At 61.7% G+C, this 54711-nt stretch carries 45 protein-coding genes and 2 tRNA genes; 29 read left to right on the top strand and 18 right to left on the bottom strand.

Annotation, left to right across the window (positions count from 1 at the left end):
• A partial coding sequence (gene glmU, locus ACYP01_RS30040) for a bifunctional UDP-N-acetylglucosamine diphosphorylase/glucosamine-1-phosphate N-acetyltransferase GlmU (RefSeq protein ID WP_459683701.1) occupies window positions 1-1051 on the bottom strand: 1051 nt, incomplete at its 3' end.
• A gap of 88 nt (window positions 1052-1139) precedes the next feature.
• Window positions 1140-1210: transfer RNA gene (locus tag ACYP01_RS30035), tRNA-Gln, on the bottom strand.
• A 154-nt stretch (window positions 1211-1364) separates the two neighbouring features.
• Between ACYP01_RS30035 and ACYP01_RS30030 the strand changes: the two genes are divergently transcribed.
• The 11 genes from ACYP01_RS30030 to ACYP01_RS29980 all read left to right on the top strand — a co-directional run bounded on the left by ACYP01_RS30030 (window position 1365) and on the right by ACYP01_RS29980 (window position 15931).
• Complete coding sequence (locus tag ACYP01_RS30030) at window positions 1365-2018, top strand: TetR/AcrR family transcriptional regulator (RefSeq protein WP_003946303.1); 654 nt, start codon at window positions 1365-1367, stop codon at window positions 2016-2018.
• A 189-nt stretch (window positions 2019-2207) separates the two neighbouring features.
• Window positions 2208-2849, top strand: coding sequence for a ScbR family autoregulator-binding transcription factor (locus ACYP01_RS30025; protein ID WP_003946317.1), 642 nt, complete (start codon window positions 2208-2210; stop codon window positions 2847-2849).
• Window positions 2850-3135: 286 nt separating this feature from the next.
• Window positions 3136-3582: a holo-ACP synthase gene (locus ACYP01_RS30020; protein ID WP_459683698.1), complete on the top strand. Its 447-nt coding sequence runs from the start codon at window positions 3136-3138 to the stop codon at window positions 3580-3582.
• A complete protein-coding gene (locus ACYP01_RS30015) occupies window positions 3575-3817 on the top strand; it encodes an acyl carrier protein (RefSeq protein ID WP_003946296.1) in 243 nt (80 codons plus the stop codon). The genes ACYP01_RS30020 and ACYP01_RS30015 overlap by 8 nt, the downstream gene beginning before the upstream one ends.
• Entirely contained in the window at window positions 3814-5004 is a 1191-nt protein-coding gene (locus ACYP01_RS30010) for an acyl-CoA dehydrogenase family protein (protein ID WP_459683695.1), read from the top strand. Before ACYP01_RS30015 ends, ACYP01_RS30010 begins: the two co-directional genes overlap by 4 nt.
• Window positions 5001-5957, top strand: coding sequence for an amino acid--[acyl-carrier-protein] ligase (locus ACYP01_RS30005; RefSeq protein WP_459683693.1), 957 nt, complete (start codon window positions 5001-5003; stop codon window positions 5955-5957). The genes ACYP01_RS30010 and ACYP01_RS30005 overlap by 4 nt, the downstream gene beginning before the upstream one ends.
• On the top strand, window positions 5957-6943 hold the full coding sequence (locus ACYP01_RS30000; RefSeq protein ID WP_003946304.1) for a DUF1839 family protein: 987 nt from the start codon (window positions 5957-5959) through the stop codon (window positions 6941-6943). Before ACYP01_RS30005 ends, ACYP01_RS30000 begins: the two co-directional genes overlap by 1 nt.
• Before the next feature lie 2 nt (window positions 6944-6945).
• Window positions 6946-9531, top strand: coding sequence for a glycosyl hydrolase 2 galactose-binding domain-containing protein (locus ACYP01_RS29995; RefSeq protein WP_459683690.1), 2586 nt, complete (start codon window positions 6946-6948; stop codon window positions 9529-9531).
• Window positions 9532-9659: 128 nt separating this feature from the next.
• A complete protein-coding gene (mfd, locus tag ACYP01_RS29990) occupies window positions 9660-13286 on the top strand; it encodes a transcription-repair coupling factor (protein WP_459683688.1) in 3627 nt (1208 codons plus the stop codon).
• 7 nt (window positions 13287-13293) lie between these two features.
• On the top strand, window positions 13294-14130 hold the full coding sequence (locus tag ACYP01_RS29985; RefSeq protein ID WP_459683686.1) for a nucleoside triphosphate pyrophosphohydrolase: 837 nt from the start codon (window positions 13294-13296) through the stop codon (window positions 14128-14130).
• Between the two features lie 319 nt (window positions 14131-14449).
• Entirely contained in the window at window positions 14450-15931 is a 1482-nt protein-coding gene (locus tag ACYP01_RS29980) for a sugar transferase (protein WP_459683685.1), read from the top strand.
• A 60-nt stretch (window positions 15932-15991) separates the two neighbouring features.
• Here ACYP01_RS29980 and ACYP01_RS29975 read toward each other — a convergent pair whose 3' ends face one another.
• The gene (locus ACYP01_RS29975; RefSeq protein WP_020970286.1) at window positions 15992-16513 is read right to left on the bottom strand and encodes a YdcF family protein; all 522 of its coding nucleotides are present in this window, start codon (window positions 16511-16513) and stop codon (window positions 15992-15994) included.
• Between the two features lie 53 nt (window positions 16514-16566).
• Here ACYP01_RS29975 and ACYP01_RS29970 point away from each other — a divergent pair, with 53 nt between their 5' ends.
• Together ACYP01_RS29970 and ACYP01_RS29965 are read left to right on the top strand one after the other, a co-directional pair.
• The gene (locus tag ACYP01_RS29970) at window positions 16567-17346 is read left to right on the top strand and encodes an N-acetyltransferase (protein ID WP_125051698.1); all 780 of its coding nucleotides are present in this window, start codon (window positions 16567-16569) and stop codon (window positions 17344-17346) included.
• 92 nt (window positions 17347-17438) lie between these two features.
• Window positions 17439-19202 (top strand): YveK family protein, encoded by a 1764-nt coding sequence (locus ACYP01_RS29965; RefSeq protein WP_459683682.1) that lies wholly within the window; start codon window positions 17439-17441, stop codon window positions 19200-19202.
• Window positions 19203-19217: 15 nt separating this feature from the next.
• On the opposite strand, the gene ACYP01_RS29960 is transcribed toward ACYP01_RS29965, so the two are convergent.
• From ACYP01_RS29960 to ACYP01_RS29930, 7 genes are all read right to left on the bottom strand, one after another.
• A complete protein-coding gene (locus ACYP01_RS29960; protein ID WP_054826105.1) occupies window positions 19218-20306 on the bottom strand; it encodes a cellulase family glycosylhydrolase in 1089 nt (362 codons plus the stop codon).
• A 229-nt stretch (window positions 20307-20535) separates the two neighbouring features.
• Window positions 20536-21621 (bottom strand): glycoside hydrolase 5 family protein, encoded by a 1086-nt coding sequence (locus ACYP01_RS29955; RefSeq protein ID WP_054827664.1) that lies wholly within the window; start codon window positions 21619-21621, stop codon window positions 20536-20538.
• Window positions 21614-22702, bottom strand: coding sequence for a glycosyltransferase family 4 protein (locus tag ACYP01_RS29950; protein ID WP_322001882.1), 1089 nt, complete (start codon window positions 22700-22702; stop codon window positions 21614-21616). Before ACYP01_RS29950 ends, ACYP01_RS29955 begins: the two co-directional genes overlap by 8 nt.
• Window positions 22699-24288, bottom strand: a complete 1590-nt coding sequence (locus ACYP01_RS29945) for a flippase (RefSeq protein ID WP_459683678.1) — start codon at window positions 24286-24288, stop codon at window positions 22699-22701. The genes ACYP01_RS29950 and ACYP01_RS29945 overlap by 4 nt, the downstream gene beginning before the upstream one ends.
• A 7-nt stretch (window positions 24289-24295) precedes the next feature.
• The gene (locus ACYP01_RS29940) at window positions 24296-25318 is read right to left on the bottom strand and encodes a glycosyltransferase family 4 protein (protein WP_459683676.1); all 1023 of its coding nucleotides are present in this window, start codon (window positions 25316-25318) and stop codon (window positions 24296-24298) included.
• Window positions 25246-26652, bottom strand: coding sequence for an O-antigen ligase family protein (locus ACYP01_RS29935; RefSeq protein ID WP_223304407.1), 1407 nt, complete (start codon window positions 26650-26652; stop codon window positions 25246-25248). Before ACYP01_RS29935 ends, ACYP01_RS29940 begins: the two co-directional genes overlap by 73 nt.
• An 11-nt stretch (window positions 26653-26663) precedes the next feature.
• Window positions 26664-28430 (bottom strand): alpha/beta fold hydrolase, encoded by a 1767-nt coding sequence (locus ACYP01_RS29930; protein WP_063316801.1) that lies wholly within the window; start codon window positions 28428-28430, stop codon window positions 26664-26666.
• A 116-nt stretch (window positions 28431-28546) separates the two neighbouring features.
• Between ACYP01_RS29930 and ACYP01_RS29925 the strand changes: the two genes are divergently transcribed.
• Window positions 28547-29683 (top strand): glycosyltransferase, encoded by a 1137-nt coding sequence (locus ACYP01_RS29925; protein WP_020908547.1) that lies wholly within the window; start codon window positions 28547-28549, stop codon window positions 29681-29683.
• Here ACYP01_RS29925 and efeB read toward each other — a convergent pair.
• Genes efeB through efeU form a run of 3 tightly spaced genes read right to left on the bottom strand, consistent with a single transcriptional unit; the run spans window position 29656 to window position 32984 of the window.
• Window positions 29656-30936 carry an iron uptake transporter deferrochelatase/peroxidase subunit gene (gene efeB, locus ACYP01_RS29920; RefSeq protein WP_459683672.1) on the bottom strand — a complete coding sequence of 427 codons (1281 nt, stop codon included), beginning with the start codon at window positions 30934-30936 and terminating at the stop codon, window positions 29656-29658. The genes ACYP01_RS29925 and efeB overlap by 28 nt on opposite strands.
• Window positions 30937-32067, bottom strand: a complete 1131-nt coding sequence (gene efeO, locus ACYP01_RS29915; RefSeq protein ID WP_459683670.1) for an iron uptake system protein EfeO — start codon at window positions 32065-32067, stop codon at window positions 30937-30939. It abuts the gene before it with no gap.
• A gap of 14 nt (window positions 32068-32081) precedes the next feature.
• Window positions 32082-32984: an iron uptake transporter permease EfeU gene (gene efeU, locus ACYP01_RS29910; RefSeq protein WP_459683776.1), complete on the bottom strand. Its 903-nt coding sequence runs from the start codon at window positions 32982-32984 to the stop codon at window positions 32082-32084.
• Window positions 32985-33124: 140 nt separating this feature from the next.
• Here efeU and ACYP01_RS29905 point away from each other — a divergent pair, with 140 nt between their 5' ends.
• The 6 genes from ACYP01_RS29905 (at window position 33125) to ACYP01_RS29880 (ending at window position 37799) form a co-directional block, all read left to right on the top strand.
• Complete coding sequence (locus ACYP01_RS29905; RefSeq protein WP_459683667.1) at window positions 33125-33937, top strand: lytic transglycosylase domain-containing protein; 813 nt, start codon at window positions 33125-33127, stop codon at window positions 33935-33937.
• Between the two features lie 214 nt (window positions 33938-34151).
• The gene (eno, locus tag ACYP01_RS29900) at window positions 34152-35438 is read left to right on the top strand and encodes a phosphopyruvate hydratase (RefSeq protein ID WP_003946309.1); all 1287 of its coding nucleotides are present in this window, start codon (window positions 34152-34154) and stop codon (window positions 35436-35438) included.
• A gap of 176 nt (window positions 35439-35614) precedes the next feature.
• The gene (locus ACYP01_RS29895; RefSeq protein ID WP_019744627.1) at window positions 35615-36184 is read left to right on the top strand and encodes an FtsB family cell division protein; all 570 of its coding nucleotides are present in this window, start codon (window positions 35615-35617) and stop codon (window positions 36182-36184) included.
• Window positions 36181-36726, top strand: coding sequence for a DUF501 domain-containing protein (locus ACYP01_RS29890; RefSeq protein ID WP_459683664.1), 546 nt, complete (start codon window positions 36181-36183; stop codon window positions 36724-36726). Before ACYP01_RS29895 ends, ACYP01_RS29890 begins: the two co-directional genes overlap by 4 nt.
• A complete protein-coding gene (locus ACYP01_RS29885) occupies window positions 36723-37688 on the top strand; it encodes a Ppx/GppA phosphatase family protein (protein ID WP_459683662.1) in 966 nt (321 codons plus the stop codon). The genes ACYP01_RS29890 and ACYP01_RS29885 overlap by 4 nt, the downstream gene beginning before the upstream one ends.
• A gap of 34 nt (window positions 37689-37722) precedes the next feature.
• Window positions 37723-37799 (top strand) — tRNA-Leu (locus tag ACYP01_RS29880).
• Window positions 37800-37892: 93 nt separating this feature from the next.
• Here the strand turns inward: ACYP01_RS29880 and ACYP01_RS29875 are convergent.
• From ACYP01_RS29875 to ACYP01_RS29865, 3 genes are all read right to left on the bottom strand, one after another.
• Entirely contained in the window at window positions 37893-38579 is a 687-nt protein-coding gene (locus ACYP01_RS29875) for a hypothetical protein (RefSeq protein ID WP_007728826.1), read from the bottom strand.
• A 794-nt stretch (window positions 38580-39373) separates the two neighbouring features.
• Window positions 39374-39568, bottom strand: coding sequence for a hypothetical protein (locus tag ACYP01_RS29870; protein WP_003946320.1), 195 nt, complete (start codon window positions 39566-39568; stop codon window positions 39374-39376).
• Window positions 39569-39857: 289 nt separating this feature from the next.
• Window positions 39858-40535 (bottom strand): TerD family protein, encoded by a 678-nt coding sequence (locus ACYP01_RS29865; RefSeq protein ID WP_007728823.1) that lies wholly within the window; start codon window positions 40533-40535, stop codon window positions 39858-39860.
• 296 nt (window positions 40536-40831) lie between these two features.
• On the opposite strand from ACYP01_RS29865, the gene ACYP01_RS29860 reads away from it, so the two are divergent.
• The 8 genes from ACYP01_RS29860 to ACYP01_RS29825 all read left to right on the top strand — a co-directional run bounded on the left by ACYP01_RS29860 (window position 40832) and on the right by ACYP01_RS29825 (window position 51212).
• Window positions 40832-43135, top strand: coding sequence for a putative bifunctional diguanylate cyclase/phosphodiesterase (locus tag ACYP01_RS29860; protein WP_387388477.1), 2304 nt, complete (start codon window positions 40832-40834; stop codon window positions 43133-43135).
• Between the two features lie 37 nt (window positions 43136-43172).
• Window positions 43173-45518 (top strand): putative bifunctional diguanylate cyclase/phosphodiesterase, encoded by a 2346-nt coding sequence (locus tag ACYP01_RS29855; RefSeq protein ID WP_459683658.1) that lies wholly within the window; start codon window positions 43173-43175, stop codon window positions 45516-45518.
• A 46-nt stretch (window positions 45519-45564) separates the two neighbouring features.
• Window positions 45565-46416 (top strand): SDR family NAD(P)-dependent oxidoreductase, encoded by an 852-nt coding sequence (locus ACYP01_RS29850; RefSeq protein ID WP_459683656.1) that lies wholly within the window; start codon window positions 45565-45567, stop codon window positions 46414-46416.
• Between the two features lie 3 nt (window positions 46417-46419).
• Window positions 46420-47325, top strand: a complete 906-nt coding sequence (locus ACYP01_RS29845) for a TIGR03619 family F420-dependent LLM class oxidoreductase (RefSeq protein WP_003943284.1) — start codon at window positions 46420-46422, stop codon at window positions 47323-47325.
• Between the two features lie 68 nt (window positions 47326-47393).
• Complete coding sequence (locus tag ACYP01_RS29840) at window positions 47394-48080, top strand: nitroreductase (protein WP_003943290.1); 687 nt, start codon at window positions 47394-47396, stop codon at window positions 48078-48080.
• A gap of 73 nt (window positions 48081-48153) precedes the next feature.
• The gene (locus ACYP01_RS29835; protein WP_003943278.1) at window positions 48154-49290 is read left to right on the top strand and encodes a class I SAM-dependent methyltransferase; all 1137 of its coding nucleotides are present in this window, start codon (window positions 48154-48156) and stop codon (window positions 49288-49290) included.
• 194 nt (window positions 49291-49484) lie between these two features.
• A complete protein-coding gene (locus ACYP01_RS29830) occupies window positions 49485-50336 on the top strand; it encodes a Bax inhibitor-1/YccA family protein (protein WP_459683651.1) in 852 nt (283 codons plus the stop codon).
• A gap of 120 nt (window positions 50337-50456) precedes the next feature.
• Window positions 50457-51212 (top strand): enoyl-CoA hydratase/isomerase family protein, encoded by a 756-nt coding sequence (locus tag ACYP01_RS29825; RefSeq protein ID WP_459683649.1) that lies wholly within the window; start codon window positions 50457-50459, stop codon window positions 51210-51212.
• Between the two features lie 66 nt (window positions 51213-51278).
• Here the strand turns inward: ACYP01_RS29825 and ACYP01_RS29820 are convergent, their stop codons facing one another.
• Both ACYP01_RS29820 and ACYP01_RS29815 read right to left on the bottom strand, forming a co-directional pair.
• Window positions 51279-52496 carry an acetyl-CoA C-acetyltransferase gene (locus ACYP01_RS29820; protein WP_019744600.1) on the bottom strand — a complete coding sequence of 406 codons (1218 nt, stop codon included), beginning with the start codon at window positions 52494-52496 and terminating at the stop codon, window positions 51279-51281.
• Window positions 52497-52617: 121 nt separating this feature from the next.
• On the bottom strand, window positions 52618-53589 hold the full coding sequence (locus ACYP01_RS29815) for an SGNH/GDSL hydrolase family protein (RefSeq protein ID WP_042448870.1): 972 nt from the start codon (window positions 53587-53589) through the stop codon (window positions 52618-52620).
• A 71-nt stretch (window positions 53590-53660) separates the two neighbouring features.
• Here ACYP01_RS29815 and ACYP01_RS29810 point away from each other — a divergent pair.
• On the top strand, window positions 53661-54711 hold a 1051-nt coding region (locus ACYP01_RS29810), incomplete at its 3' end, for a cystathionine beta-synthase (protein WP_459683646.1).

Here is a 54711-nt window from a genome sequence, read left to right as displayed (position 1 = left end):
TGCCGTGTGCCCCGAGGCGGGTACCAGGCCGGAGATAGGCGAAGGGGCCCACAGCCGCGTCCGCGCCGACAACGGAGTCGGTCCCGTGCGAGCGGACGACTACTGCGCGCTCGCCGACTCTCACGTTGTCCAAGGTGGTATCCGGGCCGATCACGGCGTCTTCGCCCACCGAGGTTGTGCCGGTCAACTGAACTCCGGGCAGGAGCGTCACGTCCTGTGCGACGTGCACGTCGCAATCTATCCATGTGCTCGCAGGATCGACGACGGTGACGCCGGCACGCATCCACTTCTCGAGGATCCGACGGTTCATCTCGCGGGCGAGCGTCGAGAGCTGCACGCGATCGTTGGCGCCCGCGACGAGAACCGAATCCGCGATGTGCTGAGCACGAACACGCTTGCCCGCGCGACGGGCGATCATGATCACATCGGTGAGATAGAACTCGTGTTGTGCGTTGTTGGAGTCGAGGGAGGCCAGCGCGTCGCGCAGAGTTTCGAAGTCGAAGGCGTAGACCCCTGAATTGACCTCGGTGATCGAGCGCTGCGAATCGGTGGCTTCCTTCTCCTCGACTATGGCGTTCACCTCGCCGTCCGTCGTACGAAGGATTCGCCCGTAGCCGGTGGGGTCGACGGCCGTCGACGTCAACACCGTCACCGCGGCCGCGGGAGCAGCCGTGTGCTGGGCGAGGAGGTCTGCGATGGTCTTTCCGTCGAGCAGAGGCACGTCGGCGGCTGTGACGAGTACGGTCCCGGAGAAGTCGGCCGGCAACCCCTCGAGCCCACAACTGACAGCGTGCCCGGTGCCCTTCTGCTCGTCCTGAACAGCGACGGTGACGGAACGGTCCAGTTCCCCGGCGACTGCGTTCACGGCTTCGGTGACACGCTCACGATCGTGACCGACGACGGTCACCAGGTGCGTGGGATTCAGTGAGGTTGCCGCGTGAAGCGAATGTGCCAGCATGCTGCGTCCGGCGAGAGTGTGGAGGACCTTGGGAGTCTTCGACTTCATTCGTGTACCGGCACCCGCTGCGAGAACGATCACGGCGGTCTGCACTGGTTTGAGCTCCCTCTGTCGATCAAACTGTCGATCAAACTGTCGATCAAGACATACATTCCGCTGGGGAAAGCATGTTGTTCACCAGCTCCGCCGCCAGGACTCGAACCTGAACTATCTGAACCAAAATCAGAGGTGCTGCCATTACACCACGGCGGATTGCCACGCATTGCCGAGCCTTGCGGCCGAACGCGCGAAAGAATAATCGCATGCCGACCCGCCGTAGGTCGAACCGCTCCTCCGATCGGGCCCCTGAAGTCCCGATAGGCTGAGCGTCCACAGCAGTGATTTGTGTGTCGGCGAGAGGAAGACAATGGCGACGGTGTCCGGTTCGGGTGGCGGGGATCCAGTTCCCGAACGAGTGACACGGATCCGGATGACCGGCACCCAACGTCGGCAACAGCTGATCGAGATCGGGCGGGCATTGTTCGCCGAACGGGGATACGAAGCGACCTCGATCGAGGAGATCGCCCAGCGCGCGAACGTGTCCAAGCCTGTCGTGTACGAGCACTTCGGCGGCAAGGAGGGGCTGTACGCCGTCGTAGTGGACCGGGAGATGTCGCGACTCCTCGAGATGATCACGTCTTCGCTCTCACAAAATCGCTCGAGAGTTCGAGTCGAGCGGGTTGCGTTGGCTTTGCTCACCTACGTGGAAGAGCACACCGACGGATTTCGGATACTCGTGCGCGATTCGTCCGTTGTCGCGCCCAGTGGGACATATTCGAGCCTCCTCAACGACGCGATCAGTCAGGTGGGCTACCTGTTGGCGGGGGACTTCTCCAGACGCGGTTTCGACCCCGGACTAGCAACGATGTACGCACAGGCGCTTGTCGGCATGGTGTCCACTACGGCTACTTGGTGGCTCGACGAACGGACTCCGTCGAAGGAAGTTGTCGCCGCTCACCTCGTGAATTTGTGTTGGAATGGGCTGACGAATCTGGAAGCCGATCCACAATTGGAGGGTTAACCAGGCGCGCCTGCCGCGCAGAGATGGATCGCGGTCTAAGCTGTGTTCGCTGTATCACGATCGTTTGATGGGCAAATGTCTCATTTGTTTGCAGGGTGGGTTGAATGCCGAACCGTGCCATCCATTTTGACGCTGTGAACGGGTAAGACCAAGAATTCGTTCGATGTGTGGTGATTGGAGGCCGGATCGATGGTGAGGCAAGAGCGGGCAGAAGCCACCCGTGATTCGGTGCTGCGCGGAGCAGCGGGTGTGTTCTTGCGCCTGGGCTATGCCAATGCCAGCTTGAGCGAGATCATCGCCGAGTCGCAGGTGACGAAAGGCGCCCTGTACTTCCATTTCGGGTCCAAGGAAGAACTCGCGCGGGCGGTGATAGACGAGGGTTCGGCACGTTTCGACGCAAAATGTGAGCTCTGGTTGGACCGTCGAACTCCCGCACTCGAGTCACTGATCGGTATTTCGTCGGTCATCGTCGACATCGGTGCGCATGACGCCATGGTTAGAGCGACGTTCCGCTTGTTGGTCGAGATCGGGGACTACCGGGGCTCCGGGCCGGCGACTCTGGACGTGTGGCTCGACATTTACCGTGAACTTGCCAGCCGTGCCGCCGACGAAGGTGATCTGCGTTCGGACGCGGATTCTGCTGACATTGCTCGTTTCCTGTTGGAAGTTGCGTCGGGAGTTCGGCTGATGGCAGCCGCGACCGGGACCGTTCGTGAGCTTTCGGACTCCATGAAGGCATCGTGGAACCTGATACTTCCGATCGTGGTCCCGGAATCGAAAGTGGAGTACTTCAGGCAATTCGCGGCCCGTCGCCTTGCCAGTGATCACTGAAATCACTGGCTCTCCGCACTGCTCCTTTGGTCAATTTGCTGCAAATGTCCTGGTAGGGACATTGTTCTCTTTGTTCTGCATTCGAAACAAACTAAGAGTATGTTTATAGTGTTGATGGGAATCTGGAAGTCCGATCTTGCCGTCAATCTTCGGATTGCGGTATGTTCTATCGGTAGCTGAAGAATTGCTGAGAATGAAGGTTTGTCAGGGCAGGGTGACGGCGTCGGCGCACCGGGCAGCATAGGGGGCTGCCCGGCGTGTACGACCCCAGATGGGGAGTCAACAGATGGGTGACACTGCGCCGACGCCGATGCTCGACATCGGCCCGCGGATCGGCTGTGACGTAGTGAACGTCGTGGATGTCACTCGAAGTATCGAGCTCTTCGGGCGGAGGTATCTCGATCGGACCTTCACCCCGCACGAATTGCAGACGTGCGCCGGGCCGGCGCGGGATCAACGATTGGCTGCACGTTTCGCCGCCAAAGAGGCTGTGGTGAAGGTACTGCGGCCTGGTGACGTTCCCATTCCGTGGAGTTCCGTCGAAATCACTCGGGCCGAGTGGGGTGGCTGTGGGGTGACGCTGTCCGGTAATGCCGCGGAACTCGCGCGGGCCCAGGATCTGCACGATTTTCAAGTATCTATCTCGCACGAAGCGGACGTGGCCATCGCAATGGTGATCGCAACACGCTCGGGCGCTCGCATCGAAAAGAAGGACGACATCGCTGATGATTGATCAGGCAATTCGGAAAGTGCTCGTCGAGCACGGTCGGCTGGCAGTCGACGTGAGCACGATCGACGGAGAGGCCGATCTTTACGAGTTGGGTTTGACGTCGCACGCGAGCGTGAATGTCATGTTGGCGCTGGAGGATTCGTTCGACATCGAGTTCCCTGACGAGTTGTTGCGGAAGAGTACTTTCGCAAGCGTCAAGGCGATCGAGGGTGCGTTGACGGAGTTGGGTGCTGCATGAACGCTCCGCAATCGCAGTGCACCACCGGGACGGCCCTCGAACGGGCCGCACGGTTGGCCGACGAAGTTGCAGCGGTGTGGGCCGACGAAGTCGATGCAGAAGCAAGGTTTCCGCGTGAAGCTGTCGACGCCATGCGAAGCGAACGGCTGCTGTCCGTAGCTGTGCCGAGGGAACTAGGCGGCGAAGGGCTCTCGCTGCAGGAAGTGTCGCAGATCGCCCGTGTGATCGGAACACGCTGTGCAGCAAGCGGAATGATTTTCGCGATGCATCAGACGCAGATATACTCGTTGGTCAAGCACGGCAACACCGAAGCACTACGCGAGTTTGTCGAAGAAACGGTCGACAAGCAATTGCTGTTGGCATCGGCAACCACTGAGCTGGGAATCGGTGGTGACGTCAGCCGGAGTTACTGCGCGGTGGAAGACTTGGGCGGTCATCTGCTGTTGATCAAGAACGCGCCTGTCATTTCGTACGGTGAACACTCCGACGCGATAGTCGTGACGGCTCGGCGAACCCCGGAGAGTCAGCCGAACGATCAGGTTCTCGTGGTGTGTCGTACCCCAGACCTGACGCTCGAACGCACCACCGAGTGGAACACGCTGGGGCTGAGGGGAACTTGCAGTCTTGGTTACATCCTTCGGGCCACCTCGACGCCCGAGATGGTCGCCGACGTACCGTATTCCGATATCTCCACCCATACGATGCTTCCGGTCTCGCACGTCGTCTGGAGCTCGGTGTGGTTGGGAATTGCCGACGCTGCAGTCGAGAAGGCACGCAAGTACGTGCGTGCCGCCGCTCGCAAGCAGCCCGGAGTCACTTCCCCCGGAGCGCTGCGGCTCGCCGAAGTTGCCGCTTCGGCACAACAATTCGCCGATCTCGTCGGCGCCTCTGCACGCAGGTACGACCGCGCAGTCCACGCGGAGGAAGGCGCTGCCGATTTTGAGGCGACAGGAGCGGTGGGATTTTCGCTCGCGATGAACAACCTGAAAGTCACAGCCTCCACAGCGGTCGTGGAAATCGTGGGGCAGACAATGTTGATCTGTGGCATCTCGGGATATCGCGAGGACACCGAATTTTCGCTCGGTCGGCACCTTCGTGACGCGCACGGCGCAGCGGTGATGGTGAACAACGATCGAATCATGGCAGGTTCAGCGCACATGGCTATCGGATACCGGGGAACGCTATGACGACCGAGAATGTGACGACCGAGACTGTGACAGGCGAGACCGATCTGGATCGGGCTCGGGCTGCATTTCAACGTGAACTGCTCGTCGAAGGACTTCTCGTCGAGACGGAGGTGCCGGGACTCTACGGGCGTTCCGGCGTATTCGAGGACATCGTCGACGGTATCGACCGAGTGGTGGTTGCAGCGGGGCCAGGCGACGCCGCGACTCGGCTGCGGTTCCCGCCGGTGTTCCCGCGTAGCAGTTTCGAGCGCACCGACTACATCGCTTCGTTTCCCAACCTCACCGGCGCCATCAACACCTTCGCTGGTTCCAATCGCGATCACGCGCGACTGCTGGCCGATCGCGCCGACGGACAATCGTGGGATCGCCACCTCGAGCCGACCGAGACCATGCTCGTGTCCGCAGCGTGCCATCCTGCCTATGCGCGGTACACCGGAGTTCTTCCCGAAGGCGGGGTGCTGTTGGACATCTACGGTTTTTGCTTCCGGCACGAACCGGCGATCGATCCGGCTCGCATGCAAGCGTTTCGGATGCACGAGTTCGTGACGATCGGTGACGCCGCGGCAGCGCGAGCGCATCGCGAGCACTGGATCGAGCGGGGGCTCGAGGTGCTCGGCCGGCTCGAACTCGACGCTACCCCGGTGATCGCCAATGATCCTTTCTTCGGGCGCGCCGGAAAGATGCTTGCAGCCAACCAGCGTGAAGAGAATCTCAAGACGGAACTGACGGTTCGGCTCTACGGAGATCTCGACGAGGGCACGGCGATCGTGTCCTCGAACAACCATCTCGACCATTTCGGTGTCAACTTCGACATCCGAACGGCGGAGGGGGAGGTGGCACACAGCTCGTGCGTCGGCTTCGGGATGGAGCGAATCGCGTTGTCCTTGTTGCGGACTCATGGTCTTGACGTGGCTGTATGGCCAACCTCCGTTCGTGAACGAATGGGCATCTGATGTCACGGCTGATCGACATTTCACCTGATCGCTACCGGCCCCATTCGTTGCACCAGGACGATCGCGTGTGGGCGCAGACCAACTGCTATACGGATCTGTGGATCGAAGTTTTGCATTCGCTGGGATTGGACCCCGTCCCGGCATTGGCATGTGCCTTCTCATCGCGGTTCGACGGGACTCAGTGGACGTTTCTCAAGCTCAAGGCCGAGGACATCTACGCGCTGTACGGAATCGAAGTCGCAGAGATGAACGTCTGGCGGGCACCGCTGATCCATGTCGAGGACAACCTCGCGGTTGGAATGCTGTCGACGGTTGAAGTGGACGGATACTGGCTTCCCGACACTCTTGGAACGAGCTATCACGAGGGGCACACCAAGACCACGATCGTGCCCAATCGGATCGATCGCGTTGCCGGCGAGCTCGAGTACTTTCACAACAGCGGGTACTACTTGCTGCGAGGCGACGATTTCTCCGGCGTCTTCGATCTCGATCGTTCCTCGCTTCCTTCGTTCGTGCCCTACGTCGAACAGATCAGGTTGAATCCGGTTCACGCGACCAACGCCGGAAACATCGCCGAAGTGGCTCGGCGGAATGTAGCGGTTCGAGCGGTGGGTAATCCCGTGCGAGAGCTGGGACGCAAGGTGATCGACGACCTCGAATGGGTGCAGGGGGCGGGTATGGATGCCTTTCACCTCTGGTCCTTCGGGCTACTTCGTCAGTGCGGGGCCAGCGCGGAGCTGGCTGCCGACGCCAGCGAGTTCTTGGACACTGCAGGTTTCTCCGGGACAGGCGAAGCTGCGCCAGATTTCCGCAAAGTGGCATCCGGTGCAAAGAGCGTGCAGTTTCAGATGGCGCGTGCATCCAGGGGCCGCGCGGTGGACCCGCGTGAGCAACTCGACGAGATGGCCGTGTCGTGGAAGAGGGCGATGGAAATCGTTGCCGACACAGTCGGCGTCGACTCGCATCGACACCTGAGGTTGGTCTGACAGTGCCTCGTTCGTCAGCAGACCTGCTGGCCGGCGCGATATGGCGATGCGCTGCAACCGAACCCGGATCCATATCTGACCCGGATGCCCTCGAAGCCGTGACCGAGTGGGTCGCAGCGTCCGTGCCTGGAACAGTCGTCGGTGCGTTACGTGCGGCGCAAACGGACGCCGGACGCACAAAGTCCGTTTCGTCGTCGTCTGTTTCAGAATCATCCGTTTCATCGTCGGACTGGTGGTTCGTGACTACCGTGGCCACGACTGGTGAGGGGTCGTGGCTGCTCCAGTTCGACGGTATGACGGCGTTTGCGGATGTCTGGATCGGCGGTGTCCGTGTCGCGTCCACTGAATCCATGTTCGCACCTGGGGAAGTGAGCATTCCGGCCGGAGTCGGCGCTGGTAAACGTGTCCAGGTGGCTGTTCATTTTCATTCTCTCTCCGCGATTTTGAGATCGAGGCGTCCTCGAGGACGTTGGCGCTCGTCGATGGTCCGTGAGCAGGGCCTTCGGTGGATCCGAACCACGATGCTCGGTATGGCTCCCGTGTTCAGTGGTGTGCCGGTACCGGTGGGTCCGTGGCGGGGTATCTGCTTGTTGGACAAGGGGATTGCCGCCGTAGTCTCTGCTGTCAAGCATGCGAGTGTTGACGGCACAACCGGTCGCGTTGCCGTCAGTGCTCGGCTCACCGGATTGCCGGCCTCGCTGGAGTACGTGACCGTGCGTGTCGGCGAACACTCGCGGCAATTGGCTGTATCCGCCGGACCGGATGGATTTCTCGAGGTGTCCGGCGTCGTCGAAGTGCCGGAAGCGAAGTTGTGGTGGCCGCACACTCATGGCACCCCGCGCACTTATCGGGTGACGATGGAAGCGGTCGGAGTCTCCGAGCATCTCGGTTCAGTTGGCTTCCGGACGGTGGAGGTCGACAGATCCGATGGTGGATTCCGTTTGTATGTCAACGGCATCCGGGTGTACTGCCGTGGTTCGGTGTGGGTGCCGACCGACCCGATCTCGCTTCAAGGCGACGCCGGCACCACTCGCGTCTTGGAACGCCTGGCAGAGGCCGGCCTGAACATGATTCGAATCCCGGGGACGATGGTCTACGAGAGCGACCACTTCTGGGAGGAATGCGCGCGACTGGGCATTCTCGTGTGGCAGGACATGATGTTGGCGACGCTCGATCCGCCCGACACCGACGAATTCTTCGAACTCGTTGCCTCCGAGGTCACCGAGTTCTTGCACAGAGTGCGCGGAAATCCCGCTTTGGCAGTCTTCTGCGGCGGCAGCGAGACCGAACAGCAGCCGACCATGCTGGGCTTGGTCGATCAACACATCCCGCTCATTCATTCGAGACTGCCGGAGTTGATCTCGACGGTGGCACCCGAACTCGAGTACGTGACGTCGTCCCCCTCGGCGCCTCGCGGGGGCGAGCAATTGGCAACGCATGTCGGAAGCGGGGTCGCTCACTACTTCGGGGTGGGTGCCTATCGTCGTCCACTGGCCGACGTGCTCAGCGCGCGAGTACGTTTTGCGACCGAATCATTGGCATTTTCGATTCCACCGTCGAATGCCGTGATCGAGAACGAATTCGGTTCACTCGCCGTCGCGGGGCACCACCCGGCATGGAAAGCCGCGGTGCCTAGGGACAACGGATCGTCGTGGGATTTCGAGGATGTTCGGGACCACTACGTCTACGCGCTTTTCGGCGAAGACGCTCGTGAAGTCCGGTGGTCCGACCCGGAACGCTATCTCGACCTGGGGCGAGCAGCTGTATGTGAGGCGTTCGCATCGACGCTCGGATACTGGCGTCGCCCGGACTCTCGGTGCGACGGCGCCTTGACACTCGCACTGCGAGACATGGAGCCCGGACCGGGATGGGGGGTCCTCGATTGGAGCGGCAGCCCCAAAGCTCCGTGGTTCGTGCTCCGTAGGAGCGCCAAACCGATCGCGCTCCTCGTCACGGACGACGGTATGGACGGATTGAGGCTCGACGCGATCAACGAGACCGCCGAACCTGTCGTCGGCGAGATCAGGTTTCGAGCGCACAGTCGGTCAGGTGTCGTCCCGGTCGACGTCGCGCTACCGGTCAAGGTGGAAGCGCATTCAAGTCTGACCTGGTCCGTGGACAGCCTTGTCGGCCGTTTCACCGACCTCACTCACGTCTTTCGTTTCGGGGCGCGGACATACGACGCCGTCACCGTCACACTCGAAGACGAAGACGGCGAGATGGTGGACGAAGTGGTCCACCTCCTGGGTGGCTCGGCGCGGCCTCGCGAGCGATCGGTCGGACTTGTTGCCACAGCGCGCAACGTCGGTGACTCGGAGTGGGTAGTCGACGTCTCGACGGATGCTTCAGCCCAATACGTTGCCCTCGAACTGCAGGGCTTCGAGCCCGAAGACTCCTGGTTCCACCTCGCGCCGAACGGTCGCAGGACTGTACGCCTACGGAGAACCGGTCAGGCGACGAAAGTGATCGGTCGCGTTCGGGCGCTCAACTCGCACGTGAGTGTGGCCGTGGCGCCGCCGATCACTCCGGTCACACAATCCTCGCCGTCCAAGCGGACGTCGAAGAAGACGAGTGCTACGGGAAACTGAACGGATCGGACTGCGCTGCGAGATCGCACACCGATAGAATCGAACCGGCGCACAACTCTGCCTAGGTGGGGATATTGCGCTCGGGCTGTGCGTCCGCAACCCGTCATCACTGTTCAGGAGCGCGTTCGTTGACTTCCTTGTCCTCTGCCCAGACTGCGCTCGCTGGACTCGCCGAGGTCGCCCTCGCAGATGCCGCGTTCACTCCGGTGATCGAATCCATCGGATCGGCCGCCTTGGACATCGTGGCTCCGAAGCCGGCTCGGCCGTTCATCGCCGCTGCACTCGCCGCTCGCACGCCGGTGCTGCTGGTGACAGCCACCGGTCGTGAAGCCGACGATCTGACTTCGGAACTCACCGAGATGCTCGGTGGAGGAGTGGCGCAGTTTCCGTCGTGGGAAACATTGCCGCACGAGCGACTGTCGCCGAGCGCGGATACCGTTGGGCGACGGGTGGAGGTACTGCGCAGACTCGCCAGACCAGACGACGCCTCGTACGGATCGCCACTTCGGGTGATCGTCACCACGGTGCGCTCTCTCGTTCAGCCGATGGCGCCAGGCCTGGGCGAGATAGAACCGATCACGTTGCGCGTCGGCACCGAGATCGATTTCGATTCCGTTCTGGTTCGTCTGGTGGAGATGGCGTACAGCCGCGTCGACATGGTGGGAAAGCGTGGTGAGTTCGCGGTCCGTGGTGGCATTCTCGACCTGTTCTCGCCGACGGCGGATCATCCGGTCCGTATCGAATTCTGGGGTGACGAGGTATCGGAGCTTCGCTACTTCTCAGTTGCCGATCAGCGTTCGCTAGCGGACGTCGACGTCGATTCCGTGATCGCGCCGCCGTGTCGTGAACTGATTTTGACAGCTGATGTTCGTGATCGAGCTGCCGCACTCGCTGCTGAGAACCAGGCTGACGCGTCGTTGGTCGAGATGCTGGACAAGATCTCGGCAGGCATCCCCGTCGAGGGGATGGAAGCTCTGCTTCCGGTTCTCAAACCCGGTGAACTGCAACTACTTTCCGATGTCCTTCCGGTAGGGGCGCACATCCTTCTGTGCGATCCGGAGAAGGTGCGCACCCGCGCCACCGACTTGGTGCGCACCGGCCAGGAATTCTTGGAAGCATCGTGGACGGCGGCGTCGATCGGCGGCGCTGCACCGCTCGACACGTCGATCCTCAACGGCGGGGGAGTCGATCTCGGTGCCTCCGCATACCGGTCGCTTCGTCATGTTCGCGAATCTGCCGAAGCTGCCGGCCGGCCGTGGTGGACGGTCAGCCCGCTGGCGTCGGGAAATGGTGAAGAACTGGAAATCCCGGTTCAGGCGGCACCGCAGGTACGTGGTTCCGACGACCTGTTGGCCGAGCTGTTCGTCAGCCTCCGGGCACACGTGAGCACGGGCGGTCGCGCGGCGATCGTGGTGGCAGGCGCCGGCACCGCAAGCCGAGTCGTCGAGCGACTCGGTGAAGCCGAAGTGCCCGCAAAGATGCTCGACGGCGGAGCGACCCCTGCCCGCGGACAGGTCGCGGTGCTCCGCGGGTCTCTGCACGACGGACTGGTACTCGCCGGCGACGACTCGACGCCGGGGATGGTGATCGTCACCGAGTCCGATCTGACGGGCAACCGCGTTGCTGCGGTCGGCGACGGAAAGCGCTTGCCGGCCAAGCGCCGCAATCAGGTCGATCCCCTCGCGCTGTCGGCAGGGGACATGGTCGTGCACGATCAGCACGGTATCGGCCGGTTCGTCGAGATGGTCGAACGCACCATCGGCGGGGCGCGTCGTGAATACCTGGTCATCGAGTACGCGCCGAGCAAGCGTGGTCACCCGGGTGATCGTCTGTTCGTCCCGATGGAATCGCTCGATCAACTCTCCCGGTATGTCGGTGGAGAGTTGCCGGCGCTGAGCAAGCTCGGTGGATCCGACTGGGCGAACACCAAGCGTAAGGCCCGCAAGGCGGTTCGTGAGATCGCGGGTGAGTTGGTTCAGCTCTACGCTGCGCGTCAGGCGGCCCCGGGGCATGCGTTCGGCCCGGACACGCCGTGGCAGAAGGAACTCGAAGACGCGTTCGCCTTCACCGAGACCATCGACCAGTTGACCGTCATCAGTGAGGTCAAGGCCGACATGGAGAAGCCGGTTCCGATGGACCGGGTGGTGATCGGTGACGTCGGGTACGGCAAGACGGAGATCGCCGTCCGCGCCGCGTTCAAGGCAGTGCAGGACGGCAAGCAAGTGGCGGTGCTGGTGCCGACGACTCTGCTTGCACAGCAACATCTTCAGACCTTCACCGAACGAATGGCGTCGTTCCCGGTGAAGGTGCGAGGGCTGTCCCGGTTCACCGACGCCAAGGACTCGAAGGAAATCATCGCCGGCATGGCGGAAGGTGAGATCGACATCGTCGTCGGTACTCACAGGTTGCTGCAGACCGGTATTCGCTGGAAGGACCTCGGGCTTGTGATCGTCGACGAGGAACAGCGATTCGGAGTCGAGCACAAGGAACACATCAAGGCGTTACGCACCCACGTCGACGTCCTGACGATGTCGGCTACCCCGATTCCTCGTACTCTCGAGATGAGCATGGCCGGGATCCGCGAGATGTCCACGATCCTCACACCGCCGGAAGAACGTCATCCGATCCTCACGTACGTCGGCGCGTATGCGGACAAGCAGGTTGCCGCGGCCATCCGGCGTGAACTTCTGCGCGACGGCCAGGTCTTCTACGTACACAACCGTGTCAGCTCGATCGACAAGGCAGCCAAGAAGATCCGTGAACTCGTCCCGGAGGCTCGCGTCGTCGTCGCGCACGGTCAGATGAACGAGGACACTCTCGAAAAGACCGTGCAAGGATTCTGGGAACGCGACTTCGACGTGTTGGTCTGTACCACGATCATCGAAACCGGTCTGGACATCTCGAACGCGAACACACTGATCGTCGAACGTGCGGATTCGCTGGGCCTCTCGCAGTTGCATCAGCTTCGCGGACGCGTCGGGCGTAGTCGTGAACGTGGATACGCATATTTCCTGTACCCGGCCGAAAAGCCTTTGACGGAAACGGCATACGACCGACTGGCAACGATTTCGCAGAATTCGGACCTCGGCGCTGGTATGGCAGTCGCGATGAAGGACCTCGAAATCCGTGGAGCCGGAAACGTTCTGGGCGCAGAGCAGTCCGGCCACGTCGCCGGGGTCGGGTTCGATCTGTACGTCAGGCTGGTCGGTGAGGCGGTCGAAGCCTTCCGGGCTGCAGCCGACGGCAAACCGATCACCATGGACGAGGGCACGAAGGAAGTCCGGATCGACCTACCGGTGGACGCACACATCCCGCCCGACTACGTCACCAGTGACAGGCTCAGGTTGGAGGGGTACCGCAAGCTCGCTGCGGCAACTGATTCCGACGGCATCGCTGCCGTAGTCGAAGAACTGGTCGATCGCTACGGCCCGCTGCCCGAAGAGGTTCGACGGCTGATCTCGGTGGCCAAGCTTCGACTGCTCTGCCGCGAGTATCAACTGGAGGAAGTCGCCGTCACCGGAACTCAGCTCAAGATCTCGCCTATGTCACTGCCCGATTCCAAACAGATCAGGCTCAAGAGGATCTATCCGAGCGCGCAGTACCGGGCAACGACCGGGCTCGTGCAGCTCCCGCTGCCTCGCACCGGCGGAGTCGGCTCGGATCGCCTGCGGGACGTCGAATTGCTCCAGTACATCGCGGACTTCATCCTGGCGATAGACGGGCGCGCCGCCGGTGCCGTCCTGGTCGAGGCGTGAGCACACGGTGAACGAATCGCCCGTCGTCGTACTGCTCGATCCTTTGCGGCCGCATGTCTTTCCGCTGGAGGCGCTCCCGTTCTTGTCCGGCGCGATCGATATCGACCCGGACGTTCCCGACTCGGTACGCGGCGCACTGCCGGCCACGACACCCGGCGCCGCGGTGACTGTGATGATGGACACCGCCGAGCCGAAGACCGAGGCGTTGTCTGCCGCTGGTGTAAAGATGATTCGCGCCGAACCCATTCACGGCGATCGACTGGTGGAAGCGGCGTCGATCATGAACCGGTTGTGGAATCGCGGCGGTTGGGAGTCGACCCAGACGCACGAGAGCCTCTCCGTTTACCTCGTCGAGGAGACCTACGAGGTACTCGACGCGATTCGAAGCGACGACGAGAGCGATCTTCGGGAGGAACTCGGAGACCTGTTGCTTCAGGTGTTGTTCCACTCGCGGATCGCTCAAGCACACGGTGTTTTCGAATTGGACGACGTGGCCGGTGCATTGATCGCGAAACTCGTGCACCGCAGCCCGCACCTGGTCAGTTCCGGGGCGGTCGACATCGCTGAGCAGGAGCGGACGTGGGACGCTTTGAAGGCTGCCGAGAAGGCTCGCGCGTCATCCATGGACGGCATCGCTCGGTCGCAGCCGCCGTTGCTCCTCGCCGAAAAAGTACTGAGCAGGGCCGCCAAAGCTGGTGTGATCGAAAGCGCCGATGAAGCTGATCTGGAAGCTCTGATCGAGCAGTGCCGACGCGCCGACACTGCACTCCTGGGCGCCCTGGACATGCTGATCGCCGACATTCGGATTCGTGAGGGAAGACGTCTCGAAGACGTGGAGGATTAGCCCACTTTGACGTAATTGCCCGGTAATCACCTGGCAATCGGAAAATAGCTTGGGCTTGGTGAGTGCAGTTGAAACAAACCTAAGGTATGTTTACGTACGAAATGAGCAACACTGGGTCGTTTTCTTGCATGAATTGGCCTTTGATCGGCGGTTATGTAGGGGGGTCCGATGACGGTTCATTTCTGCACTGCGAGCAGCGAGGTACGGCAACCGGCGGGGTGTTGCCGTACCTGGACGCTCGCGGTGGCTACCGATCAGCGATCCCCCAAGCCGTTCGATCCGCTGACGCCGTTCGTATGACAAGAAAGACTGATGGCAAATGAGCGTTCATGCTGAGGTGGAGAGCCGGTCGGCGGTATCGCAGGATTCCGCTCATGTCGGAACAGACTGGCGCCGGGCATACCGGAAGCGGATCGCAGTGAGCGATTCGATCACGGTCCTGTTCGTGATCGCACTCGCTCAGATCGGCAGTATGTGGCCGCATCCCATCGAGTGGCTGACACCACTTAAAGTGATCGCGTCTGCAGCGTTGGGCGGACTGTGGATGATCGCCCTCGCACGGGGGCGTAGCCGTCATCAGGCGATGCTGGGCGAGGGCAGTGACGAGTACGAGAAGGTACTGCTCGCTACCGGCCAGGTCTTCGGAGTAGGCGCATTGGCCGGGATCATTCTGGGCGTGGGAATTGCGCGAAGCTACCTCATGATCGCACTGCCCGTCGGACTCGCTGCGCTGCTTCTCGGACGCTACCTCTGGCGACGCGACATTCGAAAGAAGCGTGCGATCGGGGATTGCCGTAACTCGGTGCTGTTGGTTGGTGGACATGCGTCCGTCGTTGCTACTACGCGTGCCTTCGTGCGGGAATCCTCGGCAGGCTACGACGTTGTGGGAGCGTGCATTCCGCGTCGGGCGACCGCGTTGGACGATCACATCGTTGTCGACGGAGCAGCAGTCCCGGTAATGGGCAACGAGTTCGAGGTAGTCGAGGCGATGCGCGCAAGTGGCGCAGACACCGTCATCGTAACCGGGACCGAAGACCTCGGACAGGTGGGCATTCGCAAACTGATGTGGGACCTCGAAGCCGAGGGCGTCGACATGGTGGTTTCACCGGTCGTGGCCGATGTGTCGAAGGCTCGCTTGATGTTTCGCCCTGCGGCGGGACTCCCGTTGATTCACGTTGCGCGGCCGCGCTATCAGGGGGCGAACCGGGTTGCGCCCGCTGTTTTCGACGCGGTGTTCTCGATGCTGATGATCCTCCTCGTGGCGCCGGTCATGGTCGCCGCCGCCGCTGCGGTCAAGTTCACGTCGAAAGGCCCGGTGTTCTACAAGGCAGAACGCATCGGCCTCAACGGGAAACCGTTCCCTATGTTGAAGTTTCGTACCATGGTGGAAGGCGCCGATCAGCAGGTTGTCGATCTGATGGGGGACAACGAAGGCGCCGGAGGTGTGTTGTTCAAGATGCGTGAGGATCCACGAATCACGTCCGTCGGCAAGATCCTTCGTCGATTGAGTATCGACGAGCTACCACAGTTCTTCAACGTCATTCGCGGAGAGATGAGCGTTGTCGGCCCGCGGCCGCCATTGCGTCGCGAGGTCGAGATGTACGACGACGAGGTTGCCCGGCGCCTGCTGGTCAAACCTGGCATCACTGGTCTCTGGCAGGTAAGTGGTCGCAGTGATCTCTCCTGGGAAGAATCTGTTCGTCTCGACTCTTCCTACGTGGAGAATTGGTCTATCCTGCAAAATCTTTCGATCATTACTCGTACCGTCTCAGCGGTCGCGAAAAGCGACGGAGCGTACTGACTACGCGGTTGGTGCCGGCGCGGATATCCGCGCCGGGCACCCTCCTGTCAGCTGTCGAGCTCAACAATGCGAGAACAGATTCTTGACGTAGCCGGCAGTTTGGTAAACGTAGTTGAATGCCCACGTCCCGATCGAGAGTTCCGGACGGCTTGCGACCATGACCAGTTCTCCTTGATAACACTGCGAAATGATGTGCCGCGCCCGCGAGATATGAGGAACGAACGTCACGACGATGACAGTCTTCCATCCGTTGGCATTAGCCATTCTCTCGATTTCGAACCCCTCGCCCTCGGTGGTGGACGGTGACGGGACGAAACAGTCGACAGGGAAGTCGAACGTACCCTCGCAGATCGACCGCATCTTCTTGTCGTTGTCGCCGTAAGGATTCGAGAAGATCAGGCGTGGTGCGTAACCGTCTTTCATCAGTTGGATTCCGACCTCCTCGCGTCCGTCGTGTGCTCCGCCGAGGACAACGATAGCGTCAGCACTTCGTGGTGCATCGATCTTGGGTGAGACGAAGACGGGCCAACCCGCTGCCGCACCAAGGGCGAGGAGTGATAGAGGTATGCCCGCAATCTTCAAGGCCGATTTGATCTGTTTGATGGCCCCACAATACCTGGACCCAGGAGACGACGATGACCGGATGGCAACCACTTCGGACGGTGGCGGGGTTGACCGCCTTACGGGATGCCTATGGGCAGAACATGTCTGGACTCGTACCTGAGACCGGTGTGTATCTCGCCGACGACGGTTGGTGGATCGCTCTCACGGGTGCACCCGATCCCAGCTACAACCTTGCATTGGTCCATGGGGGTGATGTGCGGAAAAACACGGTCGCCGTTGTGGAACGAGTGCTCGCAGAGCGACTGCGCACCGTTGTCATGCTCGCCGGGGCGGGTCTGGATGCCGCGACCGTCCTCGCGGATGCAGGGTGGGTGTGCGTAGGTTCGAGTTCGCTGCGCGCGCTACCGAATTCTCCGTCAGCGCCGGATGCCGCGGTGCGGATCCTGGAAGATGGCGACCTGCGTTCAGCACGACAACTTGCGGAGGATGTTTTCGGTATCGATCGCGAATCTGCGACTCTGGTGTATCAGGAGGCGGCCCCCGACCGACCAAGTGAGCGTTCAGTCGTCGGCCTGTTCGAACTCGACACGCTGCAGACCGCAGCGATGCTGTCGTTCGGTAAGCCCATCAGCACTGTGTGGGCGGCCGGAACCAGGGCGCAAGGACAGCGGCGCGGACATGGGTTACGGGTCCTTCGGCAAGTGTCGGCAGCCGCATTCGAGGCTGTCGGCGACGGCGCCGTGTGTGGTCTCGCCAGCGCTGCCGGCAATGCTCTGTACGACGCGAGCGGAGCCGAAATCGTCGAGTACTGGCAGATGTGGTCGCGACCGCGATGGCTACTTGGTAGCTGACATCAGCCGTCAGGTATGTTTGTGTGCGTTCGGCAAACTTTTGGTTTCTTTCAGCTACGCTTCAACGCGCGATCCAATCGGGGGTACTCAAGATGGCAGATTCGAGTACCAGGGATGCGGCGATACGTCGCGAACTCGGCGTTCCGCCCACTTTCGACCTGGTGAGGCATGCACGAAACCTTGCAAGAGTGTTCTTCCCCGCTCTTGTCATCGCATTGCTCGTCGGTGGGATTGTCTACGCTGTGCGGGGAAGCGCGACACCGGTGTATCAATCCGACATCGTCGCGGAGGTTCAGTCTGCCTCTCAGATCGTCGTGACGGACGCGAACCTCGGCCAGTTGGTTGCCCCCTATGTCGCACTGGCCACCGATAGCGATGTGGTTGCCGCCATCCACGACCAGTTGAATAACGGGTGGACGACAGCGGATGTCTCGAGCCACATCTCGGTGACGCCGGGTACTTCTCCGGCATTGGTATTCGTCAAGGCGACTGCCTTCAGTCAGGCTGACGCGGACGCGCTGGCACGAATAGTCGTCGCCACCTTGAGCGACGCGCAGGCGCGACGCAATGCAGACACGCTGGATCGTCGTACCCGAGTTCTCACCGACGACATCGCTCGATTGAACGGGGACTTGGACGCAGCGCGGCGAGAAAGCTTGGACGAATACGAGACGCCCACCGACGATCCGACTATCAAGGCGGATCTCGACGCGAGGCTGGAGCAGTTGCGCCAGTTGAGATCGACCGTATCCGGTTCCGACCGACTGCAGTTGCTTTCCGCCCCCGCGGGAACGGGTCTGCCGGTTGCGCCGAAGCCACTCGTCGAGTCGGCGGTTGCGTTCTTGGTGGTCCTCATTCTCGCTGCCGAAATCCTCTCTGCCTGCCGGGGTCGATTCAGTTCGCGAGTGACCGACGCGTGGGCACGTCGAACGGCCCGGAAATACGGAGCCTCACTACTCCTGCAGCACTCCGAAGCCGCTGAGTTTCCGCCGAACCTCGCGCTGACGATATGCCAGCGTGCAAGTCTCGGTGATCATGTCCTGGTGCTTTCGGGTGACGGCGTCCCCTCCACATCATGGGATGTTCCTGCGCACGTGCGATCCGGGGTCTCCCGATATTCGCTGAAGTCGGACTGGTGGCGCCGATTTGACTCCAATGGAACCGGGTTTGCCCTGGTTGTTGTCTCCGCACAGCACGCCAACCAACGGGAGATCGTCGAATGCCTCAGGGCTTTGGCCGAAGTCGATGTTGCGCGAACACTGGTACTCGTGGGTCCGTCTGCTCCCGAGCCTCTCCTCGACGTACTTACCCTCGCGGTGCTGCGTCGCAGACGCAGGCCCGCAAGTTCAGTGAAACTGGCGGCCGAGCCGACCAACTCGGCCACGAACTCACAGACCCCGTCCGACAGCGCCTGGGTGAAGTCCGGTGCGCCGCGGCTGAACGAGCCTTCCGTTGCCGTGCCGTACGGAATGGATACTTCCGCCCTGGATTCGAGGAGGGATCGCGCCAGCCTGGTGGATGCGAAAACGGTCAGTATTGCGAAGAAGTACCTGCCGAAGGCTAAGCCCAAGCCGAGCGCAGGGGTCGAGCTCGAAGAGCCGCAGATCGTGCAGGCTGTTGATGTCGAGGGCGCCGGAGTCGAGGCGTCCGCAGTGGAGATTTCCGGAGCGGAGTCGACCAGCAATGATGCAACTGGTGTCAAGGCGTCCGGGGAAGCCGACGGCATCGACTCCGAAGCCTCGACCGAACGAATTATGTTGACCTCCAAAGATATAGCGGAAATTCGAAAGAGGAGGCAAAGAACTCGCGTGAGCCTTATACGTTCGGATTCAGCAGACGGACAGTCGGAATCCTGAAGGACCGGGCTTTCACTAGATCTTGGGTGTGCTGCACCCTCCAACTGCCTGTTTCACCGCTGCGAGTGCGGGTTTCGGAGTGTAGTTGATCGTGACCAGACCGAAGTTCTGTTCGATATCCGAAGTGTTGGTTCCGCGATCACGCATGCTGTAGATGAAAATGCGCTCGATGTAACCGAGCACCTTTGCTTGCGCGAATCCATCCGAGATGATGTTGGCCTGTAATTGCGGGCTGACGGCGGTCGGGCCTGTACCTGTCGGAGCTCCGAATTCGGTTGCCCAGACTTTCTTTCCGCTGTCCCCGTTCTGCACCATCGATTCTCGCATCAGTCGGATCCTGTAGAAAGTGTTCCAATTCTGGGTGGACGAATCCGAAGGTAGCGCAGGCCAACTGTACGGATGGATCGAAAAGACATCGAATGAAGACTTTGCTCCTGCCGCGTACATACCCTTGAGATATGTGACCGGTGAGATGTCGGATCCGTTGTCGACGGCCGGTGCCAAACCGCCGTTGAGAATCTTTGCACCCGGTTGTACCGCACGGATACTTTCAGATGCGGCTTTCAGGAGTGCAGTGTATGTGTTCACATTCGGCTTGGGGCGGAAGAATTGTGTCAGGTTCGGTTCGTTCCAAATCTCCCAAGTGCTGATTCTGTTCGAGTACCGTTGTGCTGCTTGTTGTGCAAACTTGGCAAACGCGGCCGGATCGGATGGATACCCGTGGGTATCGTTGACCCCGGCGACGCGAGCCCAAGCCGGCGTGTACGTAACGATTCCCAAGACGCTCAATCCTTGGAGACGTGCTCGATCGACGACGCGGTCCGTTGCGCTCCAATTCTGTTGGCCCTTGGTTGATTCGACGGCAGACCAATCGACGTCGAACCTGAGCCAGGTCGCGCCGGCATTCTTCATTGCGGTCAGTTCTGCATCGAGATCATTCTGAGAGAGACCGTTGAGTGGGGCGCCCGCGGCGATCCCTAAACCAACGGAACTGCACGTCGAGTTCGGGGTTGGGGTTGTTGTTGGAACTGGACTCGGTGCACACGCGCTCAATGACCCGACAGTCAACAGGGCGCAGGCGAGGGACAATCGAAGTCGACTCACGCCGACCACCTTCTTTCCACAGTGACTCGAAACCGGTGCGGGACAGACAAGTTGGAAGCCGAACTAGATGACCAATCCGACAAATCAAAGAATTGCATGAATTGGGTCACTTGGCACCAGTCTCGAAGTCGGTTCTGCAGTACTTCCGTCCGGTTGGGTGCTACTGCGAAATGCGCCGGTTGGTATTGTCCGATTTTCTCGGTGACTGTGGTCGAAAATGATCAATAGTTCAGAGGCATCCTCCAGTTTCGTTTGCATCTTGCAACACGGCCATTGCGGGCTTCGGTTCGAAGTCGAGATCCAGAAGGCCAAAGTTTTGTTCGCGATCACCGGGATCGGAGCCGCGGTCCTGGAGACTGTAAACGAAGACCTTCTGAACGAACCCGAGGCTACGCGCTTCGTTGAATCCGTCACGCAGTATCTCGGCTTGCATCGACTCGGTCACAGCGTCGAGACCAGTTCCTGTTGGTGCCCCGAATTCGGTCGCCCAAATAGATTTGGTCGAGTCGCCGTTTGCAACCATTGTGTCGTGCATCAGCCGCATTCGATAGAAAGAGTTCCAGTTTCGAGTCAACGGGTCCGAGGGCAGTGCCGGGTAGGTGTACGGATGCATTCCGACAACGTCGAAGTGTTGTCCAGCTCCATATTCGTAGATGTTCGCGAGGAACGTCGTGGGGCTTATGTCAGCGCCGTTGTCAGTTGCGGGGGACAAGCCACCGGAGACAATTGTTGCGCCCGGTTGCACTGCCTCGATTGCTACGCTCGATGCGGCGAGCAGCTTCGAGTAATACTCAGGATCCGGCGTCGGATTGAAGAATGTTTGGAGATTGGGCTCGTTCCAGATCTCCCATGACGAAATGGAATTCGAGTAGCGGGCAGCGGCAAGCGCCGCGAACCTACCGAACGCGTCCGGGTCGGCCGGACGGGTATGCGTGTCAGGACTCGTCGCTGCCGGATCTCTTGCCCAGGCAGGCGTGTAGGTGATGAGACCGAGAATCTCGAGCCCGGAAGATTTCGCGATGTCCACGAGGCGATCGGTTCCGGACCAGTCGAAGGTGCCCTCGGTACTTTCGATGGCGGACCAGTCGATGTCGAATCTGACCCAGTGCGAACCCGATGATCGAATAGCTTCCACCGTTCGATCCATTTCGGCGTCACTCATTGCGGTATAGCCGGAACCAAGTGCGATGCCAGTATTGTCTGACGAAGGTTGAACTGCGCAAGGTTCGCCGGTTGCGGTAATCGAAGAATGGACTACCAATCCGACAATCAACAAGACCACTGCGACTGCGGCGACTCGACGTGCCTTAGCCATCGATGAGCTCCTTCAGCAGAGCCGGAAGATTCTTCTGGATGTCATATCGGTCCTCTACCTTCCGCCGGCCGATGCGTGACAATTCGGATCGTGCACTCCCGTCCTCCAACAGTCTCGTTATCTCGGCTGCGAGTTCTACTGAATCAGATGGCTCGACGAGCGATCCGGCGCCGTCCCCCAGCAGCTCGCTGGTGCCGCCGAGATCGGTTCCGACGACTGGCACTCCGATGCTCATTGCTTCGAGTGCCACGAGTGGGCCGGCTTCGGGAGAGGTGCTCGCAGAAATCGCGATGTCCCATCCTTTGATAGTTGCCAGTGAATCGACATATCCGAGAAATGTGACGCGACCCGCCAGATCCGGCTGCTGTGCGCGTTCACGAAGTACTTGTGCGTACATTTCATCGCCCGGGAACGGAAGTCCGGCGATTTCGAGTTGGACGTCTACTGTGCGGGCGATGGCATCCATCAACACCAAGTGGCCTTTCCACGGCGTCAGTGACCCGATGATTCCGACAACTCGGCGTGCCGGTGATCGAACTTCCGTTACCTCAGGGGGAACTACAACACCAAGTCGTGACACCGAGGTGGGAATTCCCAGCGAAAGAACAGGAAGCGATGTCGGTCCGGAGACGGCGACTGCTCGTCGGATCCCGGGTTTTGCAATCCGTACGACGATTCGTTGTTTTGTGCTCGAGAGAGTGTCGTGGACAAGCCACGTTGCACGTTGCGGTACGCGGCCGAGCCTGATCACCGGCAATGCGAACAGTGAGTTGACTATCACGGTCGAGCTGGCCGACTGAGCCCGAGACGCAATGATGCGCCCGGCAATTCGCCAATTCTTTGCAACTTCGAGAATCGCCAGGACGCGTGCCAGACCCCCTTCGCCTCTGAGCGACAGGGTTGGTAGCGTGACCGTTTCGAAGTCGACTGACGCGCGTGCGCGATCCCTCAGCGGCCCTTCCGGACAAGCCAACGTTACCGTGAATCCCTGCTCGTGTGCCAAACGCATCAGTTGGAGCATGACCAGTTCGGCGCCGGAGATCTCTCCAGTGTGGCTGACGAAAATGATCGTTCGTGTCATTTTACTTCCCTGTCGGGTTTTACCATTGCGAGTGGCGACTTCCCGCCCGCGAGCGATACAAGTGCATAGATTCCGACTGTCCCAAGTGGAGCGAGAACCGAAACGACTGGCCATGGCACGCCCAACCTTTCGACGCAGATCGTTCCTGCCACTGTGGCCACCGCGCAGAGGGCGACGGCCGCTCCGAGCGGGAGCATCGGAAACATTCTGTGAACCGGCAGACTTTGCCGCACTACAATCCAAATTGCAACGAAAAGAAGCAGTTCGGTCGATACGGTCGCAACTGCCGCTCCGTTGAATGACATTCGAGGAATCAACACGATGTTGACCACGATATTGAAGAGTAAGCCGCCCAATGCAATCCACGGATATATTCGATGCCGGCCGCTCGCAACCAGGATCATCAACCCCAACTGGGTGAGCATCGAGAAGCATGCGCCAAGCACCAACAGTCGCGTCGAGGTCCCTGCAATTGCGAACCGTTCTCCGTACAGAAAGGTGAGCACTCCGGTGGCAGCAGGCCAGAACGCGGCGATCGATGCGCTCCCGAGAACTGTCAGGACGATGAATGTTTCGCGGCTTCGTTCGCGGAACACTGCCACGCTGTCGGGCCAATAGGACACGAGAAGTGTTGTTACCGGGGTGACTACGGTGATTGCGACGATTTGCAGAAGGTCCGCGAATTTGTACCCGATGGTGTACAAGCCGACCGAATCGAAAGTATCGAGCTTGCCCAAGAGCAGCACATCCACTTTGGACAGAAGCGTGACCAAAGCGAAGCCGATGCTCAAAGGGATTGCTTCGATCAGCATTTCCCGCCACCTACGAAACTGCGCTCGTGACGACGGCCTAGGCCCGGCGACGCCCTTTCGGACACCGCGCACTTTCACGACGGCCGCGACCACTTCGTTGATAACCGCAGGGATGACGAGAACGAGGAGGATCGGCTGCCACAAAACCGCGACGATGGTCGCGACAAGCTGGGCGAGTTGCCCGACGCCCTCGGCGATCGCGACATACGTCATGCGCAGGCGGCTCTGGTACATGACGGAAAGTGCATGGCTGGGAGTGGCAACGACAACGACCAAACCAGCGACCGCCGTTGCTTCGACCACTTCTGCGGGGTAGCGGAGAATCCAGACATAACCCACCGCGACGATGTATCCGAAAAGACCAAGGGCGACCCGTAGGGATATGAACGCGGTGGTGACCAGCGAAACTTCCCACGGATTGCACTCGACCAACTTCGCGAGCACCACTCGGCCGACGCCGAGATCGGTGACGACGGACAACAATCCGAGCAATCCGAAGATGAGGGAGAACTGACCGAATTCGTCAGGGCTGATCGAACGCGCGATCAGAACCGAGCCGGTCCACCCCATCGCTGCCACTGCGATCCTGCTTCCGAGCATGATCGCAGTGCTTCGGCGTGCATCGTTCGCAGTCAAATCCGGAGCGGCCGGCCCGTGGATTTTCGTCTCTCGCTCGCGACGTTCCTTCTCGAACTTGTCGATAGCGGCCTGGCGCAATTCGGCGAACTCTCGCGGCGATACGGGCTCGGTGCCCGTCGAATTGCGATTCGTCATGAGCAACTCACACGCTCAGCCCTGCAGTGCGGTACGCGTCAACCGTGTATTCGGCTGTTCGGGTCCACGTCGATCGGGCCGCGACACGTGGCGCAGATATACGGAGTGCGGTGTTGACATCGTCGTCCAGGACGACTGAGCGAAGAGCGGCCAACCAGGAAGCCTTGTCGTGCTTGCGGACAAGCACGGCGGCGTTGTCGGCGAATTCGGTCAGTGCTCCGACCGCACTCGCAACCACTGCCGCGCCGCACGCCATGGCTTCGAGTGGCGGCAGACCGAACCCCTCGTAGTGGGAGGAGTAAGCGACAGCAGTTGCGGCGGAATAGAGTGCCGGAAGGTCTTCTGTCGCGACGTAACCCAATCCTCGGGCGGAACGGGGCCCGTCGGGGCCCGTCGAGCCGGAGCCCGCCAGCAGAAAAGGAATCGACAGCTCCGTGCACGCTTCGGCGACCAGAGCGACATCTTTTCGAGGTTCGATCGTTCCGACCTGCAGCACGAATCGCTCCGGTAGTTTCAATCGCCGCCGAACTTCGGTCACTGCAGCTTCGGTGGGGATCGTGGCCCAGGATGCGGGTGCCAGCGGCGTGACAACGGCATGCCGACCGCTCAGTGCGAGTATTCGTTCGGCGGTGAAGTCCGATACTGCAATGACGACGTCGGCCTTGCGTAGCGCCGCGGACAGGAGTCGGCGTTCGCCAGCTGCTCGATATCGACTGAAGGCCCACGGAACGTCGAATACCGACATGTCGTGAAACGTCGAGATCTTCAGGCCGCCTTGCCCGATCGGGAGGTCGACGTCGAGGCTGTGGAACAAGTCGCTGCCCGCGACCGGCACCATCGCCCACGCGGCTCTGCGTGCTCCGGAGGCAACAGGGCGCGTCACGGCGCGCACTCCGGTTGGAATCTCATCGACAGCGTCGATTTGCACTGTTGCGCTGAGGTTCGTCGATTCGCTGATCAGTGGGGAGAGTTCTCGGAGTAGTTCGCGTGCATAGGTTTGGACGCCGCCCCCACCAGGTCGGAGTGCCATGGCTCCGAGGGTGATTCGTGATCGGATATCGCTTCTTTCTCCGAGTGGTGTTGAGTCAGTGCGCATCCCACGGTTCCAATCAGTAGCCAAAAGTAGAGGTCGAGGGGAAATATCTCGAAATATGTCGAGACGACAGAAGCGACTGCGGCCGCGACGATCGAGGCGCTGACACCGAGAGCCAAAGCGCCGTCCGAGCCGGGAAGCACACGCGATGCCCTCAGCGCGGACGCTCCGGAAGATATGAGGACCAGGACAAAAATCCACAAGCCGATCGGTCCGAGCTCGACTGCGACTTTCATGTAGTAGTTGTCGGGCTGATAGGGGATCAGCCCAAGTGTTGTCGCGGCCTTGATCGTCATCGTGTTGAGCATCGGTTGCGCTGCTTCCGCCGCCTTTGCTGCCGCGGATCCTGTTGCGCCCAGACCTTGCCCGAGTGGATGCACGAACAGCGAGCTGATTGTCGACGACCATCCGCTACCGCGTTCTTCGAGACTGTACGACGAGAACAGTGGTTTGACGATTGATGGTGGTGCCAACAGAAGTACAAAGGGAACGGCAGCGGCAGCCGCGCCGAACAACATCAAGATAGACCGATACTTGTATACGGCAATCCAGAGAAGCCCGACAGCCAACCCGATGTAGCTGGCCCGCACAATCGAGACTCCCATGCCTACGACCATGATCGGAGTTGCGGCCAGAAAGATAATGTTGCGCAGCCGTTTCGGATCCGCGAGAGCGACCGAAATACCGACGATCAAACTCAGCATCACGAAGAGACCGAACGCAAACGGACCGGTGAAAGTGCTGAAGCTTCGCAAGATCGAGCCGGTGATTCGAATCTGTTCGGTGTAGCTGTAGCCGAGATCCACCAGGTATGCAGGCCCTACTGCTTGCTGAAGGAGTCCGATGACTGCTGTCAGTATCCCCATACCCATCAGGACGGACACGAGATGATCTCGGTCGTCCCGCGAGAACGGTGCGCGCCAGAGAATGACGGGTATCAAGATGTAGAAGTAGGTGATCTTTATCGATGTCACCCCGGCGATACCGGACAGAAGCAGTGCTGACGCGGAACCGAAAGCTACCCAGGCCGCGGCAGCCGGCCACCAAGGCATCGAGGGGCGCACTACCCGAAGGCGATTGGGGCTGACGAAGGTGCATCCCAACGTGAGCAGGAGCAACCCCTCCTTCCAACCGGCCATCGATGTCCCGCCGGGAATGATCGCCAACAGACCGTGGAGCGGAGCGAACAGTGCAACAAGCAGCAAGCCGCGTTGTGGTCGCTGGTAGATCGCAACGACGATGGGTACTGCGAAGATTGCAGCAACAAACATGAATGATGTGTTCACGCGATGAACCGGTTCGCATTCGCCGTGTCGGCCCGAGGGACCGTCGTAATTCCGAATGCTTTCGCTATCGAAGAAATCGCCTTTGTTTGCACGATATTTCGGAGGTCACGATGGTAGGACGGGTGATCGCCGACCGGTGGCATGATCGCGTCGAACGTTTGTCCTCGGTGAGTCATCCGGGCAACGCCTTCGGGTCCGCGTTGCTGATTGAACCATGCGGCGTCCGCGGGGGAGAGGATGACGGTGGTATCCACCCCACGCTTGCAGAGTGCCTCCAGCATTACCTCAGGAACCTGCGTGATTCCCCTGATTCCCAGAAGCTTCCACGCTGGATAGGGGAGACGGGACTGCAGTACGCCTTTCACCCGTCCGCGGAGGGGAAGTTTCGTGGTTTCGGCACCTGGATCGATTCGAGGAGCCTCCGGCAAGACAGCATCCATTAGGGACTTCTTGCGCCTCACCGACCACAAGATCATGTTTACGAGTATTGTCGATCTCGCACCCATCTGGAGCGCCATGGACGCTGAGGTCCATGCCCCCGAACACAATCCGGTCATCACGAGGTTTCTCGGATCTGCGCCGAGTGCGGCAACGGCAGTGCGTGCGTCCTCGTCTGCCGCGTGTGAATAGACCGACGTCGGATTGTCGGCGTCGATCGGACCCGAGTCGCCGACCCCTCGTCGGTCGAATCGGAGACTCGTGACCGAGAGAGCCGCGGCCTCACGAGCGATGGTCACCCACGAGCGGCCAGGCCCGACTCGATGCTCGATTGCAGTAGTGAAGAACAGTAGTCCGCGCTCGGGAGGCGCATCGGTGGTCGATATGTTGCCTGCCTCGGATTCGGGAGAAGTTGCGGGATGCGTGCGGATCGCGAAGAGCTCCTGAGCGCCGAATCGTTCCAACGTCTCGAACACCTCCTCGCCGACTTCGGTGACCGCGACGCGAGCTGTGGTGGTGATCGCGGGAGTGAACGCGGAGGAACTCGTGGGCGCGTGGCGATCCAACCACTGTGCGATTTCGCTGATGTGTGTGTAGGGGATGTCGACGTAGAAACTGGGAGGCGACGTGAACGCGTCGTGGTTCTCCAAGATCATCATCTCGGGATCAAGAGTTGCTGCGAGCCCGGCGACAGCTCTGCTGTCCAGTACCGAAGACTTCACGGCCAGAAGGGTGCGTGGACGTCCGAGAAATGGTCCGGTGATGCGGAGACGTGACAGTTGGTCGGCGCATTCGGGAGCCAGCACGCCACCCATGATCGACACACGTGAGTCGGCGGGATCGTCCTCTCCGACGCTGATCGCGTAGAACGCACGTTGTTCCCTGAGGTAGTTGCGGCCGGTCAGAATTGGGTCCCACAGGACTATCGAGTTGACGTGTCCGCACTCCTGCAATGCCGACGCTGCCAGGAGGGCCCCAACTCTCAGTCCGACGATGCTGACGGATTCCGCGCCCGCTCGTCGGACATAGTCCACAGCGCTGACGATGCTCTTCAGCCAGAGGGTGAGAGCGTCAGGATCGTCTTCGGCACCGGCCGAGTCGCCGACTCCCGCGTACTCGAAACGAAAAGCGGCCATACCCTGTGCCGCGAGTTTTTCGCCGAGAAGTCGCATGCCGCGATAGGTGTCGATGTGCTCCTTGCCCAGCGGGGGACACATGACCACGGCTTCTCGGACAGTTCCTGAAGAGGGCACGTGAACGAATCCGAGCAACGGCCTGTCTGCCGACCCGAACCACGTGGCCAGTTGAGTCTCGATGGTGATCACTCCGGTCAAGATCGGTTGCCTGTATGTTGCTAGTAAACATACCAGTAGTCTGTTTGATGCCGATCCGGCAATCTCTAGGTTTGTGAAGCGCCAAAAAAGCGCATAGGAGTCCGAAAATGTCAGGTGTACTCGTCCATGAATGGATAGAGCGTTCGGGCGGCGCAGAGAAGGTGCTGGACGAGTTCGTCAACTGTTATCCGGATGCTGACCTCTATTGTCTGTGGAACGATGCTCCCGGGCGTTACTCGACAACCGATGTCAACGAAAGTGTGCTCGCTGCAACGCCATTGCGTCGTAGCAAAGCGCTCTCATTGCCTGTCATGCCGTTCACCTGGCGAGGGTTGGAGAACCGCGGCTATGACTTCGCGCTGATCAGCTCCCACGTGTTTGCCCATCACGCAACATTCAGGGAGCAGTCTGCGCGATTCCGGAAATTCGTCTACGTGCACACCCCCGCCAGGTACGTGTGGAATCCCGAACTGGACGAGCGTGGAAACTCGCCACTCGCGAGGCTGGGATCACCCATTCTGCGCAAGATCGACCGCAAAAGAGCGTCGGAGGGAGCCTCGTTCGCAGCGAACAGTGTGTTCGTCAGTCGACGGGTTGAGCGAGCCTGGGGCGTGCAATCACGGGTCATCCACCCCCCTGTGGACGTCGACCGGATCTCCGCCGTCGAGGATTGGCGGTCCCGATTGAGCGAAAACGAAATTCAGCTACTATCCAGTTTGCCCTCGCCGTTCGTTCTCGGTGCCTCGAGGTTCATTCCGTACAAGCGTTTGGACTGGGTGATCCGGGCAGCCGAGCGGGCCGGAACGGCTGCTGTCATCGCAGGGTCGGGCCCGGAAGAGGATCGGCTCCGCGCGATGGCTGACTCTGCGTCGGTTCCCGTTCGAATTGTTCGGCGCCCCTCGGATGCGTTGCTTTTTGCGCTGTATCAGCAGGCACTCGCATACGTCTTTCCGGCGATCGAAGACTTCGGAATCATGCCGGTGGAGGCAATGGCTGCGGGTGCGCGCGTGATTACGAACAGCATCGGGGGAGCTTCGGAAACCGTGACACCTGGTGTCGACGGACTCCATTTCCACGACGACAGTTGGGAATCGGTGGCCGAGTGCATCCGAGATGTCGCCGCAGTGGACGTGAATGGTGCACGCTCGTACGAGAAGTACTCCGTGCGCAGATTTCGTTCCGAGATCGCAACCTGGACCGGTGTCCCGGTGTTCGGCTACGCGAACAGCGCGGAGCCCCAGTAGCTCCCGTCGGCGAGACCGCCGGGGCAGGCGAAGACCGCAGAACCGACGTGCTGGATGTATTCGTTCAGCGCATCGTGTCGTGAAAGGTTTTGCTGCATCGGAACAAACTGCTCGACCGGATTCCGGCAGTACGCAACGAAGAACAGTCCCGCGTCCAGGTGGCCGAAGCCGTCGGAGCCGTCCGTGAAGTTGTATCCGCGGCGCAAGATCTGAATCCCACCGAGTTCCTCGGCAGAGGCCAGGCGCACGTGTGAATCCTCCGGGATGACGAAGTCGTGTCCCATTTTGGAATCGAGATCGAGCTCGTCGAACTCGTCCTTGCCACCGAGCGGCGCTCCGCTCCGTTTGGAGCGGCCGATGACAGCTTCCTGTTCCTTGAGTACTGCGCGATCCCACTGTTCGATCAGCATGCGGATTCGTCTGGCGACGAGGAATGATCCGCCCGCCATCCAGGCCTGATCGTCAGTGGGCTCAACCCAGACGTGCTGGGCGAGTGCGTTTGGATCTTCCGCCTTGATGTTGGCTGTTCCGTCCTTGAACCCGAACAGATTTCGTGGTGTCGCCTGCGTCGTCGAGGTCGAGGATGTTCGTCCGAACCCGAGTTGTGACCATTTGACCGACGCGGTCCCGAACGCGACTCGCGCGAGGTTGCGGATCGCATGGACGGCAACCTGGGGATCGTTGGCGCACGCTTGGATGGCGATGTCGCCCCCGCTCCGATTCGGGTCGAGGTTGTCCGCACGGAAGTGGGGGAGATCGAGCAGGGCAGCAGGTTTCTTGTCTGCGAGCCCGAAACGGTCGTCGAAAAGTGACGGTCCGAATCCGATGGTCAGGGTGAGTTGCGACGGCGCGAGATCGAGTGCCTCACCCGTATCGCTCGGTGGTGCATACGGACCGTCGCCGGTCGCTCCGTCCTCGGTTGCTTCCTGACCCGCCGTCATTCGTTCGGCCATCGCCGTCCACGTCTGCAGCAGCGTGATCAGTTCGTCGCGCGACTTCGTCGTCACATCGAAAGCGACGAAGTGCATACGATCCTGGGCCGGCGTCATGATGCCTGCCTGATGCTCGCCGCGAAAGGCCACCACGTCTGCGTGATCGGCGCCGGAACTCTCGTCGGCGGTCACCCGTCCGATGACGGCACCGGCACCGGCCAGGACGGCGCCGGCCCCCACGGCGCCGAACAGTCGGCGCCGTGAGACTGCCTGCGGTGCTGCGCTTTCCGCAGCGGGTGTGCCTTCTGGTGAATCAGTCATCTACTGTCCCGCGACTACTTCCTGGACCTGGCTGACCTCGGCGGACAGAGCATCGATTTTACGCGAGAGTTCCTGACGCTGCGCCTCGGTCACGGTGTCGTAGTACACGAATCCGTCGCCGACCCGGAACTGCGCCAGCGCAGCGTCGAGGTCGGCGAATCGGTCAGCGATGCGCTGGGCGAGCTCGGGATTACGTTCCTGCAGAATCGGGTTCAGTGCCGCGATCGCCGCTTGTGAGCCATCGACGTTGGCCTGGAAATCCCAGAGGTCGGTATGCGAGAAGATGTCTTCTTCTCCGCTGATCTTCGACTTCGAGATCTCGTCGAGCAACCCTTGAGCGTCGCCGGCGATCTTGGTGGGATCGATCGTGTAATCGTCCGCGTTCACCTGGTCGGCAAGGTACTGGATGTCTTCGAGCAGCTGATCTGCGACCGCGTTGGTGTCCGGCTGAAGCCCGGTCACCCACAGATCCTTCTCGAGGCGGTGGAATCCCGTCCAGACCTGACCGGGCTCCAGGTCCGCTTCGCGCAGGTCAAGCTTGGGATCGAGTTCGCCGAAGCTCTCGGCTTCGGGCTCGATGCGCTCGTAGTAGGTACGTGCGATCGGGAACAGTGCCTTCGCCTGGTCGACGTTGCCGGACTGGACTGCGGCGACGAACTGAGCTGCGGTGTCCTGCAGCGCGACAAACTGGCTGCGGATGTAGCGACGGTAACCGTCGGCGGCTTCGGCGAGCTGGCCGCTCTCGTCGGTGGCCGCCTGCGAATCGCCGGTGACGACGAAGTCCTGACGGATGCCGGTTCCGACCATGCCCGGTTTGCAGGCGAGCTGGTAGGTCGCTGCTTCAGGGAGAGTGACGATCAGCTGACGGGTCAGTCCTGGGCCGATGTTCTCGACCTCGCCCATCGCTCGATCACCCTCGGCGAAGACGTAGAACTCGGTGACCTTGGAGCCGTTGTTCGTCACCTGGAAGGTCGACGTGCCGGTCGTCCCCGTCGTGGCGCTGACCTCACACGAGTCGTCGGTGGCGGTGACCGTGATGTCGCCGTCGTTCGCCGTCGTCTTCTCGGTGCACGAGGCGAGGGAGAAGGGAAGTACCGCGACCGTGGCCAGTACGAGTGTGGATTTGCGCATGTCGGCAATGCCTCTCAGGATTTTTCGGGAACTTGTGTGTCGTGCGTGGGCGGGGCCGTCGGCTCCGAAGGCTTCGACGGGAGGGGACGAAGGAAGAGTGCGAGGACGACTACGAGGTAGACGACCCATGCGACGGCTTGCAGAACGGTCGGGTCCGGGCGGAAGTTGAAGATTCCGGCGAGTACGGTGCCGTACCAGGTCGACGGGTCGTAGCCGGGTGTGAGGTTGAACGCGAGAGAGGATCCGCCCGGCAGGACGTTTCCGGTCTGCAGAGCGCGAACACCGTACGAGAGGATTCCGGCGGCTACGACGATGAGGAAGATCGCCGTGTACCGGAAGAACGTCGTGAGGTTGAGACGGAGGGCGCCGAAGTACATGGCGACGGTCAAGACGGCGGCCAAGAGAATTCCGAGGAGCAGTCCGACCAGCGGCCAGGAGCTGCCGGCGGTGTTCTCTGCGTACCCCACCATGAGCAACGCTGTCTCGACGCCTTCACGACCGACCGCGAAGAATGCCAGCGACAAAATGGCGACGGGTCCGGCAATGAGCGCCTTTTCCATCCCCGCCTTGAGATCTCCGGAAATGTTCTTCGCTGCCGTACGCATCCACAGGACCATGATCGTGACGATGACGACGGCGATCAGGGAGGCAACGCCCGCGATGATCTCTGCGGTCAGGCCGTCGACCGTCGACGTTCCGTAGTGGATCGCGAAGAAGATGATCGCCACCATCGCGACGGCGATCGCGACGCCGAGCCACACCCATTTCAGTGCGTCCTTGCGCTGCGCCTTCACGAGGTAGGCGGCGAGAATCATCACCACGATGCCCGCTTCGAGGCCTTCGCGCAGACCGATCAGGCCACTGCCGAATAACTGGGTGGCAACTGATGGTGTGCTCGCGGCAGCGAGTACCGACACGGGCACGGGCGACTCCTGACAGGAAGGGTGTAACAGCTTCGGACAAGTTCGTGAGGCTAGGCCAGCCTTAACTCAGAAGAAGATACTCCATCATCGACGGCGAACCATGCCCTCACCTGTACTTTTGCTGTTCTTTACCAATGGATTCGGGAGTAGTTCACTCGCATGTGGATGATGGAGGGGTGTACCGAACTCCCGTAGCCCGCAGAAGTCCCCGGCGTCTCTGGCGAGCCGTAGCAGCAGTAGCTGCCGGAACAGCTTTGCTGGGCGCAGGCGTCGTGGCTTGCGGATCGAACGAACCGAAAGTAGCCATTCCGGAGGGCATACCCCCAGGTACCGGCTCTCCGACGCCGCCGATCGACATCAATGCTCCCGGCCGCAGTGCTGATCAACTCGCCGACTGGGCAGCGGGATTGTCGGACGACATCGGGATCGGGACGACGGCACTCGAGGCCTACGGGTACGCCGCTGCGGTCATGGCCGAGACGCTTCCCGGCTGCGGAATCGGGTGGACAACGTTGGCCGGTATCGGCAGCGTCGAGAGCCGCCACGGGACCTACGACGGCTCGTCGGTCGACGCGTTCGGCCAGGTTGCTCCGATCATTCGGGGAATCCCTCTCGACGGTGGCCCGGGAGTTGCCGAGATCCCCGACACCGACGGCGGGGCGATGGACGGCGATCCAGTGCACGACCGTGCGATGGGGCCCATGCAGTTCATCCCCGAGACGTGGCTCAAATGGGGAGTCGACGCCAACGGCGACGGCCGGGTGGACCCCGACAACATCGACGACGCTGCCCTCACGGCCGCCCGCTACCTGTGTGCACGCGGGGGAGACCTCACTTCCGCTGCCGGGTGGCAGCAGGCGCTCATGGCGTACAACCTCTCGGGCGACTATCTCGCGCTCGTTCGTGATCGTGCGTCGGCGTATTCAGTCGGGGTACGGCCGGACTGACGGTGATCGATCCGCAGGTCGGACCGGTGACCGCGCGTCGATAAAGAAGCCTTCGGCCCGTGCGGTTAGGCTGTGTGCTGGCACTACAGAGGTGCTGGCACTGCAGAGGCCCAGCCGCGATCGTGGTCCTCTTTCGACCGGAGGGGTCGGAGCCCAAGTGTCAAGCACGCAGAGCGTGCCCCAATGCGAAGCCCATTCGAAGGAGAACCACACAGTGGCCAGTATTGAGCAGGTCGGAGCTCGCGAGATCCTTGATTCCCGTGGTAACCCCACGGTTGAGGTCGAGGTTCTGCTCGAAGACGGAAGTTTCGCCAGGGCTGCGGTGCCGTCCGGCGCTTCGACCGGTGAGCACGAAGCCGTCGAACTGCGCGACGGTGGCGCACGCTACGGCGGAAAGGGCGTCGAGAAGGCCGTGGAGGCTGTGCTCGGCGAGATCGCTCCTGCCATCATCGGCATCGACGCAACCGAGCAGCGCACGGTCGACCAGGCGCTGCTCGACGCGGACGGCACCCCGGACAAGTCGCGTCTCGGCGCAAACGCTCTGCTCGGTGCCTCGCTTGCCGTGGCTCGCGCCGCTGCCGAGTCCTCGGGCCTCGAGCTGTTCCGCTACGTCGGTGGCCCCAACGCTCACGTTCTCCCTGTCCCGATGATGAACATCCTCAACGGTGGCGCGCACGCAGACACCGGCGTCGACGTCCAGGAGTTCATGGTTGCTCCCATCGGCGCACCGAGCTTCAAGGAATCGCTGCGCTGGGGCGCCGAGGTCTACCACTCCCTGAAGTCTGTCCTCAAGGAGAAGGGCCTCTCTACCGGTCTCGGTGACGAAGGCGGATTCGCGCCCGACGTCGCAGGCACCAAGGAAGCACTCGACCTCATCACGATCGCCGTGAACAAGACCGGCCTCAAGCTGGGCACCGACGTGGCGCTCGCTCTCGACGTCGCTGCCACCGAGTTCTACACCGACGGCACCGGCTACAAGTTCGAGGGCAAGAACCGCACCGCGGCCGAGATGGCAGCGTTCTACGCCGAGCTCATCGACGCCTACCCGCTCGTTTCCATCGAGGATCCGCTCGACGAAGACGACTGGGACGGCTGGGTCGCACTCACCGATCAGATCGGCAACAAGATCCAGCTCGTCGGCGACGACCTCTTCGTCACCAACCCCGAGCGCCTCGAAGAAGGCATCGTCAAGGGTGCGGCCAACGCACTCCTGGTGAAGGTCAACCAGATCGGCACCCTGACCGAGACCCTCGACGCCGTCGATCTCGCTCACCGCAACGGCTACAAGACGATGATGAGCCACCGTTCCGGCGAGACCGAGGACACCACCATCGCCGACCTCGCGGTTGCCGTCGGCAGCGGCCAGATCAAGACCGGTGCTCCGGCACGCAGCGAGCGCGTTGCCAAGTACAACCAGCTGCTGCGCATCGAGGAGAACCTCGGCGACGCAGCACGTTACGCCGGCGAGGTTGCGTTCCCGCGCTTCGCTTTCGAGGCCTGACGGAAATCTAAGATTCAGTAGTGTCTGCACAGCGCGGTAAGCCACGATCCCCCGGCGGAAGTCCGGGGGGTCGTGGTTCCCGTCGTGGGGACACACCGTCGCGTGCGCGTCGGGACAGTGCCCGACGCCCACGTGTGTCGGAACCTTCGGTAGATCCGGAAGCAGTTGATTCCGCTGTGACAGACCCCGCGCAACCGGGGGTCTCCGCCGAGAAAGCGTCGGCGCGAGGGTCGAAGTCGGCCCGGGGGAAGAGCGGAACCAACAAGTTCTGGTCTCGGCTTCCGAAATCGGACAACACCATTTTCGGCTTGTCCACCAGTCGGGCAGTTGTGCTCGCGATGGTTGTGCTCATGCTGGCGCTGACACTGGCAGTGCCGCTCCGTACTTACATCAGCCAGCGTTCGGATGCCGCGCAGGTGGCGGCGGAACGTCAGGTACTCGAGGAAGAACTGCGAAAGCTGCAAGGGCAGAACGCGCGCTTCGACGACCCTGCGTACATCGAAGCTCTTGCACGAGAACGCCTTCGGTACGTCAAACCGGGCGAGACCCCGTTCCAGGTTCAGCTTCCCGGCGACTACAAGGAGCCCGAGAAGAAGCAGGAAAAGGAAACACCGCTGACAGGTCCGTGGTATCGCGATCTGTGGCAAACGATTTCGGAACCGCCAGTGGTTCCCGAGACGACGACACCGGCCCCGATGCCGTTGGCGCCGATAGAGCCAGAAGAACAAGGAGTACCCACCGGGTGAGCAACACGTCCGAAAATTCCCCACAGGTTTCACAAGCGGATCTCGATGCCGTTGCCGCTCAATTGGGCCGTGAGCCACGCGGAGTGATCGAGATCGCGTACCGCAGCCCGGACGGTCAGCCGGGCGTGGTCAAGACCGCCCCCAAACTTCCGGACGGAACACCGTTCCCGACGTTGTACTACCTCACGGACCCGCGACTGACTGCCGAAGCGAGCCGGCAGGAATCCGCCGGCGTCATGCGTGAAATGACCGAACGTCTGACCCAGGATCCGGAACTTGCCGCGGCCTACCGACGGGCATACGAGTCGTACCTTGCCGAGCGGGACGCGATCGAATCTCTGGGAACCGACTTTGCCGGCGGTGGGATGCCGGATCGTGTCAAGTGCCTGCACGTGCTGATGGCACATTCGCTTGCCAAGGGGCCCGGCGTCAATCCGCTCGGTGACGAGTCCGTCGCGTTGGCCGGTCACGGAAAGCTGCGCGGCACTGCAATTCCCGCGGACTGGCCTGGCATCGACGATGCCGACAACACCGGCCGGTGACTCGCCGTGTCGCCGCAGTCGATTGCGGTACCAACTCCATTCGACTGCTGATCGCCGACGTCGGCGCCGACGGTCGTCTGGTGGATGTCCGGCGCGAGATGCGCGTCGTGCGACTCGGTCAAGGTGTTGATGCGACAGGGACATTCGCGCCCGAGGCCATCGAACGGACCCGGGTCGCGCTGGTCGAGTACGCGTCGATGATCGCCGATGCCGGAGCAACCGCCGTTCGCATGGTCGCCACCTCGGCTACTCGCGACGCTGCGAATCGGGAAGAATTCTTCACGATGACGCGGGACGTGCTCGGCGCGGTGATTCCCGGATCCGGAGCAGAGGTCATCACCGGCGACGAAGAGGCGCGCCTCTCGTTCAGCGGTGCTGTGGGAGAACTTGATCCGTCCGAGGGCCCGTTCGTGGTGGTCGATCTCGGCGGCGGATCCACCGAAGTTGTCCTCGGCGACGCGTCGGGCGTCCAGGCTGCATACTCCACAGACATCGGCTGTGTGCGCGTCACTGAGCGGTGCCTACCGTCGGATCCGCCTACAGCAGAGCAGGTTTCCGAGGCGACGGCTTTCGCGACCGCGAAACTTGCCGAGGCGTTCGAGGCCGTGCCCGTCGAGAAGGCGCACACCTGGGTGGGTGTCGCTGGAACCATGACGACGCTGGCCGCGATTGCTCAGGAACTTCCGGAGTACGACGCCGAGAAGGTGCACCTGTCGAGGATTCCGTTCAAGCAACTTTTCGAGGTGTGCGAGCGACTTACCGCCATGCCTCGGGTTGATCGCGCCGCCTTCGGCCCGATGCATCCGGGGCGGGTGGACGTCATCGGCGGCGGAGCGATCATCACCACGGTGCTGGCTCAGACATTCGAAGCCAAAGCCGGGATCACCGAACTGGTTGTCAGCGAACACGACATCCTCGACGGCATCGCGATGTCGATAGCTCAGACCCACCCGATAGTCTGATTCCCGACGCACCCGACCAGTTGGGTGCGTCAAGGCCCCCATAGCCCAATTGGCAGAGGCAACGGACTTAAAATCCGTCAAGTGTCGGTTCGAGTCCGACTGGGGGCACCACGTAGATCCTCCTGCACATTGAATCGAAAAACCCCGCTCGTCCTCTTCGGGCGGGCGGGGTTTTCCGTGGAGCAACGACTGACCACCAAGTGGCTACTGGGCCCAGACGGTCGTTCCGGCAGGAGCATTCAGCGTGTTGACGAGATCGATGCCGGCGACGACAGCCGCGCCGCCGCCGCCGAGGATCGTTCCGGCGACACCGCCGATTCCGGCGCCTGTTGCGAGGCCACCCAGGCACAGTGCCGCGGCGACGGGGAGTCCGACGATGGTCAAGCCCAGCGGAGCTCCGACAGCGCAACCGATTCCGGCGCCGACGATGGTGCCGAGCAGGCTGCCGACCTGAGTGCCGAGTCCGAGTTGGCTCTGGAAGTGCGCAATCGCCCGATCATTCTCCTCGGGCGAGGCGACGGGCGTCCATTCCTTTGCCGCCGGCGCACTCTCGGGTCGAGGTGTTGCCTTCGCCGAATCGGTGATCGGTGTCAGCGTGAGGGTCTTACCGTCTTCACTGATCGTGCGATCGAAGGGGAACTGTAGATCCCCGAGGTTGTATGCGAGAGGCAGGGAAACCAGGTCGGCTCCCTTGCTGTCCTGCAAGACGACGGACTTGCCGTCGCCGGACACCTTGAACAGCCCGGCGTCGATGGTGGTGACGATCGACTTGTCGACGACCTTCGCTTCGTAATTCACGTCGGTCGACGGATCAGCTGATGCGATCCCTGTTGATGCTCCGACTGCAGCGACCGCCAGAGCAGTCACAGCCGCCTTCTTGAAGAAACCCATAGTTCAACCCCGCGTTCGCCTGCGTGTCGAACATGTGTGCGAAAATGTAGAGATGCGGTTGACCGAGCAATCCCCGGACTGCTGCCCCAACGGACACCGGCTCACGGCGAACACATGCCTTGTCGGTTGGGAGGTCTGCGGGTGTGCCTCGACGGAGAATGGCGGACACAGGATCCATTACTGCAGGCGATGTGGTGAAACTGTCCGGACGCCGGAGTGCGTCGGCGTGGATCCGCAGAAAAGTCGGTGGGGTTGAAGTGCTGTTACGTTGTGTTTCAAAGAGATTCGCGAGAGCCTCACCCGGCGGATCGGTGCCGGGTGAGGCTTGTGGATCAGGTAGGCGGCGCGACGGGTGCGTCGCTGCTTCCTCCCGAGCTCCCGCTCGACGAGCCGGTGCCGAACAGTAGGCCGAAGAAGCCGGAGATTGCGCCGAAGAAATCGAACATGGGCGAGCCTTTCGCGAGGACGAATGCGGTCACGACAAGTGGCCGACTTGTGGTGGTGTTCAGAGAAGTTCCGTCGACATTGACGGCAAAGGCGTCGGACGAAGGCCGACTGCCGGATGAAATGTACGATTCGTCCCGGTTTGATACAAGTCTTTCCCGAGTAACTGTTACTTGAGGCTTAAATTATCGGGGGTGCCCTGCCTGATCGGGGGTGCCCTGCCTGCTTGGGTGGGGCAACCAGGCAGGGCAGTGGTTGGCCGTCCCTCTCAATACCGACCTACGGCGAACCATCGGCGTTGAAACTACCCACAGTTCGTGACGTGCGCCACTTACGTACCGGTACCTTCGTTAGCCGAGGTCGGACGTTGTGACGAAGGCGGTCGTCGACGTCCCCGCGGGGACGTGGTTCATCGAGAAATCGCGGTCCCGATCAGGGTTGACGACGCTTGCCAACAGGAGCATGGCGGCGACAAAGAGAACTCCTGCGGCGAGGTAGGCGATTCTCACGGGCAGGCGCGGGCGTCGATCTGAATTCGTGGACATTCACGTTCTCCATCGGTGCATGTTGGACGAACGCTTAGTTTAACGATCAACTAATGAAAGGGCGCGAACAGTGACGCAAGATACGAAAAGGCCCTCGATCTCGGGGGAAATCGAGGGCCTTTCCGGTCGAACGTCGGCGTCGCCAAGCACATAGCGTCACCGACCCACTATCGGTGTCGAGCGTGACCCCTCATGTCCGACCCCACTTCTCGACACTATCCAGTAACTTGCGACATTGTGGATGATTCGGACATTGTCATTCGGATGGGGGAGGCCCCGTCCGCAGCCCCTACTTTCGTCCGGCAGCCCATTTCATACCCCAGTTGTACGCACGGTCGAGATCGGACTGACTGCCGTTGATGTACTGCACTTCGCGCGTCACCGTCACGCCTTGACCTGAACTTTGGATGAGCGCGATCGCGCACAGTCGCTCCTGGTTGCTCGCGGAGTCGAGTCGCACTTCCACCTCCGGCCCGTTGGTGGGATACAAGGTGACGACGCCGTCCACGGCCGCCCAGTTGGGAGCGCCGTCGTAGATCATCGCGAAGATCAGGATTCGCCGGAAAGCGCTTGGATCACCAAGATTGACGTGCATGTTCTCGCCGCCGGTGTTCGCACCACTGCGGTCGTCGCCGTCGAGGGAGATGTAGGGCGGAGAAGTCAGTGAACCGAAACTGTTACCCAAGGCCTGAACTACTCCCTTGGACCCGTCGGCAAGTTCGTAGAGGCATCCGAGGTCCAGGTCGACCGCACCAGAGCCTGCGCCGGCGAGCTTGGCGAGAAAACCGGTCTTCTTCGGTGGTGCCCCCTGTGACCAGTTGAGGTTCACGCGCATATTGCCTTGTCGTTCACCCGCCTTCGCGAGGTTGACCGTCGGCGCCGATTTTGTGAGCGTGATCTTGCTCAGGCTGACCGGTGCTTGCGACGGAGTGGACTCGCCGGAACGTCGGGTGTAGTCGATTGCCATCGTGATAGTCCTTGTCTGAACTCGAATGAGTCCGATCGTGTTACCCGTCGAGGAATCTCCACCGACGTGATCGGCGATCTCCGGCCATTGTCCCTCATGTCTGATTTCAACCCATGGGCATCAAACTTGCGGCGCCAACTTGCGGCAGACCAGCAGTTTGCTGATTACTGTGTCTGTGGGCAGACGCGACTCCGAAATAGGGTGGACGCACTGGTTGACACGGCAAAGTCCAATTACGGAAGAATTGCTGAGTCGGACGTCCGATTCAATTGCGTCGTGGGAGCGGGAGGTAAGTGATGCCAGTCCTGTCGCTTCTGCAACCCCGCCAGAGAGAAAGACTGACGCCCGCCCAACGTGATGACGTAACTCGTGAGCAGATAGCCGTCACCTTCGGCGTGCTGCCATGGGCCGCTGCCGTCCACCTCGTCGTCACACTCGGGCTGACGTTGTATGTGATTCCGCCGGACAGCGGACCGCTGCCGCGTGTGTGGCCATTGCTGTCCGGCGTGATCGGGTTGGTGGGGATGTGCGTGGGTCTCGCCATTCATTTCAACCTGATCGCACCCACGTACCGGATGTCCTACGCGTTTCTCATCGTCGAATTTGCTGTAGTCGGAATCCTGTATTCCTCGCTCGCCCTGGTCCTGTACCCGATCCTGGACGATTCCGGCGATCTGATCCTTACGGCGGCGTCCGCATCTATCACCGGCGCAGGAGCCGTGGCTACCGCAATGTTGCGCATCGTCGGACTCACCTGGGTGCTGTCGAATCTCGTGATCCTGGGCGTGGCGTTCTGGCTCCAACCGGGGCCCGAGTTCGAACGAATTCTCATCGGATTGATCGTGTACGGAGCAGCTCTGATCGGCGGCACGATAGTGGTCTCGGGCAACTTGGAATCGCGCTACCGAGCTGAACTGCGCGCCGCGTCGGAACGATCGGTTGTGCAAATGCTTCTCGAAGACTTCGAAGGCAACGCCGGGGACTTCGTGTGGGAGACCGATCACAAGGGGAAGTTCAACCGAATTCCGACGCGGCTCGCATCCGAAGCGGGGCTGGACTCCGCCGAGTTGCAGGGAACGGCGTGGCAGGACCTGTTCATGGAGTTGGGCACTCTACGGATCCCCGGCGGAATCGATGCGCTCATGGAGTTGCAGCAAGCCCGCCACACGAAGACCGCATTCGTCGACGTGCTCGTTCCGGTCCGCGTTCACGGCGAAATTCGGTGGTGGCAGGTGTCCGGACGGCCGCGCCCTGGCCGGGCACCCGACGAGTTCGTCTGGCGAGGAGTCGGTTCCGACGTCACGGAAGTGAAACTGCAGAGCGACGAGATCGTGCGGATGGGCCGGGTGGACGCACTCACGGGCATGCCGAACCGGCACAGCTTCTGGACCGAGCTCGAGCGGCTGCTGTGCGATCCGTACACAAGTGAAGGCCGTCTCGCGCTGGCCATGCTCGACCTCGACAATTTCAAATCGGTGAACGACACACTAGGACACACCGTTGGTGACGCGGTTCTCCGGGAGGTCGCGGATCGCCTGTCCGAGGCCGGCGGGATGTCACAGTTGTTCGCACGTTTGGGTGGAGACGAGTTCGCAATTCTTTTCACCGATGTAGGTGACAGCTCGCAAGTTCGTACTCTGCTCGGCCGCTACATCGAAACTCTGCAGGAGCCGATCACGGTGGCCGGTACGCGGTTGGAGATCGGATGCAGCATCGGGTACTACCTCTCCGACGAGCTACAGTCCTCCGCCGACGAGATGATGGGCGCTGCGGACCTCGCGTTGTTCGCGGCAAAGGAATCCGGGCGCGGGGGCGTACGTGAATATCGAGACTCGATGAAGTCCGTGGCCGATCGGCGGGCCCGCCTGCTCGAAGATTTGGGAAACACCGTCGCGGAGAAGGACCTCGAACTCGAGTTGCTGCCCAGGATCGACGTGCTCTCCCGCGAGATCGTGGCCGTGGAGGTCCGCGTGGTCTGGCACAACGCCCGGCTCGGAGCTGTGACGTCCGCGGAATTCATGAGCGTCGCAGACGACACCGGTTTGGCGTACTCACTAGGAACGACCGTCTTCGAGCTGGCGTGCGAGGCGGCGTCGCGCCTTCCTGATCACCTGCGGGTAGCCGTCGCGGTATCGACGCGTCAGCTCGAATCGGATTCCTTTGTCGACTCGATAGGGGATTCGCTTCGACGATCAGGTGCCAGTGCACATCAGCTCGAGCTCCAACTCAACGAATCCTCGGCGATCACCGACGAGTCCAAGTCTGCATTGCACGCCATTGCGGGCATGGGAATCGCGCTGACCGTGGACGAGTTCGGTGCCGGATTCTCCTCGCTCGCATCACTGTCCGGCCTCCCGTTCACCCGCGTCCGGATAGAACGCTCCATTTCGGGTGCAGCGCCTGGTGGACGGTCGATCCTCGAAGCTGTCGTGGATCTGGTCGACGCATTGGGAATGGAGGTAGTGGTCTCAGGAGTGGACAGTGAGGAGCAACTGAAGGCCGTTGCGGCTGCGAGGGTGCGGACTGTGCAAGGGCATGCTGCCGGTGATGTCATGTCTGTCCAGGCAGTGGCGCTGGCGACAGCAGGCCGACGTGGATGACCCGGCGGTGGTACGAAGACGTCTTGTCGAAACTGCGGTGCGCAGGCTCAGCCGCCGAGGTTCTGACGAGAACCTGTCGGACTACGATCGCCACCGACTTCTCAACCGACGCCTGGAGTTCACGGCGGGAATACTGCCGTGGGCGTTCCTGATCGCTGCTATCGCGCTGTCGACGATCGTGGTGCTTCTGCCAGCGGATACCGGGATGTTTCGCTGGGTATGGCCGAGCGTCGTGGCCGTGTCGAGCATCGCGTTCAGCCTCTATTGGCTGGGGCGCTCGCGGCTGGGGATTTCGGAGTCGCAGACCACCGAATTGGGGGTACTCACAATCCAGGTCGTCGTGTGGGGGGTCTTGCTCGCGTGCCTGGCGCTGGTGCTGTTCCCGATCCTCGATCCTGGTAACGAATTGGTGCTGACCTCGACATTGATGGGAGGCATCGCAGTCGGCGTTTTCCCGACATTGATGTTTCGCGGATTCACCCTGATTTGGATAGGACTGGTCGGGCTTGGGTTGGCGGGGGGATTCTGGACTGAGCCGGAACCCTCGCGTTATGTGCTGGTCGGGGTGCTCATGATCTTTCTCGTTTCGCTCTACAGCGGAACTTTGCTGTTGGCCAAACTATTCGACAAACGATTACACGCCGAGCTCGTGGCCGAGGACGAACGAGATCTCGTCGAATTGTTGCTCAACGATCTCGAAGACGGAGCACAGGATTGGCTCTGGGAGACCGATTCGCGCGGTATCGCCAGTACCGTGTCGTATCGATTCGCCGAGCAGGTCGGTTTGCCGGCAGCGCAGATTCGGGGCCGCACAATGCACGAGATCCTGATCGGGATCGGCGCGTCCCGAACAGATGTGGGCAGGAAGTCCCTTGATCTCCTCGCCGCGAATTTTCAAGCCGGGACGGCGTTTCGGGACCTCACCATGCAGGTCGTCGTACGGGGCGATACTCGCTGGTGGTCGATGTCAGGTCACCCGGGCAGTGGCGATGGGGCGACCTACGGGTGGCGCGGTGTCGGATCCGATATCACGCACTCGTATCACCAGCGCCAGAACATCTTGCGATTGGCAGAAATCGATTCGTTGACCGGGCTCAGAAATCGGTACAGCTTCAACGCTCAACTGTCTTCGCGGATTCGGGACGGACACCGGGTGTGGCTGGCAATTCTGGATCTGGACAACTTCAAGTCGATCAACGACCGGTTGGGACACCACATCGGAGACGACGTGCTTCGCGATGTTGCCAGCAGACTGCACAGCGTTCTGCGATCGAACGAGATCTGTGGCCGACTGGGGGGTGACGAGTTTGCCATCGCCTTCGACGACGTAGCCTTCGACGACATCGGGAGTGCAGATGAGGTGGAGAAGAGATTCCAAACGATTCTCGACTCATTCGAACGACCATTTTCACTGGTCGGCAACCAGATTCGCATTCGTGCCAGTCTGGGTTACGGCTCGATGCCCGACGACGCCGACAGCCTCGAAGACCTGGTGATTGTCGCGGACCTCGCGCTTTACCACGCAAAGGAGAGCGGTCGGAACCAGATTCGCGCCTTCGATGCGACTTTGCGGGATCGTGCGACGGGTAGGGCCAGGGCATTGTTGGATCTTCGTCGTGCGTTGATCGACGAAGAGTTCGAGTTGGTTTATCAACCACAGGTCTCGGCCGCGACGGGAGTTGTTGTCGGGTTCGAGGCTCTGCTGCGGTGGAACCATCCGACTTCAGGTCTCGTCTCGCCGGGAGACTTCATTTCGGTCGCCGAGGAAACCGGCTTGATCGTGCCGATCGGTGCAGGTGTTCTGAGGGCTGCCTGCACGGCGGCGACAACGTGGCCGGAGGACATTCGGGTTGCCGTCAATGTTTCTCAGGTGCAACTGCGTTCGAGTCGATACGTCGACTCGGTACGCCGGACACTGATCGAGGTGAACCTCCACCCCAGCCGACTCGAGATCGAGGTGACCGAATCGTTGGTCATCGACGACGCCGACCGAGATGTGTTGGTACAGCTCTCGGCGCTCGGCATCGCCATTGCGATGGACGACTTCGGCACAGGGTTCTCCTCGGTTGCCAGCTTGGCCCGGCTGCCGCTCGATCGGTTGAAGATCGATCGGGCGTTCGTCGCACCGCTGGACGCGGATCCCTTGAATTCGAGGTTCGCTGTCTTGCGAGCCGTCATCGCGATTGCCAAGTCTCTGGGGCTGGACACCGTCGCCGAGGGCGTGGAGACGGAGAGGCAGCGCGCGATAGTGACCGAGTGCGGATGTGACGTGATCCAGGGGTACCTCGAGGGAATGCCGATACGGGCAGCCGAGATTCCGCACTATTTGAATGGGCGACTCGGCGGTTCGAGCAGGTTGGGTGTCGCGGCTACCACTGAGTGAGAACTTTGCGCCCGTTTTGCCGATCGATGTGTGACGGTACGCCGAAGTGCTTCACATCGAACTGCAGAAGGGTGTCTTCGTGGTGGTCGGATCGGCGTACTCCCCAGGGCCGATGTTGGTGGGTAAGAAGGCAGTGGTCACAGGCGGTTCCCAGGGAATCGGCGCAGCGATTGTTCGAGCATTTGCATCGCATGGCGCGTCAGTTCTGGTTGTCGACGTGGCTCCTCTTGGCGACGTCGAATTCGACTCGGCTGCAGGTGGTTCGATCAACTATCTCGAGTACGACGTGCGGACGCGGGAAGTCCCCGTCGCGTTGACCGAGTTCGCGCCGGACGTCCTGGTGAACAATGTGGGTCATTTCCTGAACCCGCCGACAGAGTTCACCGGTACGGATCCAGGTTTCTGGTCCGAGGCCGGCAGCATCAATTTCGATCACGTCGTGCGTCTGACCCATGCCCTGCTTCCCGGCATGATCGATCGCGGTTTGGGTGGATCGATCGTGAACCTGACGACGGTGGAGGCGCATCGAGCGATCCCGGGCCACACGATGTACTCGGCATACAAGGCCGCGCTGACGCAGTTCACCAGAAGCCTTGGTGTGGAGATCGGTCGAACCGGAGTGCGCGTCAACGCCATTGCCCCAGATCTGATCGAGTCGATACAGGTGCCGTATCGCAAGATCGTTCCTGCCGACGACTGGGACAAGTGGCCGGGGTGGGCACCGTTGGGCGGACCGGGCCAGCCGGTCGACATTGCCGGCCCCGCACTGTTCCTGGCTTCCGACCTGGCGAGATACATCACCGGAACCGTGATCCACGTCGACGGCGGCTCGCACGCTGCCGGAGGCTGGTTCCCCACAGAAGAGGGTGGCTGGACCAACCGGCCCCGAAAGGCTTGACACATGACAACTTTCAGTCTGAACGTTCCCAACTTCGGCACCACTCTCGCGGAGGACTCCTACGCGAAACTCGTGCAGGTCTGTCAGAACGCGGAAGCTGCCGGCTTCGACCGGGTCCTCGTCACCGATCACGTGGTGATGGGCTCGGACAACTCGGCGTACACGTGGTCGGCGTTCCCCACCGAGCCCGACGCCAACTGGCTCGAGCCGCTGACCGTCCTGGCTTTTGTTGCCGGACAGACGAAGACAATTCGCTTGGGGACCGGAATCGTCATCGCGGCGCTGCGCGGGGGAGCGGTACTGGCCAAGACGGCCGCGACACTCGATCTGCTCTCCGGGGGCCGACTCGACCTGGGCGTCGGAACAGGTTGGCAGGAACGTGAATACGAGGCGGCAGGTATGGACTTCGGTAAAAGGGGACCACTGCTCGACGACGCTCTCGCAGTGTGCCGGGCCCTGTGGAGTTCGGCGCCGGCGAGCATCGACACCCCTCGTCTGAAGTTCGACGACGTGTACTGCGCGCCCCGTCCGGCCGCTGGAATCCCGATCTGGGTGTCCGGTTCGCTCTCCAAGGCCGTTGTACGACGCGTCGCAACCTGGGGTGACGGGTGGATTCCGATCATGGGTGCCGCGGACGACGACCTACGTGAAGGGATCGACGTCATCGGCAAAGCGATGGCGGATCTCGGACGCGATCCAGCGGAATTGCAGGTCCGTGGGCGACTGACCGTCGTACGCGGGTCCGACGGTTCGATCGACCTCCCGGCGACGATGATCGGCGCCGAGCAGCTGCTCGAATCCGGTGCCACCGATGTGCTGGTTGCGCTGGCAGCAGTAGATCCGGATCCGGATGCGGCGATGGCAGAGTTCGGCGAGCTGGTGGCGGCCTTCGCAAAGGTGACCCGCTGACTATTGCGTCGAGGCGGTAGTTCTATCGTGCGAAGTGTTGTAGTGCAGCCTGATCGAGGAGAGAACACATGACCGAGAGCATCGTCGTGGATACGAGCCTGGAAGCGTTGCTCGACGCCCGGATCAGCTGCCGCGCCTACGAGGACCGTCAGGTGCCACGTGAGGTGATCGAGGAGATCCTTCGGCTGGCGCAGAAGACGCCGTCGTGGTGCAACACGCAACCGTGGCAGGTCGCGATCACCGAGGGGGAGGGCACCGAACGATTCCGCGCCGGCCTCGGTGAGTACGTGATGGCCAACGCCCAGGAGTCGGACTTCGAGTTCCCGCGCGCGTACCAGGGCATCTACAAGTCGCGTCGGTTCGACTGCGCGATGGCGCTGTATTCGAGCGTCGGAATCGAGCACGGTGACCGCGCCGGATCCGCGGCACAGACGATGAAGAATTTCGAGCTCTTCGGCGCTCCTCACGTCGCGATCATCACCACCGACGAGGCATTGGGCACCTACGGCGCAGTCGACTGCGGGTTGTACGTGAACAGCTTCCTGCTCGCGGCCCAGAGTCTGGGGGTCGCCACCATCCCGCAGGCGGCGCTCGCGGGCAGCTCCAAGTTCATTCACGAGCATTTCGGTATCGACGACACTCGCAAGGTTGTCTGCGCGATCTCGTTCGGATACCCCGACGCCGACCACCCGGTGAACGGATTCCGCACCGAACGCGAAACCGTCGACAACGTCGTGCAGTGGATGTCGAACTGACAGGGATGTCGAACTGATCACCTGCTGGTCGGGGGATTGAGTGTTGCGTAGTTCCACCTGAAAGACTGGTGGCATGTCCGACACACCCGAACTGTTCGATCGTCTGCGCCGATTCCCCGATGTCGAGGCACCCAATCTCTTTGCCGTCGATGCGGCTGATCGTCTGATCCTCGACGAGGCCGCCGACGCTCTGGCCGCAGCGCCGGCGGGCACCGTCGTCGTGATCGGCGATCACTACGGTGCGCTGACTGCCGGTGTTGCGCTCGTGCACGGAATCGCCGGCGTGCGCGTTCACCAGGATCCGCTCACCGGAGAGTTGGCCCTCGCGAACAATGCGCGCGAACTCGGATTCAGTGACGCCTTCACCTCGCACGGACTGGACGAGGAGTTGCTCAGCGGCGCCCGCGTCGTGCTCATGCAATTGCCGCGTAGCCTCGCCGAACTTGCCGAGATCGCTCAGCTGATCGCGCTCCACGCCGACCCGGCGGTTCGTGTCTTCGCCGGTGGGCGTGACAAGCACATCACCCCGGCGATGAACAAGGTTCTCGGCGAATCGTTTTCCGACGTCAGCGCCTCGCGTGGACGGCAGAAGTCCCGCGTACTCAAGGCTTCGGAACCGAAGCCCGATGTTGCTATCACGTTCCCGGTGACCGAACGCCTCGACGAATTCGACCTCGACGTCGTTGCTCACGGCGCAGTGTTTGCCGGTGCGAGCCTGGACATCGGCACCCGGTTGCTCCTGGAGAACCTCGGAAAGATTGCGGTCGATCCGCTGAGTGACGTGATCGATCTGGGTTGTGGCAGCGGCATTCTCGCGGCGGCGATCGCGCGGAAGTTCCCGGACGTGCACGTGATCGCAACAGATCAGTCCTCGGCAGCCGTCGCTTCGGCCCTGGCGACCGCGTCCGCAAATGGCGTCGGCGATCGAGTGAGCGGCCTGCGCGACGACGCCGTGAGTTCGTTGCCCAGTGCGAGCGCGGATCTGGTTCTGTTGAACCCGCCGTTCCACGTCGGCGCGGCGGTGCACACCGGCGGAGCACTCAAGATGTTCGAAGCTGCCGGCCGTGTCCTGCGTCCCGGTGGCGAGTTGTGGACTGTTCACAACGCGCATCTGGGGTATCGCGAACCGCTGAAAGCCGCGGTGGGTCCGAGCGAGGCGATGGCGAAGAACGCGAAGTTCATCGTGATGAAGTCGGTCAAACCGTCCTAGTATCGAAAAGGGACGAGTGTCGAAGAGTGTTGATCTTCCGGAAATGCGCCGGGAACTACAACCGAAGCTTCGACGTTGTAAATTACGAGTGCTTTACTTTTAGTCAGGTACACGGACCGTGTCGGAAACTCGGATCCGTCCGGCGAACCCGCGACGCACCCGTCGTAGGCCACCACGATGAAGGGATGATCACGGTGCGCACCACCAGCAACCCGGTGTTCCGCAATCTGCCCAAGCAAGAGGGCAACGGATACGCCTCGTTCGGATCTGCGACGGCGGGCGCCTCGCAGGCAACCCAGCAGTTCGGTCAGCCGCAGTACGCTCCGGCCGAGCCGTACCAGACCGGTCCCACCTCGCGGGCCATGACGATCGACGACGTCGTCACCAAGACGGGCATCACGCTCGGTGTGCTGACGATCTCGGCACTGGTGTCGTACTTCCTGGTCAACAACAACGTCGACCTCGCTACCCCGCTGGTAATCGGCGGCGGTCTCGTCGGCCTCGTTCTGGTTCTGGTCGCTACGTTCGGCCGCAAGATGGACAACCCGGCAATCGTGTTGGCGTACGCCATCGCCGAGGGTCTGTTCCTCGGTGCGCTGTCGTTCATGTTCACTGATATTCAATTCGGTGGCGTCGGCGGATCTGCACTGATCGCGCAAGCAGTCCTCGGAACGTTCGGCGTGTTCTTCGGCATGCTGGTCGTCTACAAGACCGGTGCGATTCGGGTGACCCCTCGTCTGACGCGAATGATCATCGGCGCGTTGATCGGCGTTGTCGTTCTGGCCCTCGGTAACCTCGTCGCGAGCTTCTTCGTCGACGGCGGGCTGGGACTGCGTGACGGCGGAACGCTCGCCATCATCTTCAGCCTCGTCTGCATCGGCATCGCAGCCTTCAGCTTCCTGCTCGACTTCGACGCCGCTGATCAGCTGATCCGCGCACAGGCGCCCGAGAAGGCAGCCTGGGGCGTCGCATTCGGCCTCACCGTCACCCTGGTCTGGCTGTACGTCGAGATCCTGCGTCTGCTGAGCTACTTCAACAACGACTAGTTCTCGAGTCGCTCCGTAACACGAAGAAGGGCCCCGCGAGGGGCCCTTCTTTTGTCGTCTGTGGGCGGTTACGGTGCTTGGATACCTAGCAACTGCTTGGTTTGGAACGAAGGGGAGCGAATGTCGACAAACACCTCTGAACCCATCCTGGTCGCGGATGCCGGAGCAGTGCGAACGCTGACCTTCAATAATCCGAGTCGCCTGAACGCATTTGATGCAGCCGGTTTTCGAGCGTTCACCAAGGCGCTCGACGACGCGGCGTCGGACGATGCCGTGGCCGTGGTGATCGTCGAGGGCGCAGGCAAGGCATTTTCCAGTGGCGTCGACCTACGCGCACTCGCCGAACCCGGCACGGACAATGCCGACTTCGGCCACGCATTCGCGCCGCTCATCGTTGCGCTGGTGGAGTTCCCGAAGCCTTTGATCGCCGCGGTGCACGGCGCCGCCGTCGGCATCGGGCTGACCATGATGCTCTACTGCGACGTCGTCTACGTTGCCGAGGACGCACGCTTGCGGGCACCGTTCACCTCGCTGGGTACCGCTCCCGAAGCTGCCAGTAGTTGGTTGTTGCCCAAAGTGATCGGAACGCAGCGCGCCGCCGAGCTGATCCTGTCGGCGCGGTGGCTCAGCGGCGTCGAAGCAGCCGCCTACGGACTGGCGACGGCCGCCGTACCGGCCGAAGAGGTTCACATCCGTGCTCGGGAGAGCGCCGAGCAGATTGCCGCCAACGTCGGACCGGCAGTCCTTGTCGCCAAACGACTGCTCCGTCACGGATGGGCGGACGAAGCTCGCGCTGCCGTGCAGCGTGAGGACGACGCTGCGCGAGAGTTGATTCGCGAGTTGGGGAGTTTTGCTCAAAAGTTCACGACTACCTGAAACCCGACCACATGAAAGCGGCCGCCCGGCAGAAGCCGGGCGGCCGCTTTCGACGTGCTCAGGGGATCAGCTGAGGCGCTCGATCACCATTGCCATGCCCTGTCCGCCGCCGACACACATGGTCTCGACGCCGAAGGTCTTGTCCTGCTCCTGCAGGTTGTTGATCAGGGTGTTGGTGATGCGGGCACCGGTCATACCGAAGGGGTGGCCCAGTGCGATCGCGCCACCGGAGATGTTGAGCTTGTCTTCTTCGATACCCAGTTCGCGAGCGGATCCGAGGACCTGCACGGCGAATGCCTCGTTGATCTCGAACAGGTCGATGTCGGAGATCGACTTGCCGGCGATCTTCAGGGCGTTCTTGACGGCCTGAATCGGGCCGAGGCCCATGATCTCGGGGGACAGGCCCGAAACGCCGGTGGAGACGATGCGAGCGAGCGGGGTCAGGCCGAGTGCCTTCGCCTTGGTGTCGGACATGATCACCAGTGCGGCTGCGCCGTCGTTGAGCGGGCAGGCGTTGCCGGCGGTGACGGTGCCGTCGGGGCGGAAGACGGGCTTGAGGCCGCTGATGCCTTCGTAGGTGGTGCCGGCGCGGGGGCCGTCGTCCTTCGAGACGACGGTGCCGTCGGCGAGGGTGACGGGGGTGATCTCACGCTCGAAGAAGCCGCGAGCGATGGCTTCCTCGGCGCGGTTCTGGCTGCGCACTGCCCAGCGGTCCTGGTCTTCGCGGGTGATGCCGGTGGCCGAAGCGACGTTCTCGGCGGTCTGGCCCATGCCCAGGTACACGTCGGGGATCAGGCCTTCTTCGCGAGGATCGGTCCAGGCGACTCCACCCTCGGCGAGCTTGGCGCTACGAGCCTGAGCTGCGTCGAAGAGCGGATTCTTGGTGTTGGGGAGGCCGTCGGCGTTGCCGGTGATGAAGCTGGAGACGGACTCGACGCCGGCGGAGATGAAGACGTCGCCCTCGCCTGCGCGGATGGCGTGCAGAGCCATGCGGGTGGTCTGCAGCGAGGAGGAACAGTAACGGTTGACCGTGACACCGGGGAGGAAGTCGTAGCCGAGCTGGACGGCGACGACGCGGGCGATGTTGAAGCCCGACTGACCGGCGGGCTGGCCGCAACCGAGCATGAGGTCGTCGATCTCGGTGGGGTCGAGCTCGGGGATCTTTGCCAACGCGGCGGCAACCATCTGAGTTGCGAGGTCATCCGGGCGGATGTCCTTGAGCGAACCCTTCATTGCGCGGCCGATGGGCGACCGTACTGCTGAGACGATTACTGCCTCGGGCATGAAAACTCCTTTTGTGTACTGCTCGAGGGCGGCTTGAAACGCCGTCGAGCAGGGCAAGTTGAATGCAGCTTCGACTTACAATTTACGTTGCCGCTCCCAGATGGTGGTCACGCAGTCTCACTCAGTTGACGTCGGGACGCTGACCTGCGGGTTTGGTGCGTCTCGCGAAGGCTTTCCACTGGGTTGCCGCCGCCGTCAGTCGGGCCGCGACGGTGCGGGCTTGCGCCGCCTCTGAAACGTGGGGGAGCTCGGGTAGCGGGCCACCCTGCCATTCACCCAGAGCCGACGCGAGAACCGGGACGATCTGCTTCGCCGCGAGTTCGTATCCGGCCGCGGACGGATGGAAACGGTCGGCCGAGAACATCGTGTCGGGCGAGGCCAGGAATTCCTTGGCCAGCAGGTCGGCCAGTGGAACGGGATGACCCCCGGCGTTTCTGGTCGCGGCCGCCTGGGCGAGTGCGAGGCGATGGCCCCATTCACGCACCACGGAGCGCAGAGGTTGCGGGATCGCCGTGACCACCCCCAGATCCGGGCAGGTGCCGACAACAACGACGGCGCCGCTCTCGCGTAAGCGTCGAACCGCGTCGCCGAGGCGTTTAGCCGAAGCATGAATTGCGTTCTTGGCGGTGACGTCGTTGGCGCCGATCAGGATCACCGCAGCGTCCGGGGGAGGACCGGCGACGAACATGGCGTCAACCTGCCCACTCAACCCGCGGGAGGTGGCGCCCCCGATGGCCTTGGTGCTCAAACGGATTCGCTTCCCGGTTTCACTCGCAAGCAGCTTCGCGACCTGAACACCCGGTACTTCCGAGGCCGTCAGCGCGCCGACGCCGGCCGCAGACGAATCGCCGAAGATCATCAAGTGGAGATCGAAGGGCACGGCCCGCCACCAGAGTTCCGGGTTGTCGGCGCCGGGTGCGTACACCCCGTCCGCCTCGGGTGGCTTGGCGATATTGCGACCGATCACCCCGCGGGCCGCCCCCGCCTGCGACATCAGATAGTTGTAGCCCAACCAGGAGAGCGTGCCTGCACTCGATCCGGCCACCACCGTGGCCACCGACGCTTTCAGTCCGGTTCGACTCACACTTGCCAATCTAGCCGGATTGCACCACCTTCGCCCGACGTCCGCGCGCACCGTTTTCTTTCATCTGGGAACATGGACGAATGCGCATCGCGGAACACGTCGTCGACCTCATCGGCAACACCCCACTCGTCAAGCTCACGTCCGTCACGGGCGAAAACTTCGGCACGGTGGCAGCCAAGGTCGAATACCTCAACCCTGGCGGTAGCTCCAAGGACCGCATCGCCGTCAAGATGATCGACGCAGCCGAGGCTTCGGGTGAACTGAAGCCGGGCGGCACCATCGTCGAGCCGACCTCGGGCAACACCGGAATCGGCTTGGCGCTCGTGGCGCAAAAGCGTGGATACAAGTGCGTTTTCGTCTGCCCAGACAAGGTCAGCGAAGACAAGCGCAACGTCCTGCGCGCCTACGGCGCCGAGGTGGTCGTGTGCCCCACGGCCGTCGCGCCGGACAACCCGAACAGCTACTACAGCGTCTCCGACCGCCTCACCCGTGAGATCCCCGGTGCCTGGAAGCCCAACCAGTACTCCAACCCGGGCGGACCGGAGAGCCACTACGAGACCACCGGCCCCGAGATCTGGGCCGACACCGACGGCAAGATCACGCACTTCGTCGCGGGCGTCGGCACCGGTGGCACCATCACCGGCACCGGCCGCTACCTCAAGGAAGTTTCGGGCGGCAAGGTCAAGGTCATCGGCGCAGACCCCGAGGGCTCCGTCTACTCCGGCGGCACCGGTCGTCCGTATCTGGTCGAAGGCGTCGGCGAAGACTTCTGGCCGTCGGCATACGACCCGTCCATCCCGGACGAGATCATCGCCGTCTCGGATGCCGATTCCTTCGAGATGACGCGTCGCCTCGCCCGCGAGGAGGGACTGCTGGTCGGCGGTTCCTGCGGTATGGCCGTCGTCGCTGCCCTCGAAGTAGCCAAGCGTGAGGGCCCCGACGCCCTGATCGTCGTTCTCCTCCCGGACGGTGGCCGCGGCTACCTGTCCAAGATCTTCAACGATCAGTGGATGGCGTCGTACGGATTCCTGCGCACCCCACTCGACGGCAAGACCAACGTCCCCACCGTCGGCGACGTTCTGCGTGGCAAGTCGGGCGAGCTGCCGGACCTCGTTCACACCCACCCGTCGG

It is taken from the genome of Rhodococcus sp. no. 34, from assembly GCF_054589475.1.
The sequence above is the reverse complement of the archived record's forward strand: the minus strand, read 5'-3'. Positions and strand labels throughout refer to the sequence as shown.

What these genes read in the sequence shown, in the direction of transcription:
- ACYP01_RS29865 (WP_007728823.1), bottom strand. Translation starts at nt 40,535, where the DNA reads ATGGCAATCGACTACACCCGACGTTCCGGCGAGTCCACTCCGTCGCAA.
- ACYP01_RS30015 (WP_003946296.1), top strand. Translation starts at nt 3,575, where the DNA reads ATGATTGATCAGGCAATTCGGAAAGTGCTCGTCGAGCACGGTCGGCTG.
- ACYP01_RS29825 (WP_459683649.1), top strand. Translation starts at nt 50,457, where the DNA reads ATGTCGACAAACACCTCTGAACCCATCCTGGTCGCGGATGCCGGAGCA.
- ACYP01_RS29965 (WP_459683682.1), top strand. Translation starts at nt 17,439, where the DNA reads ATGGCAGATTCGAGTACCAGGGATGCGGCGATACGTCGCGAACTCGGC.
- ACYP01_RS30020 (WP_459683698.1), top strand. Translation starts at nt 3,136, where the DNA reads ATGGGTGACACTGCGCCGACGCCGATGCTCGACATCGGCCCGCGGATC.
- ACYP01_RS29970 (WP_125051698.1), top strand. Translation starts at nt 16,567, where the DNA reads ATGACCGGATGGCAACCACTTCGGACGGTGGCGGGGTTGACCGCCTTA.
- ACYP01_RS29870 (WP_003946320.1), bottom strand. Translation starts at nt 39,568, where the DNA reads ATGTCCACGAATTCAGATCGACGCCCGCGCCTGCCCGTGAGAATCGCC.
- ACYP01_RS29905 (WP_459683667.1), top strand. Translation starts at nt 33,125, where the DNA reads ATGGATTCGGGAGTAGTTCACTCGCATGTGGATGATGGAGGGGTGTAC.
- efeO (WP_459683670.1), bottom strand. Translation starts at nt 32,067, where the DNA reads ATGCGCAAATCCACACTCGTACTGGCCACGGTCGCGGTACTTCCCTTC.
- ACYP01_RS29935 (WP_223304407.1), bottom strand. Translation starts at nt 26,652, where the DNA reads ATGTTTGTTGCTGCAATCTTCGCAGTACCCATCGTCGTTGCGATCTAC.
- ACYP01_RS30025 (WP_003946317.1), top strand. Translation starts at nt 2,208, where the DNA reads ATGGTGAGGCAAGAGCGGGCAGAAGCCACCCGTGATTCGGTGCTGCGC.
- ACYP01_RS29840 (WP_003943290.1), top strand. Translation starts at nt 47,394, where the DNA reads ATGACCGAGAGCATCGTCGTGGATACGAGCCTGGAAGCGTTGCTCGAC.
- ACYP01_RS29925 (WP_020908547.1), top strand. Translation starts at nt 28,547, where the DNA reads ATGTCAGGTGTACTCGTCCATGAATGGATAGAGCGTTCGGGCGGCGCA.
- ACYP01_RS29875 (WP_007728826.1), bottom strand. Translation starts at nt 38,579, where the DNA reads ATGGGTTTCTTCAAGAAGGCGGCTGTGACTGCTCTGGCGGTCGCTGCA.
- ACYP01_RS30005 (WP_459683693.1), top strand. Translation starts at nt 5,001, where the DNA reads ATGACGACCGAGAATGTGACGACCGAGACTGTGACAGGCGAGACCGAT.
- ACYP01_RS29860 (WP_387388477.1), top strand. Translation starts at nt 40,832, where the DNA reads ATGCCAGTCCTGTCGCTTCTGCAACCCCGCCAGAGAGAAAGACTGACG.
- ACYP01_RS29945 (WP_459683678.1), bottom strand. Translation starts at nt 24,288, where the DNA reads ATGACGAATCGCAATTCGACGGGCACCGAGCCCGTATCGCCGCGAGAG.
- ACYP01_RS29940 (WP_459683676.1), bottom strand. Translation starts at nt 25,318, where the DNA reads ATGGCACTCCGACCTGGTGGGGGCGGCGTCCAAACCTATGCACGCGAA.
- ACYP01_RS29835 (WP_003943278.1), top strand. Translation starts at nt 48,154, where the DNA reads ATGTCCGACACACCCGAACTGTTCGATCGTCTGCGCCGATTCCCCGAT.
- ACYP01_RS29955 (WP_054827664.1), bottom strand. Translation starts at nt 21,621, where the DNA reads ATGGCTAAGGCACGTCGAGTCGCCGCAGTCGCAGTGGTCTTGTTGATT.
- ACYP01_RS30000 (WP_003946304.1), top strand. Translation starts at nt 5,957, where the DNA reads ATGTCACGGCTGATCGACATTTCACCTGATCGCTACCGGCCCCATTCG.
- ACYP01_RS29980 (WP_459683685.1), top strand. Translation starts at nt 14,450, where the DNA reads ATGAGCGTTCATGCTGAGGTGGAGAGCCGGTCGGCGGTATCGCAGGAT.
- ACYP01_RS29950 (WP_322001882.1), bottom strand. Translation starts at nt 22,702, where the DNA reads ATGACACGAACGATCATTTTCGTCAGCCACACTGGAGAGATCTCCGGC.
- ACYP01_RS29845 (WP_003943284.1), top strand. Translation starts at nt 46,420, where the DNA reads ATGACAACTTTCAGTCTGAACGTTCCCAACTTCGGCACCACTCTCGCG.
- ACYP01_RS30030 (WP_003946303.1), top strand. Translation starts at nt 1,365, where the DNA reads ATGGCGACGGTGTCCGGTTCGGGTGGCGGGGATCCAGTTCCCGAACGA.
- efeB (WP_459683672.1), bottom strand. Translation starts at nt 30,936, where the DNA reads ATGACTGATTCACCAGAAGGCACACCCGCTGCGGAAAGCGCAGCACCG.
- ACYP01_RS29820 (WP_019744600.1), bottom strand. Translation starts at nt 52,496, where the DNA reads ATGCCCGAGGCAGTAATCGTCTCAGCAGTACGGTCGCCCATCGGCCGC.
- ACYP01_RS30010 (WP_459683695.1), top strand. Translation starts at nt 3,814, where the DNA reads ATGAACGCTCCGCAATCGCAGTGCACCACCGGGACGGCCCTCGAACGG.